A 57,671-nucleotide genomic window follows, 5' to 3' on the forward strand; every position below is an offset into this window, starting at 1 on the left:
GTATTGATGGAGTTAAAGCTTTCATGACTTTGTCCTTTAGTTTTGATTGAAGTCATAGCTAATAACGGGGCAGGATTTAAATTGGATGCAAAAAAGTTAAATTATTTTTATTTTTTGTTAATAAAGTTTTGAAGAAGGTTGGCTGCTTTATGTAAGCAGCCAACTTTGGTCATAATAGTAGGGTTATAAAAGTACTAGCTCTGTGGTGTAAAGCACTTCAGTAGGAGAACCATTTGGTGAGCCGCCAATAGGTTCTAAGCTTACGGCTAGCAATGCAATATCACTTGCGTTAAAACGGTTATCTTTTAATAATATTTTACTGCCTTGCTTGGGAAGTAAACCCAGTGAAATAGGTGCATCTTGCCCTTTTAAAATCATCCACAACTCATAATCTTTATTAGTTTGGGCAACCAATTGGCTACTGGCTTTAATTGAGAGCCCTTGCTCGCTTACATCAATAAACCATAATGATTGTTTATCTTGATTTTGAACCAAAGCAATTTGTTGAGTGTGCATAACATTGGTACTAGGTTGAATAACCAAAAAGGCTAAAACAATACACGCAGCAGTTGCCACAAAAGACCATGTACGCCAAATTGAAGGCTTGGTATGTATGACTGTTTTACTTGTTTGTGGCCTGTTTTCAATACGCTGTAGTATATTTACCCATACATCGTCACGTGGCGTTTGCGGTGTAATAGCACTCGCTAAGTTGTTTAGGTTTTGCTCCCATAGACTTGTTGCTTCACGTGCTTGATTTGAGTTAAGTAACAGACGCTGAAAACGCTTACGGGCAAGCCCTCTAAGTGTGCCAAGCACGTACTGCCCAGCAAGCGCGTCTAATAGTTCGGGTTTATTATAATTCATAATGTTAAACACCTTTGTAGCTGCATAAGCCCACGCCTGATCCAGCTTTTAACTGTACCTAATGGCGTCTCTATATGATCCACTAGCTCGCTATGACTCAGCCCCTTATAATAAGCTAAGTGAATAGCTTGTTTTTGTTGCGGCTCAAGTTGTTCGATACAATTAACCAGTTTCGTTTCTTCATCGTAATTAACGTCAACACTTTCATTTTCATATTCGTCATCGCCTAGCGACTGCTCTTTTCGTACCTTGTGATAGCGCAGCGAATCAAGACTTCTATATCTAACTATACTTATCATCCAACTAATAACAGTGCCTTTAGAGGCGTTATATTCAGATGCGTTATGCCAAATTTTTATAAAAGCGTCTTGTAGTGCCTCTTCCGCATAAGCTCTGTTAGTGAGCATATTTAAACTAATAGCAAAAAGTTTGCCGCTAGTTTGTTGATATAAACTTGAGAAAGCATTTTTGTCTCCTTGTGCTGTTGCGCACAAAAGAGGGAGTAAATCATCGTTATCCATAGGGGTCCTGTTTTTCTTATTATCATTGAGTAAACGGTTGAGAGTGTGATTTGGATGCAAAAAATTTAATTGATTTTTAGATTAGCTGCTTTATACGTTAGTACAAGCAATAACCGATCAGTGTTTGAAATTTAGACGTGTAAGTATAATTTATTCACATGTTTGTAAAAAATGCACAAAGAGCAGATTGCACTTAAATTTATTTTATTATTAACATTATATATCAATAGCTTATAATTTTAATTTAAAATGCCATTTATATGGCGTGATATTTGCAAAAGAGTACATAAAGCCGTTTAAATTAAAATTAGAAAATCGGAATTATTTACACAAAGGAGAAACTATGTGGGCTGCAATTGGTTATTCACTTTTAGCATTACTACTTATTTTTATTGGTTGGGAAGTAAACTCTGTTTACTTTGCTATTGTTTTTTATTGGACTGCACTGTCACTTTTATTAGTGAGTACCGCATATATTTTTAATACAGCAAAAATATTTAGAAAACGTGAAAATGGGGTGATCCCATTTTATATACGTTGGGCGTTTGTGCCATTTTTATTTGGTGTGCAAATTTATAATGCCTGGTCACGTAAGCGCGATAAAGTGCCGCCAATTCAAAAAATAAACGAAAACCTATTTTTAGCTTGCCGATTATTTCCCTCAGACATAGACACATTAAAAGATAACGGAATTACTGCAATTTTAGACGTTACGTGTGAATTTGACGGACTCGAGTGGAGTTCAACACAAGAGAATATAAATTACTTAAACATTCCGGTGCTCGATCATAGTATTCCTACCCATTCTCAGTTAAATCAGGCTATTAATTGGATACATCATCATATTAAAGAAAACCGTCGCGTAGTTGTACATTGTGCTTTAGGCCGTGGGCGGTCAGTTTTTGTAATGGCGGCTTATTTATTGAGTCAAAACAAAAATGCAGATGTACATGAAGTACTTGCACAAATAAAGGAAACCCGCGAAACCGCAAACTTAAATAAGCATCAGCTGCGTCATTTAGCTAAGCGCCATAAAAAAGGCGAGCTGCTGATTAAAAACAAAGCAGTTTTAATTGCAAATCCAGTATCTGGTACACGATTATGGCAAGAAAAAGAGCACTTAATTGTTGCGCGGTTATCGGCCTATTACGATTTAAAAGTACTTACTACTTCACAAGACGTAAACGGTATTGAGCTTGCTAAACAGGCAATTGCGCAAAATCCAGACATGATAATAGCGTGTGGAGGCGATGGTACAGTGGCCGAAGTTGCAAGCGTACTTGTAAATACACAATGTAAGCTAGGTATTATACCAATGGGGACTGCAAACGCACTTGCGCATGTATTGATGGGGATTAGCTCTAAATTTATTCCTGTTGAACAAGCCTGTGATTTAATAATTGATGGTCAAACAAGCACAATAGATGCCGCTTATTGTAATAACGAATTAGTACTTTTATTAGCGGGTATTGGTTTTGAGCAATCTATGATAGAAAAAGCAGATAGAGAGTCGAAAAATAAGTCGGGGCAACTTGCCTATTTAAATGGTTTTTTTGAAGCCTTTGGTGAGCAAAAATCACAGCTACTTAGTGTAAAACTCGATGATAATGAGCCGAAAGAAATATGTACAAATAGCTTTATTGTGGCTAATGCTGCGCCTTTTACAACGTTATTGGCTCAAGGTGGTGGGCAGCCAGATCATAGTGACGGGCTTCTTGATGTAAATTGGCTAACACCAAATAATGAAAATTCTACGACAATATTGAGTATTGCAGAACTGATGTTTAGCAGTTTAACGCAAACACATTTAGCTATAAATTCGCATCATACAAATGCTAAAAGAGTCGAGGTGACAGGCGAAGGAGAGCTTAAGTACGTACTTGACGGTGAAGTTAAAACTGCTCACAGACTCGTTATTACTATTGAGCCGGCCTCATTAAATGTGATTTGCAAAGAGCAATAAATCGCGCTAGTTACAATTAAAAAAGGAGCTAAATTAGCTCCTTTTTTACATCATTTTTTAATTGATGGCCAAACAAACCCTGTTGTATCCGGCGCTTGAGAAGATGTTTCTCTCGGTGCACTTTTTGGTCTACGAATAGGTTTGTTATTTATAGTGTGAATATAAAGTGCTTCCACTTTATCGCGAGCCCAAGGCGTTTTACGCAAAAACTTTAAACTCGATTTAATGCTCGGTTGATCAGTAAAACACTTAATTTTCACTTGCTCGCCAAGTGTTCTCCAGCCAAGTCGCTGTTCTAACTCAACAAGTATTTGTTCTAACGTTACCCCATGTAAAGGGTTTTTAGGTTGATTATCCATAGCCATACTACTTATTTAAACTGCGTGCATTGTAGCTCAAATCAGCTTTTAGCGCTAATTCACAGTGATTGTTTTAGGAGCGGTTGGGTAAATAGCATTACCTTGTTTATCTATTTTAAGCCAAATGAGTTGACTGTTACTGTGTTGAGGGTTTTTAGCACCGCATAAAAGTGTAAAAGAGTGAATTTGTATTAACGCGCCTTCGCTATAGCGTTTGTTGTCGTACCAACAGTTTGATTCTTCATTTACAAACTGGTTTGCATCAATAATTGAATGGGTTTTAAGGGTTGTTGCTTCACTAAATATTGAATACGATAAGCTGCTAAAACAAAAGCATAGAATTAAAAAGTTACGCATTAGAGGCCTTTAAATAGGGAGGGTTAAAAATAATACATTAAGCTAAAAAACGTGCTAGTGTAAAGTACACAAAGTGATTTTAATTATAAACTTAGTTACTCACAGAACAACTTGGATTCAAATAAAAAGGTGCACACAATGCAATTTAATCAAACAATGATCGAAGAATTCACATTATTAGCGAAGTTTCCTCGCGACAGTAAAATGCAGGGTATTAAATTACACTCAGACGCAGAGCCAAGCTTACTTAGTGCAGCGCAACGTTTATTTGAAAAAGGGATTATAGATAGCCCAGATGGCGGATATTTAACTGATCTGGGCTTAGATTTAATTGAGCACATTACGGTTATTCATAGTGCGCTACAAAGCTAGCTAACCTGAACTCTAGTTAGTTACTGAACTAGCTTAATTTGCATCGGGTTGATTTTGCGGTGCAGCATCATTAAATGCAGCTAATTTATTACAGTGTTCGTAAATAGCTGCAATTTTTGGATAAGCGCTCATATTTACGTTAAAACGAATTGCATTAAATACTTGCGGCACTAAACAAATGTCAGCAAGTGTTGGTTGATTACCAAAACAGTAGTCATCATTTTCGTTTAGCATCAGTTCTATTTTTTCAAAACCAACTTCTATCCAATGTCGATACCACTTATTTTTAGCCTCGTCATCAACACCTAATTCGTTCGATAAATACTTCAGCACGCGTAAATTATCAACAGGATGAATATCGCAGGCAATGGCAAAGCTTAAATTTCTTATTTGTGCTTTTTGCCACGCAGTTCCTGTAATTAATGGCGATTGCGGATAAGTTTCATCAAGCCATTCCAGTATTGCAAGCGATTGTGCTAAAACACCATTATCGGTTTCAAGTGCAGGTAGTAACCCTTGCGGATTAGTCGCTAAGTATTCTTCCCCAAGCTGCTCCGATTTTAAAAGGTTAACAATAGCAAGTTCATGATCAATTGCTTTTAAGTTAAGCGCTATACGTACCCTATAGGCCGCTGATGAGCGAAAGTAGCTGTATAATTTCATAATTAATCCTGTGAACCTGTAAATTGTTTTTTAATAGTACGCCAGCAATCGGTATAGTTTGGTTGGCGCTCTTTGCCTTCTAGTGCATATTTTGTTGGTGAAATTATATAGCGCGACTCAAACATAAAGGCCAATGTGTTTTCGTATTTTTGTGGTGTAAGCTCAGCATTTGAGGCTTTTTCAAATACGTCGGCTTCAGGTCCATGTGGCGACATACAATTGTGTAAACTTGCACCACCAGGTACAAAACCATGCTCTTTTGCATCATACACACCCTCAATCAAGCCCATAAATTCACTCATAATATTGCGGTGATAATACGGCGGGCGGAATGTATTTTCGGCTACCATCCAACGTGGTGGAAATATCACAAAATCGACATTTGCCATACCCTCAGTAGCAGAAGGAGAGGTTAGCACGGTAAATATAGACGGGTCGGGGTGATCAAAGCTCACTGTATTTATTACATTAAAACGCGATAAGTCGTATTTATAGGGTGAGCTATTACCGGTCCATGCAACCACATCAAAAGGAGAGTGCTTAATTTCACAGCTAAATAAATTACCGTTGAATTTAGATACAAGCTCAAAGTCACCTTTTTTATCTTCAAAGGCAGCAACGGGGTATTGAAAGTCTCTGTCGTTGGCGTAACCGTTTGCACCAACAGGTCCTCGCTCTGCAAGCTCTAACGCATGGCCATAATTTTCACAAATATAACCCCGCGCTGTATCATCAATTAAATCAACAGAGAACTTAATTCCTCTGGGAATTACAGCAATTTCACCTGGTTTAATGCTTAACTTGCCGCACTCGGTGTGAATTAATAACTCACCTTGCTGAGGAACAAACAACATTTCGCCATCGGCATTGCAAAAGTAACGTCCTTGCATTGACTGATTAGCGACATATACATGAATGCCAATACCCGATTGCCCATTAGCACTGCCATTAGCTGCCATCGTTACCAAGCCATCAATAAAGTCAGTAGGCTGTGAAGGCATATCAATAGGATTCCAACGTAGCATTGTTGGTGGTGTTACGGCCTCAGTAATTGGGGCTGTTCTTATTAGGCCGTTATCAATTGCTTGGTAATCACCTTGCACTACCGAAGGACGAAGGCGGTAAAACCAAGTGCGGCGATTTGAAGCGCGAGGAGCCGTAAATGCAGTCGAACTAAATTGCTCAGTGTATAAATCGTATTTAACCTTTTGTGGGCTAAATTGTCCTATTGGCAGTGCACCGGGTAGCGCTTGTGTTTCAAATTCATTACCAAAACCTGTCATATAATTTAATTGTGTCGCCATTACTGACTCCTGTGAGAGGGGGGGTTGGTTTAATATTATTTTTATTTCAGTTAAGATACTCTCAAGTGAGACTAATATCAAATGTGCAACTATGCATCTACGTAAATATTAATGAACACCAAAGTAAACCTTACAAAGCTGGGATAACTAAAAATGAAAATCGATTTAGCAACGTTTTTACCTTATCAATTAACGAATGTAGCAACACGTGTAAGTAACGACTTTGCCGAGGTTTATCAAACTAAGTACGGTTTAAATATTCCCCAGTGGCGAATACTTGCTAATTTAGCGCAGTATGGCCAAAGCAACGCAAAAGATTTATGCACGCAAGCAAATATGGACAAGTCGACAGTGTCGCGCGCGGTAAAAGTTTTAATAGATAAAGGTTTAGTGAGAAGTGAGCTAAATGAGCAAGACAAACGCGCAGCATTACTTGTGCTGAGCCAAGCAGGGCAAAACTTATATGAAAATATAGCGCCCGATGCACTGAATTGGGAAAAACAATTACTGAGCACTTTAACTAACGAAGAATACGAAGTGCTAGTGAGTATTTTTGAAAAGTTAAATAACAAATTAAAGGCATAAAAAAGCCCACCAAAGTGGGCTTTTAAAAGATGTTTTAGGTTACAGCTCTAAATTAGAAAGTGTAACGAACACCTACACGCATTTGCCATACAGATGCACTATTTTCCGTAGTTGTACCTACGTTATTAGAGTTAAAACCAGAGTAAACGTAGCGGCCATCATCATCAATAGATGTTGAAATCACACGGTTGCCTACAAAAGAACCTTTCTTAAGTACGCCCCAGTCATCGTTTAACAGGTTTGTAAGGTTATCAATTACGAAGAATGCTTCACCCTTGTGACCTTCCATAAACCCAGGAAGCTCTTGCGTTAACTTAAAGTTAAATTTAACAAACCAATCTGCATTTTGTGAGTTACGTCCAGCAATTTCACCGCGCTCTAGACCTTCTGAAGCGATGAAATCATTGAATTCATTGATTTCAGCAGCACTCATGTCGTAAACAACGTTAGGATCGTTTTCAAGTGGTACGTATAACAGTTGACGAGAGCCAAAACCGTAGTTATTAGTATCACCAAACGTATTATCGCTATTGTTAAACACATAGCTGTAAGGTAAACCTTTATATGCTTCACCGAACAAGTTAAAGCGAGTAGCAAAACCATCTACAAACTCATGACTATAACCAAGAGTCATAGTAAAACGATGTGGAATTTCGTAATCAGATGATGCAACACCAGGGTTACCTGGATCTGTTAATGCTAAATTACTGTAATTAGAATCAGCAACTGAACTCGTCATTGGGTTCACATCATCAGAATCTGTATATGCGTAACCAAAGCTAAAGTTAACACCATTATCGTACTGTTTACTAATGCCTAATGAGATAACTGATGAATCACCGCTATCACCGCTCACATTTGTAAGTAAGTAGTCACGTGAGCGAGTATCACCCGGATTTAGAGTATCATCTTTACCTTCGTATAGAGGGCGCCCATCAAATGTCGTTTCACCAGAATTAACTAAACCAAGATCTACTAAGGTAGCCGCATCATTCTTTTTAGAATATAAGTAATCAAGTGAAATTACATACTCATTTTCAGTAGTGTAAGTAGCACCTAAAGAGTATTTCCACTCTGATGGTAATTCAAAATCAGAAGCTACAGCATTTACATTAGAATCACCTGATCCAATTTCTGTTCCAGCTATAGTATCAAATTGAGACTGTGGTACTTCGTAACCTGGAGCTCCACCGTTTACATTTGGTGTATTGAATAGATCTACACCACGAATTTGAGAGGTAATTTGCGTAATACCGTCATTCGAGTAAGAGTTAGACAACCAAACATTTGGGTTACCACCTGAGAATAAACCAGCACCTGCACGTACTTCAAGCTCATCTGTTGCATACCACTGAAAACCTACACGAGGTTGAATTAAATCAATACCATCAAATGTACTCTGGTTACTGAAGCCATAGCGAGCAGTATAGTTTTCATTAAGGTTTGGTTTATCATCACTAGTATATTTATCGTAGCGAAGGCCAAATGTTAAGCTGGCATCAATATCGGTAAAGCTATATTCATCTTGGACGTATAAAGTGTGTTGAGCATATTCGAAACTTGCTGCAACATCATTTGGATCATTTGTAGTCGCAGCATTGTTGTAGTAAACACGTGCAGCTTGTCCGTTTTCAAAATCTTCTACAGAATCAAAACGCCATTCACCTTCAGTATGCTGTACAAATAAATTAAATACTTCAAGATTTTCATACTCATAACCTGCTGTTATTGTATGTTGATCTAGGTAATAAGTACCCGCAAATTTAGCAGTCGTTGTATCGTAGTTTAAATCGTTAGATTGACGTGAGTCATCTGGACCAATATAAATTGTGCCACCGTTTTCAGTGCTGATTTGCATTTCACCAAAGCTACTTGCTGCATCCAAAGATTCAACGCGAGCATCTAGTTCAGATTTACCAATACGCACTTCAGTAGAGAAGTCATCTGACCAATCAGAATAAAGAGAAGCTACTATCGATGTAAACTCAGCACCTTGCTCATAAAAGTGGTTAGAAAGCGAAAGTTCATCATTATCGGCATCTGATTGAGAGATCGTGAATGCATCGTTGTAGTTATAAATGATGTTAGCACGATGACTTTCGTTGATGTTCCAATCTAATTTAACTAGAATTTTTTCATCTTCAATCGGTGAACTTGATGGCATGCCACCAGCGTCATAGTTGTAAAGAGACTGTGAGGCAGTTTGAACTCGAGAAAGATCATCAGCAGTAACACTACCACTTGTTAGGCCGCCGTAGTTAAACTGTTGTACACCTTCAAGTTTTTCATATGAGGTGAATAAAAATAGTTTATCTTCAATTAGTGGAAGACCTACATTAAAGCCGTAGCGCTTTTCTGTATAATTACCTGCATCGTAATCTTCACCTTCAATTGAATCACCCTGCATAGAGTCATTTGTATAATCGAAGAATACACCGCCATGTAATTCATTACCGCCAGATTTCGTTACAGCATTGATGTTACATGATGTAAAACCACCGTATTGAACGTCAAATGGTGCAAGTTCTGCTGAAACTTGTTCAATTGAATCGAAAGAAAAAGGTGCATTTATTGTCGGGTAACCATTTGAGCTTAAGCCGAAGTTATCGTTCATACGAACGCCGTCTAGCGTTAAGCTGTTGTAGCGAGGGTTACCACCACCACAGTTAATTGAACCACGGCTATCATCAATTGTGATACGCGGGTCGATACGGATAATGTCTTTTAAATCACGGTTAATAGCAGGTTGGTTCTCAAGATCAGTTAGCGTAAATGTAGACGCCGGACCAGTACCACCAGACATAGAGCTAATTGGTGCCCCAGTAACTACAATTTGTTCCATGCTTGATTGTGACTCAAGAGAAACATTTACTGGGTAATCGTTACCAATATTAAGAATTATGTTATTGAATTCTTGGTCTGCATATACATCTGAATCAACAACTACTTTATAAGGACCGCCAACTCGCAGGCCTTTAGCTGTGAAATAACCAGCGTCATTTACTTCAGTTGTTTTTACTGATCCAGAAGGTACGTGTAAAATTGTTACTTTAGTGCCGGCTGCTGGGTTGCCGTTAGGTCCCATTACTTGACCTTTAATTGCAGAGGTCGTTTCGTTAGCCATTGCAGCGCCACTTACACCAACACATGCTGCAATAGCAAGTGAAAGAGCTGTTTTGCGTAATTGAGTTTTCATTTAATTTTCCCGTGTAGTTATTAATTAAATTTTTATATTTTTATTTTAAATTTTGCAAAATAAACAGTTGAAGTTCATTTATTAAAAATCCGTTACTAGTGTACCTTATTTATTCGTTACAAATAAAATACAACTGCAATATATTTTTAATAAATAGTACTAATTTTGTCTATTTGAGTGTTTTTTTGAGCAATAACTCTATATCGGGGTATATATTACGTGGGCTTTATGACAAACATGTGAAATTGTAGGGGTAAAATAAAAAAACCCATTACAAATTTGCAATGGGTTTATTGTAACTTACAAATAACTTAACAAGTTATTGATGCAGTTTTAAGACTTAAAACTTGTAGCTAATGCCAACTTTAGCCTGCCAAGCTGATGACGATGAACTGATTTGTGAGTAATTACGCACATCTGCACCGCCAAAGCTGTTGTCTATTTTATATCTACCTTGATCATCAAGACCACCAAAGTCATAAATAGTTTGGTTAGAGTAACCTAAGCGTTTTTCTACACCCCAATCGCTGTTTAGAAGGTTTGCGAAATTATCAATCATTAGATAAACCTCACCAGTGTGACCTTCAGCAAAGCCAGGTATTTCTTGCTTAATGCTAACGTCCATTGTAGTAACCCAAGGTTGCGTTGCTGTATTTTTACCTAAGATCCCACCACGTTGAGATATACCAGCACGCTCTAATAACGGTTCTAACTCAGCCCAAGTCATTTTAGAATCAGCCCAATTTACATTCGGATCATCAGCACCTGTAGGGATATAAGGTAAGTAAGCACCATTAGTGAATAAAGAGCTAGTATCACCTAAGTCTTCATCTTTATACATATTCATTGTGTAACTAAATGGGCGACCTGAACGACGTTCAAAATAAACATTGAACTTGGTTGCATATCCTTCAAAAAATTCAGTGTTATACGCTAAGTTAATTTTAAAGCTGTGCTCAACTTCGTAAAAGCCACGTGCTGCAATATCTTCATTACGATTTACTGTAATATTGTGCTTATAGTTACCTTCTGCCTGAGAAGCTGAACCTGCTGATGATTCTGTAACATCTTGGTGAGCATAGCTTGCCGATACAAACAGGCCATTGTCCCATTGTTTAGCAATACCCGTTGAAATAATAATTGAACGACCATCATCCGATGAATTAGTCATTTCTATGTCAACATTATCGCCACTGTAAATACTTTGATTGATAACACGTTCGCCGTCCGCTGCTAAGCCTACTGGGTTAATAGACGAATTATGCCATACCGCTTCATTCTCTTTTTTATGGTAAGCAATTTCTGCTTGCCATTTAAAGCCATCACCTAATAGTTCAGAATCAAACTCATATTCAAAACCAATTTGAGTACGAATGCTTGAAGGCAATTTAAAATCAGGGTCGATATACGCAACGCTACCAGCACCTTGCTCTAATGTATTTTTTATTTCATCAGGAACCTGAGTAATATCAGCTGTGTTATTTGCATAGTAATCATTAATTACATCGTTTTGTGCTGATACTAAAGTAATGCCATCACTTTGGAATGAATTGTTATACCAAACATTTGGAATGCCGCCTTGGAAACGACCAATACCACCATTAATAGTAAGCGCTTCTGTTACGTAGTACTTAAAGCCAACACGAGGAAGTATAATGTCTAGGCCATCAAGATTTTCTTGGTTAGTAAAGCCATACGTATTAGCAAAGTTTTCATTTAGAGTTGGTTTATCATCAGATGATAAGCGCTCATAACGAACACCTGCTGTAACTTCTAAATCATCACCTACATAAAAAGTATCTTCTATGTAAAGCGCTAGCTGGTTACGCCTTACATCATATGCTGTATCAGCTGAATCATTAGTGTAAGCATTTTGATAAGAGAAATCATAAGAACCAATTTCACGGTTTTCAAAATTTTCTAAGCTATCAAATTTCCACGTTCCAAGAGAGTTTTGAGCAAACAAGTTATATAAACGAAGTGACTCGTACTGAGCTCCAAAGTTTATTTCATGCTCATCCATTAAATACGTAGCGTCTAACGTAAAAGTTAGGTTTTGTGTTTCTGAACGGTTTGCATGGCGGTATTGATCTGTACCAAAGTTGTAAGAAGGACCATTTCGACCGTCTTCCTCAACAGTAATGCTTCCTAAGTTAGAGCGAGTTGCGCTATCAGAGGTAACATCTTTATACGACACACCAATTTCTGTTGAAAAGTTTTCAGTCCAATCAGAGTAAAGTTTAGATGAAAAGTTATTAAACTTAGTTACGTATGCATAAGTGCTTGAAACTAAGGCTATATTATCACCGCCAGTGCTAGAGTTACGCTCATCTTGGTCGTCTTGCCATTGATAAGTGAAATCTAAACGGTGGTCATCACTTGCGTTCCAACTTAATTTAACAAGCAAGTTTTTGTTTGTATCTTCTGGCGCACCGGCTAATGAATCAGTTAAGCCGTATTCATTATTTAAGATAGAAATGAAACGATTATAGTTAGCTTCAGAAGTATTAAATTCATTTGAAGCACCAGAACCGTCAAAGCCGTAATCTAGATCTAATTCACTTGACCATTCTGCATAGTTAACAAAGTAAAACAGTTCATCTTCAATAATCGCTCCACCGACATTAAAACCAAATCTTTCTTCAGTTTTAATCGGCTCTACTTTATTTGTAGAGTAAGTTTTATGACCTAGCTCATCAAGATCGTCTTCTTGTACAATATTATCAACATCGCCAGCTATCTCAGGAGTAGATATTTCATAAAAGCCAGAGAATTTAAACTCATTCGTACCAGACTTTGTTACTGCGTTAATAGTACCGCCACCAAAGTTACCTTTAGAAGCTGAGAAAGGAGATACATCAACAGAAACTTGTTCAATAGCATCAAGTGCTACAGGAGGCTGAGAAGTAGGGTAGCCACCAAAGTTCAAGCCAAAGTCATCATTTTGACCAATACCGTCAACTGTTAAACCGTTGGTACGAGGGTTACTACCTGCAAACGTTAGCTCACCATTACCATTAATACTGGCAAGTGGGTTTAAGCGCGCAATATCTTTAATGTCGCGATTAAAGCTTGGCATATTTTCAATAGTGTCAGAGCCAAATGTACTGCTAGAGCCACCTGATTGTTGAACAATCTTATAACCAGACACTTCAATCTTTTCGATGTTTAGCGGAGCAAGCTGCGAGCTTAAACGGTAAGTTTCACCAAGGTTCAAGTAGATATTTTCAACAGTGGTATCGTTAAACGTATCAGAATCAATGATAACCATGTAAGGACCACCTACACGTAAACCATTAGCGATAAACGTACCACTTTCGTTTGTAGTTAGTTCGCTAATAGTTCCCGTTGGTTGGTGAATTACTTTGATTTTAACGTTTGCAGCACTGCCACCTGAAGGCGTTGTAATTTTACCACGCATTGCAGATGAAGTATCAGCAGCCATTGCGCTTGTAGAAACACCTAGAGCTAAAATTACCGCTCCAGTTAATTTCGAAAGGCGAAGCTTAGTCATAATGTTGATTTCCCGTGTGTAGGTTATATAAATTTAATACAGTTTATTTGTCAGTCGTCATTTTCAGTGCCGTTTCTAACTCTTTTGCAGAAGGGTCAAATAAGGCATTTAGTAATCCAGCTAATCGAATACCCGCTTGTTGTAAGCGTGTCTTTATAATTGGAGTATTGTTATATATGTAGCTATAACCAATTTCGTTGTTGGTATATTTATAAATTTTTGTGGCTAAATTATGAGATTCTTCAACCCATGTCATAGGTGAGCTTTGTAAATACTCAGCAATTAACTCGCTGTTATTTGTATCAATAAATTGTGCGTACTCAGTAAACGATAAATTCTCGTTCTCAACTAACTTTGTATCCCAAAGGCTGTGAAGATTTGTTTCTTCGTTAAAAAATGAAACCTTAATACGGTTACCACCTCTATCTTCACTTCGACCAGCATGAAATGGTTGGTGACTGTCGCCCACCAAATGTACTAAAAAACGTAAACTGAACTGTTTAGCATCTAAGGTGCTATTTTTATCAGTGAGCGTTTGCATTGAATAGTGAATGCCTTCTAGGATATTACTTACAGATTCTTTGTTTTTAGTGTGATCGTGATTGAAGCTGAAAGATTTTCCTGGTGCTGCATTAATATAATGCCAACGAGATGATTGCTTTTGCCAAAACTCGCCAGGGGCAGAGCGCATTTCATCAGGCCACGTTGATATTTGTGCAAGTGATTCACCATCAAGGTAGGGTTGTATTGCCGCTTTAGTTGTTTCGCTTATATGAGATTCTGCAATCTTACCTACAATGCGGTGGCCATTTTGACCCCAAGCATGTGAGTCAGTGCTTGTAAATATTGCACTAATCAAAAGCGCAGAAGATATCGAGTACTTTATATTGCTATGCATTAGAACTTCCTTAATGAATATTTCATGGCGTTGCTACAGGCTAATGCGGTCAATTGTCCTTACTTTTGTTGTTGATAGGAAGGACTCATTAAAATTCATAGTTTCTTATTCACATTACTTTTAAATCAATAGTTTATGTTTAACAGGTAAAATTACTTGTTGTAATAAGTAAGCGAAATTGTTCAAATGCACTATATAGTCTATTTTTGAGTGGCATTGCTTTGAATTTTAAAAATATCGTGTTGCACAAAATGTTAATTGTTACATTTTTGTTTCTATTATTGGTCGTTACGTGGGTTTGCGGTCAAGTTAGTGTATACAATGATGAATTACACTTTCCAGTTATGATCGAAACCTCAACAGAGTGTCAAACAACTGCAACAAGTAACAAAGGCCAATTAATTGTTTTTACGCAATCAAAAAAAATAGCTAAGTTATTAACACAAAAGTTATGCTCTGATAACGTGGTGGCTAAGCAATATGGCTCTGTAAAAGGGTATTGGGGGTATAGAACGGCAGACAGCTTTGAGTTTGTGGGTAAAGGAATTGCTGACTTAATTTTGGCTAAAAACAATATTATGGCAGCCTTTAAAGCAGAGTCGACCTATAACTACCAGCCCGTTGTTGGCTTTTCTGACTACACGGCTTTTTTTATATCTTCTAAAGAAAAACCTAGAGTTACTAAACAATACTTTTTAGATAAGCGCATAGGTTTGCTTGATTATCCGACCAGCCGATCAGGGCATATTTTACCAAAGCAAACGTTTAAAGAGTTGGATATTAATTTAGCCAATTTGAAAATCACTTATGCTAGCTCTCATAACGAATTACGTGATTTACTCGCTAATGGAAAAGTAGATATTATTGCTTCGTTTTGGAAAGAGAGCGACGAAAAACGTTTTTCAAAAAACTATATTACGCCATTGAGTAATAATATTTCTGGAACAAGATGGTATTTAAAAATGCAGCAAAACAACACTGATTTATTATGCGCAGTGCAGGAAAATTTGCTTGATATGTCTAAAGATCAAAGTTTGCATTACTATCAAAACGTCCAGCCATTTTGGCGCTGTGGCGCCAGCTCAGTAGGCTTAAAAGAGGAGGTTGGTGATGAGTAAGTATAAGCAATTACTTGTTATTATAAGTTTGTTTTTTATTTTGTCGTCTGTCTTTTATATTTCTGTAACTCAAAAAAGCCAGCAAGTAGCTAAACAAAAAATTACGCAGATAGAAAGGCAAATAGCACTCGACTTACCCTTACTCGATTTATCAAATGAGCTGCTAAAGCATTCAGGTAATAAAGATGCAGTTAACAGCTACATTAAAACTTTAAACAGCTACATTAATTCGAACGAGCTCAAAGTTGTTGCTATTGCACCAAAAAACGAGATGGTAACACCTGTAAACTCACACCAAATAATACGTAGTTTGAGCACTAATAATGGGTTCGTATTAGTTGTATTTAACGTCCAACAAGCCCACTTTACATTGAGCCATTTTATTTACTATTTTATATTTTTAGTATTAAGTGTATTGATTAGTTTTTGGGTGAAATTTGCGTTTATTAAACAGAGCAATAAGCAGTTTAATAATGCACAGCATCAATCAATTGAAGAGCCTACGCCGCTGATACTTATTGTTGACCTTAACGATAAAACATTATCAAGTAGTTGTAATACAGAACAAAAAATGTGTTTAGCCAATAAGCCATTGTGCTTTTATTTAGCACTTGTAGAGTATTGTACAAATAACGATGATGTAGCGCTTAGTCATAATAAAGATGTGCCAGAGGAGCTGCTAGAGCTTGCTAACAAGTATTTTTATAGGTTGGTCGAACTCGGCCATACGGTTAGAAAAAGGCCTAACTTTAATAATAGCCTAGAAAAAACCCTGAGCGAAGTACGTGCTGCATTAGATGAAGTACTCAGTGAGTATCCTGAAGAAAAAGAGTTATATTATCCACCTAAAGCATACGGGGAGGGTTCTCGCTCTCGTCTGCATAGTTATGGGCTGGCAAATATTAAAAAGGGCAGTATTGAAATAATAGGAAAGTAACAAGGTTACTTTCCTATTATTAGAGGCTATTTAGGAGTAAATTCAGCCGTTTTAAGAGGGCTGTTTTTTGATATAAAATCTTGAAGTGCTTGGGCATCTGTTTCGTCTGTACTAACAAAGCCTTTTTTATTTGTAAGCGCAGGATAGCCATCACCGCCTGATGCGTTATAGCTATTTAAGCTCATACGGTAAGTTTTATTTTTGTTCAAAGGTTGGCCGTTAATAACAACATTAACTAACTGATTATTTTTACGCTCAAACGATAGTTTATGGTATTGCAAGTAAGCGCCAGCATCCGGTGGGAAGCTCGTTACTGTATTTAAATAGTCCCATAAATCACTGCCTTGCCAATCCATGTAAGTAATACGATTTTTAAAAGGATGTACTTTTAAAATATCTTTATAGCTCACTTCACCAGCCTCTATTGAGCTGCGAATACCACCACCACTTATTAGTCCAAAGTCTGCACCCACTACATCCATTTGAGCTTGAATAATTACGCGTGCAAGATTTGTTTGTTGGTAGCGAACTTTGTTTCTGTCACCTTCTAAGCGAGCATCTACTTCACCAATGGTACCTTCAATTTGTTTAGCGCCTTTAGCTTGGTATACCGCTAAATAAGATTCAAGTTTTGAGTCTGGTTTAATGTACTCGTTTGCTAATACTTCTTTAGTTGAGCCATCAGCTTGTACTTTATCTACATACAAATTAACTGGCATCAGTTTGTAGTCTAGTAACGTTAATTTTCCGTTTTCAAGCTTAAACTCAGCTTTACCAACATATTTACCCCATTCATGGGCTTGCATAATGTAAGTACCGTTTTGTTGGTCTGGTTTACAGGCAAGACCTGGTTTAAAGCTATCGTCATTTACATTTGTATCGCTCATGCATACAGGTTCTTGAGAGTGGCCACCAATGATCATATCTAGCGTGTTTGCAGGAAGTGAGCGAGCAAGTGTTATATCACCGGGTGCGTTAATACCAAAGCTAGCATCAACATAATGACCCATATGAGTCAGGGCGATTGTAATGTCAGGGTTGTACTTAGCTTTTATTTCTTTCGCTAGTTTTGCTGTAACGTCAACAGGGTCTTTAAACTCTAAGTGCCCAATATACTGAGGATTACCAATTTTAGCTGTGTCGGTTGTTGTTAAACCAATAACAGCAATAGTTAATCCATTCTTTTTGAATATTTTATAGCTATCAAACGCGTGTTCGCCTGACTCTTTTTCAAATATATTGGCTGATAGAAAAGGAAAGTTCACCCATTTTTGCTGTTGCTTCAATACATCAATAGGGTTGTCGAATTCGTGATTACCCAATGCCATTGCATCGTAACCAATCAGCGACATACCTTTAAAGTCAGGCTCTGCTTTTTGTAAGTCTGACTCAGGAATACCTGTATTTATATCACCACCAGAGAGTAGTAATACTGCATGACCTTGCTTTTGAGCTTTATTGCGTAAAGAGTCAATTAACGTTTTGCGAGCGGCCATACCGTATTCGCCTTTTTCGTTTTGCCAAAAACGCCCGTGGTTATCATTAGTATGAAGAACAGTTAAATATTTAGTCGGGGTAGCGCTAAACACGGATTCAGGAGCAGGAGATGTGCATCCGAGTACACTAAAAATAACCGAAAATAAAATAATTATACGCATAAAATACCTATGGATTAAGGTCTACTTAATTTATCAGGCAGCTAGTTTAAACTAGTTCCATGCTAAAAAAACGTACTTATTTACATTTTATTTGGAAGGGGCTGTTAATTGGTTTGTGGCAGCACGTTCACGACGCTTCAACTCCGTATTCGCATACTCTCGCTTGTGGTGATTAGTACCTATCATCCAGGTTAAAAAGCTTGCTGGCAGTTTTGTATAGGGTTCGCCTTTGTGTAAACCAAAGTCGCAAATTGCATGTTTAGTGTGTGACATTATAAGATCCTGTTGTTTTGTGTTTTTTAAAGGTAACAAAAAGTAGCCATACTCTTAAGATGATTTAATTTTAAATAATTAGATTTATATAGCTAAAAAGAATATAAGTAATGGTATATGTAATTAATTTGTTATCAACACGGTCTAATTTGTATCAACTCGCACTTTAGAATCGATTTTAATCGCCTATGGCATTAATGTGTTAACGCATTAACAATTATCTAAAAATATAACAACAGGAATACAACATGAAAAAACTTTTACTTGGCTCAGTACTCGCCGCAGCAAGCTTTACAAGTGCTGCCACTATTGTCGAAATGAACACGAGCCAAGGTGTCATAGAAATTAACTTGTTTGATCAACAAACACCTAAAACAGTTGCAAATTTTTTAAGCTACGTTCAAGACGATTCATATAACGAAACAGTAATTCACCGCTCTGTTAGTAACTTTGTTATTCAAGGGGGGGGATTTACATTTTCTGACTCGCTAGATGCGATTACCACAAAACCTGCTGTAGAAAATGAACCCGTTTTTTCTAATGTTAAGGGCACCATTGCGATGGCTAAACTATCGGGTGATGCTAATAGCGCAACAAGCCAGTGGTTTTTTAATATTACAGACAATAGTGCAGCACTTGATACGCAAAACAGTGGCTTTACTGTGTTTGGACAAATTACTGCAGCAAGCCAATCAACGTTAGATAAAATTGCAGCATTAGTACACTGTGGTGAAACACCCGTTGTTGGTATTACTGCTGAACAATGTGCAAGCACTGATGTAACAATTAGCAGTGCTAATTTAGTGACTATTCAAAACGTGGCGGTAATGGATGATGATCCTAATTCAGCCGAAGGTCTTACTGTTACTGAAAATACGCTAATTGATTCTGACACATCAACAGATTCAGGTAGCAGTTCTGGCGGCGGATTAATTTGGCTTTTAGGTGCTTTTTTACTTGCGGTTCCTCGTTTAAAACGTGCTAAATAATTAAAATTAACGGTAATGTGGATGGCGTAAACCAGCCGCCCACATTATTATTAAACTTTGCTGTTTAAAGTAATACTCGCCAAACCATCGCAAGCCAAATTGAAAACACACAAGCACAACCTAGTAAAAACACTTTAAAACGTGCTCGTACGTTATTTTCACCTAAATGAATAACACTATGCACAATACGTGTTGCTACAAATAAACAGGCCAGTATAGCCACAAGTGTACTGGCGCTATTTAGCTGTAGTGCAAGTAAACACCCCGCGTAAAAAAGCACAGGTATTTCAAACTGATTTGAAAAGTTTCTATCTGCAACCCTAATAGTGTCGCCAGCCTTATCTAATTGCATTGTTTTAAAATCGCTTAAATCTAATTGTTTGTTTTTAGCTGCTGCAAAGCGCCTTTTACCCATAATGAGCATGACAACCAGTGAAAGCGTAACTTGTGCAAACATGGCAAGTATGATGATTTTTTCCATTGTTTTTCCTTATTATTATTTAGAGTTTGTGTATCTTTTGATATTGAATGATTTTTAATCTCGAAAGTTGGCAGACTCGCAACTAATAGCCGATTATGAAGACATTTTTCACAATGTGTTACACAAAATAGCGTTATTTTGTAGAAAGTTATTAATTGAAAATGTTAGTTTAGCTTAACTATATTGCTTTGAATTGGCGCATGCTATTTTGCGCAATACTTTTTAATGGAAAACAAAAATGAAAAAGATTATTGGTTTTAGTGCTATCGCACTTGCAGTTTTAAGTGGTTGTTCAAATACAGCTTCGGTTTCTGTGGCGCCTCCGGCCTCTTTATTATCAGACACGTTAGTTGTAAGTCCTAACGATAACCGCGAATATAAAACACTTAAATTAGCAAACGATATTGAAGTTATTTTAGTGTCTGATCCTGGTGCTGAAAAGTCAGCAGCGGCACTAAGTGTAGGTGTAGGTTTACTACACGACCCGATGTCGCAACAGGGTATGGCGCATTATTTAGAACACATGCTGTTTTTAGGCACTGATCGTTACCCAGATACAAAAGGGTATTCTGATTTTATGACCAAAAATGGTGGCGCGCACAATGCGTATACTTGGCTCGATATTACTAATTACATGTTTAAAATTAATAACGACGCGTTTGATGAAGGGCTAGACCGTTTTGCCGACTTTTTTAAGGCACCTAAGTTATACCCTGAATACACAGACAAAGAAAAAAATGCAGTAAACGCAGAGTGGTCAATGCGTCGCGAAATGGACTTTTTTGGTCAATTTAAACTAGCGCGTAAAATGATGGGCGATCACCCAGCTAATCGCTTTTTAATTGGTAACCTAGAAACACTTGGTGACAAAGAAAATAGTTCTCTTCACAAAGAAACGGTTGATTTTTATAATAAATATTATTCTTCAAATGTCATGAAAGTAGCGCTTATTTCTAATTTACCTATTGCTGAAATGGAGCAAAAAGCACAAAAATACTTTGCTGATATAAAAAATAAAAACATAGAAAAACCAACAGTAACTGCAAAGCTTGATTTTGATAACGCTGGCGGTAAACGCGTGTTTTATGCACCAAATGAAGATGTAAAACAGCTACAACTTGATTTCACCATTGCTAATAATAATAGCGAGTTCGCGCTTAAACCAAACCGATTTGTAGCGTATTTACTAAGTAATGAAATGCCGGGCAGCCCAGCGCAACTGCTTCGTGACAAAGGGTGGGTATCTCAGTTGTCAGCTTCAGCTGCACCAAATCAATATGGTAATTACGGGTCATTAAACGTAAACGCAGAGCTTACAGATGAAGGCATGAAAAATCGTGACGAAATAGTTGCGACTATTATGCAGTACATCGATTTAATTAAAAAAGAGGGCGTTGATAGCAAGTACTTCAACGAAATTCGTACATCACTAAATAACCAGTTTAAGTTTTTAGAAAAAGGTGATGAGTTTAATTATGTAAGTTCACTTACGCAAAGCATGCAAGACTATCCGTTAAATCACGCTATTAATGCACCTTACTATTATGCAAAATTTGACGCTGATGCTGTAAATAAAGTACTTGAGCAGTTAAATGCCGATACTCTTCGTATTTGGTATGTATCGCAACAAGAAGAGACTGACTCGCAACTACACTTTTACGACGGCAAATACCGCATTAGTGATATTAGCGATGATGAAATTGCCAGCTGGAAAAAACCAAGCGAATTTAAGTTAGCACTACCAACTGTAAACAATTTATTGCCTGAAAATTTTGCAATAAAAACTCAAGCATTTAAAGAGCAAAAACACCCTGAGCTTGCTTACGATAAAAATGGTGTAAAAGTATGGCGCCAAGCAAGTCAAAAATTTGCAGAGCAGCCAAAAGGGCTTGTTGAAGTTTATATAAATACTCAACCCGGTTTGAACGATATTAAGGCAGAAGTACTTTATTCTGTTTGGGCTGATTTATACAATATTCAACAAAGTCAGTTAAGTACCGAAGCAGCAATCGCTGGTATGAGTGTAAGCCTTGCGCCGAGTAATGGTCTTGTTTTATCTATGAGTGGTTTTACAGATAAACAAGATGTATTGCTTAAACAAGCTTTAACCGGATTAAAAGCCGATGAAACAGCACAAGCATTTAGCCAAGCAGTTGATCGCTTTAAACGTAATTTACTAAACCAACAAAAACAGTTTCCGTATGCACAAGCATTTGGCGAGTATTCAAAACTAACGCGTACAGGTGGTTTTGATACAGACGCGCTTATTAAAGCCGCTGACTCAGTGAGTGTTGCCGACTTAGCACAATTAAAAACAGCTACGTTTGCACAAAACGATTTACGCGTATTTAGTTACGGTAACTACAATCAGCAAGATATAGACGCGATTGCAGACGAATTAAGTGCAACATTACCAAGCAACCATAAACGCAGTGAATTTGCGCGAAGCAAAGCATGGTTGCCACAACCGGGCGAAACGCTGGTACTGCAAAAAGATATAGATGTAGCTGATGTAGCGGTGGTTGATATGACCGTTCACCCTGTTGCGGGTTACAAACAAAAAGCAGAAGCGGCTGTATTACAAAGCCACTTTAGAACAGTTGCGTTTGATAAAATGCGTACTGAGGAGCAGCTTGCATACGCAGTAGGTGCATTAGCTCGCCCAATCGAGGATTACTCAGCAATTGGTTTGTATATTCAAACACCGGTTAAAGGTCCTAAAGAAATACAAGCTCGTTTTGATAAGTTTAAAAAAGAATACGCAGTTGAACTTGATAACATGAGCGAAGAGACTTTTGAGCAGCTTAAAAATTCAACCCTAGTATCGCTTAAAGAGCAGCCTAAAAACTTAAGTGACGAAATGAGCCCACTTATAAACGATTGGTACCGTGAAAATTTTACCTTTGATTCTAAGCAAAAGCTGATTGATGAAGTTGAAAAAGTAACGCTTGCAGATATAAAAGACTACTACAAGCAAACAATGCTTAATCCTAATGCGGCACGTTTAAATGTGCAATTACGTGGTACTAAGTTTATAGAAAGTGACTTTGCCGATTTACCAAATCAAACTAAAATCACAACGCTTGATGCCTATTACAATGGTATTAAACTACAAAAATAAGCTTTATTTATACAGCTAAAAATAAACCCCAATGTATTGCTACATTGGGGTTTTTATTTAAGTAAATTTAAGCCATTATTAAAAAGCCTATAACAGCTAATGCCGCAGCAATTAGCGTGTAAGGCAATTGTGTAACGGCATGGCTCATTAAATTACAACCAGAGCCTTGCGCTGCGAGTACGGTTGAATCTGAGTAAAAACACGCTTGGCTACCAAAAGAAGAAGCCGATAATAGCGCACCAATGACCAGTGGTATGTTTGCATCAACCGCATTTGCCAGTGGCATAACAATCGGAATTGATACAGCAAAAATACCCCAGCTCGACCCTGTTGCAAACGCTAAAATAGCCATTGAAATAAATACCACGGCTGGTAAATATGCAGCAGTCATATAAGGGCTTAAGCTGCCAATAACAAACTGAGGTAAACCAATTAAGTCGCATACATCTTTAAATATAAACGCCGCTATAACAGTACCAATCGCGGGGATCATACTTTTAAAGCCATCAAGCATGCGCTCAATCATTTCACTTACGCTCATTAATTTTTGTAGTGCATAAAATGGGAGAGTGACCGCCATTGTTGCTAATAAGCCTTTATATACGTCAATTTCAAAGTAAACAGTAAATGCAACCAGTAAAATAATCGGCACCAAAAAGTTACGTAATTTACCTTTAGGATCAGCGTCTTCAAAGTTTTCTTCAGCTGCTTTTACTGCGTATTCATCTGCCGTTTGAACGTTATTGTATTGAGCTGGATCGACTTGAGCTTGCTCAATTTGCGCCATTTGTTCTGCTTTTTTCATTGGACCAATCGCAGGAATAACACCCAACACAACAAGTAAAACAACAAGCACTGCAAACCACGCGTAAAACATGTACGGAATAGCTTGAATATAAACAGCAATACCTTTGCCTTCTTCAGCAATACCGTTATCTACCAATAAGCCACTAAAAAATACCGCCCAGGTAGATAAAGGGACAAGCACACAAATTGGTGCCGCAGTTGAGTCAACAACGTAAGCAAGCATTTCGCGGCTAACTTTAAATTTATCGGTAATGCGTTTCATGGTTTCACCCACGGTAAGCGCATTTAAGTAGTCATCAATAAAAATAACCACACCTAAACAAAAGGTCATGAACAACGATGAACGCTTACCTTTGGTGTACTTAAGAGCTAACTTGCCAAAAGCCGATGCGCCACCTGTACGCACTAATAGTGCGATAAGTGCGCCAAAACCACCACATACAAGTATTAGCCAGCCGATGGTTTCGTCTGTCATCACTTTTAGCGATGTACTCGCAAAGTTAGTAAGTACCTGTGCAGGGTCGGCTATAACTAAACCAACTAAAGCACCAATAAGTAAAGATAAAATAGGGCGGCGTAATACAACAGCCAATACAACCACCACTAACGGTGGTAGTAAACTCAACGCAGAAGGTTCAAGCATTTAAGTATTCACAAAATTAAAAGCATGCATCAAAATTAAATTAATTTTCAAGCTGCTTATACAAAAACAAAGAAGATGATAAGTTTGTTGTTAAATCATTTTCCAAGTCACTGCTTTTGTACGCGTGGGAGGAACACATAAACAGTTATGTTAAATTGCAGTTTAAGTGAAACGCGTTGGCTTTGGCGCCAGACGGTGCAAGGAGTGCAAACCGCTATTGTTGTGCCTGTAAAAACATCGGCGCAAAAATAATCTGCTTTTTAATTTCAGTCAACAAAAAAATACATAAATTGATTAAGTTTATTAGAGGCGGCTTTAATAGTGTGATTCATATGGCTCACTTTTTTGTGGCGCGGAGTGTTGAGCAGGATAAAAATTATTAAAGAAGGAGTTTTAAGCGAAAGGTACGGCGGTAATTAATGATAAAACCGCCGTAATTATACTTTCACTTAATGATTAAAGTCTTGCTTGTTCTATTTGTTCTGCAACATTTAGGTTTATATTTAGCCATGTTGCTTCAAGCGTTGAAACTAAACCGTCGTATCCATCATCATCGATAGGCACTAGGTTTGAAAAATTATGAATACTTATAAGACGTCGGCCTGTTTCAGGGTGTGTGTAATATAAACGCCAAAGCCCTGAAATATCAGCGTTACCTTCCATATCGCCATTAAAGTGGTGAATTTCGTATTCAAGCTCATAAAACGTTTGCTGATCGAGTTCAGTAATGACCGGTAAGCCCTTTATTACCATCCAATTTGGCATAGCATTAAAAAGAGTTTGCTGGGCTGTTGCAGTGAGCATTACATCCGGCGATTCGCCCCACAGGTTGTAATTTGCGGCATGAATTTGGTTGCTATCTATTTTCATAGCAATACCTAAATTATTTAAAGCACCTCTAAGTACAACTGTTTGTATTCTTAATTGTGCGTCTGTGTCTGTCACATTTCGAGACGAGGCACCAATAGGCTGCTCAAACTGATAATATTGTGTTGCAGTTTGTATTGATGAACTACAACCTGCCAATAGTAATAATAAACTTGCAGTTAAAAATAACGATTTCATTATTGCTTCCTTGGTTTTGGATCTGCTGGTAATGATTTATCAAAAATTAGCATATTAGGTTGCTCGTTTAATCCGCGAGTTAGAGGTTGTAGGCCCTCGCTTAAACGTTTAAACTCTTTTAATGTTTGCTGTATTTGATGATGAAGTTCAGAACCTGCTTGGTAACTGGCCATGGTTTTATCAAATTGGCGCATAGTTACTTCAAACTGCTCCATACTTTTTGTCATCTTTTCGAAATTACGATTAAAGTCGCCTGGTAAGTTTTGTGTATCTTTTTGGCTTAGCAGCTCTCGCATTTCATTAGCAAGCGCTCGGTAATCGGTAAATGTGGCTTGCATTTGTTCTAAGCTATCTTCAACTTTTAAGTTATTTACTTTATTAAGTACGTCAGATACTTGGTCTGCTAATACGGTTATGCCGCTAGAAATACTCGGAAAAACATCATACTGCACAAGTTTACCTAGGTGCGCTTGCGGTGCATCTGGGTATATATCAAAATCAACGTATACTGCACCCGTTAATAAATTACCAGGCTTTAACGAGGCGCGCATACCACTTTCAATCCAGCCTTTTAAACTACCTTGCCAATACTCTTTAGCTGAGGCACTGTCGTGATACAAGCGTCCGTATTCTACTTTTATAAGTACTGGAACCGCCGTATTATGGTTTCTAAAGTGGGCAGGTTTACCGTCAATAATTACATTGGCAGGGGTTTCAACAACAGTACCTACACGCATACCTCTATATTCGACAGGAGCACCTGTGCGTAGTCCTCGAACTGATTGTTCAAATTCAATGAGGTAGTAATCAAAATCGTAAAAGCGCTCTTCTAGCGCTTCTTTATAGCTTTGGCTTAATGAAAAGCTATGCCCATCTTGTGCTATTTCACCCGGGGCCTGTTGCTCAGGTAAGCCAACCGAAATGCCGCCTTTTAAAAGTTTACTTAAAGAGCCCGTATTAATATTGATGCCATCGGCAGATAGGTCAATTTCAATCCCTGCGTTCACCCAAAAAATAGAGTTCATGGTTATGAGATTTTGATAAGGTTCTTTAATAAATACGCCGTACTTCATTGCCTGGTTTTCCCAATCAAAAGTGGCGGTTTCTATTTGACCTATTTTGTAATTTTTGAAAAATATACCGGTACTCACATCAAGCACTTCAGCGTTGTAACTCATTAATTTAAAACGGCCACCTTTCACATCTTTACCAATGAGGGCGGGTTCGTCTTGTAATTTAAAACGCTCTTTTAGCTCTTTACTTTCACCGGGTGAAAACTCTAAATATACACCAGACAATAGCGTACTCATTCCGCTAATACCCGTTTCATCAATGCGTGGTTTTACAACCCAAATTTTGGCATCATCAGTTAATAAGTTATTGTAGTTTTTGTCTATTTGCGCACGGGCAATAACGCTGTCTTGGGTGTCTGATAGTCGAACATGATCAATTTGACCTATTTTTACACTGCGCACTTTTATTTCAGTTTTACCTGCAATAATGCCCTCAGCTTGTGGCATTTCGATAAAAATTGTAGGGCCTTTATTAGCTTGGTATTGGTATAACATCCACATGCCCACTAACAGCGCAATTGCCGGAATGATCCAGATAGCGGAAATTTTCGGTTCTTTTGTTATTTCGGCAGTTTCGGTCATGCTTTGTTCTCTGATTTTTTGTTTTTAGGGGAATCCCACAACAAGCGTGGGTCAAAGGCATGGGCAGCCATCATTTGGCATATTACCATAACTGTAAAAAATACAATGCCTAATCCTGGTGTTACTGACATTAAATTACCCAGTTGAACTAAGGCAACTAAAATAGCAACCACGAATACATCTATCATCGACCATTTTCCAATAAACTCAGTCAGTTGATAAATTCGGGTGTAACTTTTTGTATGTCTATTGGCAGGCCTCGTTACCATAAAGCATAAAAAGCTCAATACAAAAGCTTTAGCAAGTGGCACCACAACGCTGGCTAAAAATATAATAGCGGCAATAGGGTAGGAGCCACTTTTCCAAAGTGTAATTACGCCACCAATTAAAGTTGAAGGGGATTCATCCCCAAGACTAGTGGTATGCATAATAGGCAAAACATTAGCTGGAATATAACAAACAACAGAGGTAATTAGCCAAGCTGCTGCTTTTTGTACGCTGTAAGGGTTTCTGACATGTGTTTTAGTATGGCAACGCTGGCATACATTACCTGTACAAAGTTGATGGCACACATGGCAAGCTTTAATATTTTCATCTATTGCACGTTTAGCATGCTCTGCGCCTTCGAGTACTTTTACAGGCTTTATTTGAGCCCATAAGCGTGGGCGATTTAAGTGAACAAGCGCGGCTATGTATAAAATAACAAACCCCACATAAGCCCAAAAACTCGTGCCAAAGCTAATATCAGCCAGCGACATGATTTTAACCATACTAACAAGTACGCCAATTAAAAATATTTCCGACATAATCCAGGGCTCTAACGCAAGGGTGAACTTTAGTAGTCGCCTTGCTATGCCCTCTGGTAATGTTTTTAAAAGCCCAAGATGCAAAGGAATTAAAATAAGAAGCAAACCCATAGGCAGAGCAATAATGCTCAAATCGATAAATAAGCCAAGCAGTTCACTATCGTAATTAAATAAAATCCGAGCCGCGTCGGGCAGAGTAATAGTTTGAGTAATACCACTACTGCTAAAAGAAATAAAAGGGTAAAACATACTGCTCAGCAGCATTAATAGTGCGCTAAAGCTTAGTGCAACTATACGACTATCGTGATTAACATCGGCTTCGCAAAGTTTATGGTGGCAATGTGGGCATATCGCCATTTGTTTTGCGATTATGCGAGGTATATCTATGATCAGATCGCAGCAGGGGCATACAGTTTGCAATTTAATACCAAGCAAGAAGAATATTTCTTCAATTTTGCTATATTTAATACATTAATACAACGCGTTCTGCTATCAAGCTGTTCGTTATATAAAGGAAGCATGTGAAATATTATTTTTACTACATATTAATGTGGCTCTTTATTTGCTCGCAAAATGCTGTGGCTATTAATAAAGAGCGAGAGGTAATCATCGCTGCGAGCGCATCAATTCACCCCTATGTTTTTGTAAAAACGGACTCGGGTATACACCTAAATTTAATAAAAGCCGCGTTAAATGCCAATGGATTTGCTAATATTAATGTGCAATATATGTCGAATAAACGCGCTGAGCATCAATTACATAATAAAGGAGTAGATATACTTTTAAATTATGCTGGAGGAATTAGTGCGGGTATTTATCCAAGTAAAACGGTACTTAGTTATGAAAATGTGGCCATTACACTCAAGCGAAATAAATATAACATCGATAAAATAGAAGGCATGTTTAATAAAAACGTTCTTGCTTTTCAAAATGCAACGGCATATCTGCCTCCTATATTTAAAAGGAATGTTAAACACTTTAGCTCATATCAAGAGGTTATTAATCAAAAAGCGCAGGTAGATAAGCTGTTAAAAGGTTGGGTTGATGTAATTGTGTTAGATAAGCGTATTTTTTACTATTACTACAATCAACATAAATCCCCCGAAGCTGTGCAAATTTACACTTTATTTCCAAAAGCAGATCGACCTGCTTATTTTAACAACTTCTCTTTAGCTACTGAGTTTGATATTGGTTTGGCGCTCATCAAGCAAAATGGTACTTATAAAAGGATTGTTGATGAAGGCCAAACCCAAACCCATTCATCAATCAAATAAAGCCACTGTTTGACGTGTAAGCGCTATTAGCTCACCCGACTGCGACCATATACAGCCATCCTCTAAACCGTAACCATCTTTTGAATGATGAGTAATTGCTTCAAAGCCAAGCCATTCTCCAGGTGTTAAGTTTGGCTCTTGCACAAATTCTAAATACCACGACATGCTACTTGCAGGAGCGGGTTGTTTAAACATTTGTAAAAGTGTTGGCGGCCATGCATCGGTAAGTGCAATCACATGGGCTTCAGTTATTTGTTCGGGCGTATGTTTAAAGCGCATCCAGCCACCTAAATGAGAAGTTTCTGCACTACTAAATGGCATAGCACCTTGTTGGGGGCATAAATCAACATGTTGGAAAAATTCAGGCATCTGACCTTTTATAAAAGGTAACGTGTGGCGCTCATCTACTGGCTTTAAACCCAAAGACTTCGAAACAGGCACATTAATACCCGACTCTCTACTTTTAGCAAAACACGCTTGTACAATTACGCACACTTGTTCATTTTGAATCGCTTTGGCGAGTACCTGTGTACTGCTTTTACCTTGGCGCAGTATTTCAACAGACAATGAAAAAGAGGTATCGGCAAGTAATGGCCCTACAAAATTAGTACTGAGTGAAAGTAAGCGACGATCATCCGTTACCTTGCCTCTGATTGCTTGATATAACAGCGCAGCCGAAAGCCCACCAAAAGCAGTTCTGCCCTGACACCAGTTTTCTGGGAATTGCATTGTGCTAGTTGATTGTTCGGTATTGTCTGAATTTCCAATTTTTGAAGCTTGCTGAAGTAATTGTTCAAAATGCATAGAAGATATCCTTTTATAGTGCGATTTAATAAATTTATAACACAATCAAACTAGTCAGACCAGTAATTAAAAGCGACTCCAGCGGTGTAAAAATCATCATTCCTTACAATTATTAGGGTTATTTTGTAAATAAATCATAAAAAATGAATTTTTTTTCATTTTTACAGTTGAAATAAGTTTGGCGCATCCCTATTTACTATGTCATCGAACGTATTAACGAATATTGAAGTTGGAGAAGTTTCATGGGTAAAATTATTGGAATCGATTTAGGTACTACAAACTCTTGTGTTGCAGTACTTGATGGTGGCAAAGCACGTGTTATTGAAAACGCGGAAGGCGATCGCACAACCCCGTCTATTATTGCTTACACGCAAGACGGCGAAACATTAGTAGGTCAATCTGCTAAGCGTCAAGCGGTTACTAACCCGACAAACACATTATTTGCAATTAAGCGTTTAATTGGTCGTCGTTTTGAAGACGAAGAAGTACAACGCGATATCGGCATCATGCCGTTTAAAATTGTTAAAGCTGATAACGGCGATGCATGGGTAGAAGCGGGCGGCGAAAAACGCGCTGCACCACAAATTTCTGCTGAAGTACTGAAAAAAATGAAGAAAACAGCTGAAGACTTCTTAGGTGAAGAAGTAACTGAAGCCGTAATCACAGTACCTGCATACTTTAATGATTCACAACGTCAAGCTACGAAAGATGCTGGTCGTATTGCGGGTCTTGAAGTTAAACGTATTATCAATGAGCCAACTGCTGCGGCACTTGCTTACGGTATGGATAAAAACCGTGGCGAAAACGTAGTTGCAGTATATGACTTAGGTGGCGGTACTTTCGATTTATCAATCATTGAAATTGATGAAGTTGAAGGCGAGCACACTTTTGAAGTACTTGCTACAAACGGCGACACTCACTTAGGTGGTGAAGATTTCGATAACCGCGTAATCAACTACTTAGTAGCTGAATTCAAGAAAGATCAAGGCTTAGACCTTAAAAATGATCCGCTTGCAATGCAACGTGTTAAAGAAGCTGCTGAAAAAGCAAAAATTGAACTTTCATCTGCACAGTCTACAGAAGTAAACCTTCCGTATGTAACCGCTGATGCATCTGGTCCTAAGCACATGAACGTGAAACTAACACGTGCTAAGCTTGAGTCACTAGTTGAAGATTTAGTAACTAAAACAATTGAGCCACTTAAACGTGCACTTGCTGATGCTGATTTATCAGTAAGCGACATCAACGACATTATTCTTGTTGGTGGTCAAACACGTATGCCTTTAGTACAAAAAATCGTTGCAGAGTTCTTCGGTAAAGAACCTCGTAAAGATGTTAACCCTGATGAAGCAGTAGCCGTAGGCGCAGCGATTCAAGGTGGTGTACTTGCTGGTGACGTTAAAGATGTACTATTACTAGACGTTTCTCCATTATCTCTAGGTATTGAGACAATGGGTTCAGTAATGACTGCATTGATTGAGAAAAACACGACGATTCCTACTAAGAAATCGCAAACGTTCTCAACAGCTGAAGATAATCAATCTGCTGTAACAATTCATGTACTTCAAGGCGAGCGTAAACGTTCAAGCGACAATAAATCTCTAGGTCAATTTAACCTAGAAGGTATTCGTCCAGCACAACGTGGTACACCACAAATCGAAGTAACATTTGATGTTGATGCCGATGGTATCTTACATGTATCTGCGAAAGATAAAGATACAGGTAAAGAGCAAAAGATTACGATTCAAGCATCTTCAGGCTTAAGCGATGACGAAATTGAAGCGATGGTTCGTGATGCAGAAGCACATGCTGAAGACGATAAAAAGTTTGAAGAACTTGTAGCTGCTCGTAACCAAGCTGACGCTTTAGTTCACGGTACACGTAAGCAAATTGAAGAAGCTGGCGATGCATTACCAAACGAAGACAAAGAAGCAATTGAAGCTGCTGTTGTAGATTTAGAAGCTGCAATTAAGAGCGACAATAAAGAAGAGATTGAAGCTAAAACTCAAGCTCTTGCTGAAAAGTCTCAAAAACTAATGGAAATTGCTCAAGCGAAAGCACAGCAAGGTTCAGCAGACGCTGGCGAACAACAGTCAACTAAGCAAGACGACGACGTTGTTGATGCAGAGTTCGAAGAAGTGAAAGACGACAAGTAATTGTTGCTACCGCTTCTCGCTAGCCAAAAACACTTAACTCAGTTAGGTGTTTAGGTTAGGATGAACAATTGAGGCGCGCGAGCAATAGCTTGTCGCGCCTTTTGCATGTATTCAAGGTTTAAAAATTCAATGATAAATCGATGCGATTTATCGATTTATCCTGCAGCTTACGCTGTAAACAGAAAAGAGTAGTGTGATAGATATGTCAAAACGCGATTATTACGAAGTCCTCGGCGTAAGCAAAGATGCGAGTGAGCGAGACATAAAAAAAGCGTATAAACGCTTAGCGATGAAATATCATCCAGATCGTACCGCAGGCGATAAAGATCTCGAAATAAAATTTAAAGAAGTTAAAGAAGCGTACGAAATTTTAACCGACGATCAAAAACGTCAAATGTATGACCAACATGGTCACGCAGCCTTTGAACAAGGTGGTGGCGGTGGTCACGGTGGTTTTGGTGGCGGACATGGCGACTTTGGTGATGTATTTGGCGATGTATTTGGCGATATTTTTGGTGGCGGCGGTGGTCGACGTCAATCTCGTCAACAACGTGGATCTGATTTACGTTACAACATGGACTTAAGCTTAGAAGAAGCTGTTCGTGGTAAAGAAGTTGAAATTAAAGTACCTACATGGGTTGGTTGTGAGCCATGTGATGGCAGTGGTGCTAAAGCGGGTTCTAAGCCTAAAACATGTACTACATGTCATGGTGCTGGCCAGGTGCAAATGCGCCAAGGTTTCTTTGCTGTTCAGCAAACGTGTCCAACGTGTCAGGGACAAGGTCAAATTATTTCAGACCCTTGTAACAGTTGTCATGGACAAGGCCGCGTAGAAAAAACTAAAACGCTTTCAGTTAAAATTCCAGCTGGCGTTGATACAGGCGACCGTATTCGCTTAACGGGTGAAGGCGAAGCCGGAATGCATGGCGCGCCGTCGGGCGACTTGTACGTGCAAGTATCGGTTCGTGAACATGAAATATTTGTACGTGAAGCGAATAATTTATATTGTGAAGTACCAATTAGCTTTACTACAGCAGGCCTTGGTGGCGAAATTCAGGTGCCAACACTTGATGGTCGTGCAAAACTTAAAATACCGTCTGAAACTCAAACGGGCAAAATGTTCCGTATGCGTGGCAAAGGTGTTAAGTCTGTACGCAGTGGTGCCCAAGGCGATCTAATTTGTAAAGTGGTAATCGAAACGCCAGTTAATCTTAACGAGCGTCAACGTGAACTACTTCAAGAGTTAGATGAAAGCATGGGCACAGACAGCTCTAAAAACCGTCCTAAAGAGCAAGGCTTTTTTGACGGTGTTAAAAAGTTTTTTGATGATTTAACTAAATAAATTTAAATTATTATGAACAAAAAACGACGCTTTTAGCGTCGTTTTTTTTGCTTTAAACTTAATTTTTGTTACTGTGAATAAAAAAGATGAAACAGCATGACACCAGCAATAGATCTACTTAAAAAGCAAAAAAAAACCTTTGAAGTACTCAGTTATGAGCACGATAAGAATAATAGTCACTACGGGCTTGAAGCCGTTGAAAAGTTAAATTTAGACAGTGCACAAGTATTTAAAACCTTAGTACTTGAAACACATGAAGGGCAACTGATTGTTGCTGTTACGCCTGTATCTCAACAAGTTAATTTAAAACAGTTAGCTAAACTATGTGGTGCTAAAAAAGTAATTATGGCTGCCCCACAAAAAGTACAAGTTAGTACCGGTTATATTTTAGGAGGGGTGAGTCCGCTTGGACAAAAAAAACGTCTAGCTACGTTTATTCATAGCAGTGCTTCTCTCTTTGACACTATTTATGTGAGCGCCGGAAAAAGAGGCTTAGAAATAGCACTCTCGCCAACTGATTTAGCCTTATTGACCAATGCAAAATTTGGCGATTTATAAATTTTATTTTTATAATTATCTTCTATACCAAAAATTAATTTAAGTTAGGCTATTTGCTCAATCCCCTATTTATAACTACATTGGGAGTATCTTTATACCGTTAATATTTAATACCAAACGGTATTACACTTTTTGTATACGGCTGTTTGTATGAACCTTTTAGATGTAGATTATTTTGCGATACTAGTGGCTGCACTGTCTTCTTTTATGCTTGGCGGTATATGGTATTCAAAAGCTCTCTTTAAAAATGCATGGCTAGAAAGTATTGGCTTAACTGATCTGGATTTACAATCGGCTAATCCTAAGTTGATATTTGGCGGCAGCTTTTTCTTAGTGTTTATAGCGGCTTTAATGCTGTCTCTTTTTTTAGGTAAAGACGCAAGCTTAGGTGAAAGTATAGGGACTGGCTTTATTATTGGCTTTTTTTGGATTGGCAGTTCATTAGGATTGAGTTATATATTTGAGCAACGCCCTCTAAAGCTTTTTTTAATTAACGGGGGGTACCATATTTTACAATTTTCGTTAATGGGGCTCATTTTAGGGATATGGCCGTAAGATTTAAATAATCAGCAAATCCAAATTTGATCCTTATCTACGAGTAGAGTAGTTTTATATAATCCCATTTATACAATTTGGTAAAGAAACTAATGAGAATATTAGTTGTTGATGATATGCCACTCATGCGACACGTATTAATTAATATGCTTAGAAAACTAGAGTATAGCAATATCGTTGAAGCAACTGATGGATTGCAAGCTTTGGTATTTCTGCGTAATCAACATTTCGATTTGGTTATTACTGACCTTCATATGCCAAAAATGGATGGCGTTAGTTTACTTACTAACATTCGAAAAGATAAAGAACTCGCTGATATTCCCGTTTTAATGGTTACTTGTGAAGACAGTACAGATAAAGTTAAGCAAGTTATTGCAGCTAAGGTATCAGGGTTTATAGTCAAACCTTTTAATATGAATGTATTGTCATCTCAATTAAACCGCTTCTTTTTTAAAGATTAGGATGTGTTTATTTTATAAAGGTTATATGTAATGGGGCTTTATAGATTAAGTCTGCCGTATCTAAATTCTAAGTCAGAGGTGGTAACCTTTACCCATCTAAACTGATATAATTGCTAATTACTCTTTATATAATACCGCAGGACGTAATGGCAAAACCCAACAAAAAAGGCCCTACTAAAACGGTTGATATTTTTTGCTCTGCTTGTAAAGCCTCTTTATTTAAATATCGAAAAGGGGGAAAAGGAACATTAATTAAGTGCTTTAAAGAGCGTATTAGCCAAGACTTTACAACAGAGGCTTGTATTTGCCCTAACTGTAGCCGGCCATTTGCCCGAGAAGCGATTATTCGCGGTGCGCCGGCCTATAAAATAATTGGCGGCAAAGTAACCTTTAAATAAGGTATATGAAGTAATACTAAACCGCAATAATACTTAATTAAGCGAATAAGTATAAAGCCTTGTGCATGCGGACATATGGCCTTGTTAGAATTTACCATATTGATAGAATCGCCCGGTTTGCTGTTTCAATGAATGAAAAAATACCCTCCCCATGGATCGGGCCAGTTTATTGGGTTATTTAAAAATGGATAAAGGATAGTTTCGTGATAGCACTCTTATTTGACATCATAGGCATGACAGGTACTTTTTTAGTAGTTGGTTCATTTTTTTTACTGCAGCTAGGTAAAACATCTCCAGCTAGCTTAACGTATAATATGATGAATTTAACAGGGGCAATTTTACTGTTAATTAGCCTTTGTTATAACTTTAATTTAGCGAGCTTTGTAATCGAGATATTTTGGATTGCAGCGTCGTTAATTGGCTTATATAAATATGTTAAAAATAGATCAACATTAGCTACAAATTAATTTTTTTTAATTTAATGCTAAACAGATCGCTGTAAACATAGTTGTTTACGGCGATTTTTGTTTTTAAACACTTTAAAACTGTTGTTAACAAAAAGTTTATATCTCTGCTAGAGATTAGCCGTTACACTAGCGCCCTAAAATTTTCTTGGCTATTTTTTGCGAGTTCTTCATGTTTTCTTTTTCTAAAAAAATCATTACTGTTTGTGTGTTACTCGTACTTATATTAGTTGTTACGTTTTGGCTTGGTCGTTCTCATGATGTTGAGCAAGCAACCTACCAGGCTGAGCGCCAAGTTACGCAATTAAATAACTATATTGATACTGAGCTTGCTCGTTTTTCTGCTATTCCCCAGTTACTTACCTATAACTCGTTAATGATAGACTTTGTAGATGCGCAGCCACAGCACTATAACGCTATTAATAACTACCTTGCTGATATTCAACAAGCCAGTGGTGCCTCAGATATTTTTGTTCTAAATACTCAAGGCGAAGTTATTGCCAGTAGTAATTGGCAAGCAGATTATACTTTTTTAGGTAGCAACTTTGCGTTTAGACCTTATTTCAAACGTGCATTTGCAGGCGAAAAAGTAGCGTACTTTGCATTAGGCATGCGCTCTAAAGAGCGTGGTATTTACTTTTCACAAGCAGTATATCGCGACAATAAAGCCATTGGTGTTGTTGTGTTAAAAGTGAATGTAAGTAAATTTGAGGATGACAGAGAGCTTCTAAATACTTCAAAGGGTAGTCACTTTTTTTTGCAGCTTGCAGATGAGGTAATTGCAATGTCAGATATGCAAACGTGGCGATTAAACAGCTTCACTGAACTTGATATAACTATGCGCAGAGATATTAAATCTCGTCGGGCTTATTTAGATCATCAGCCTTTGTATATTAAGCAGTTTCAATTTTCTAATGAAGGTATTAAACATTTAAAAATAGATAAAAAACTTTACGTAATGTCGCAAAGACCTTTACGATATTTTAATGCCACAATGAACGTACTCGTTGATATAACAAAAGTTAATTCAGCTCAACTGCCTCGCTTATTTTGGGTATTTATTATCTGTAGTTTAGTTATTATTGTTAGTTATATTTTATTAACTCGTTTTGCGGGCTATAAAAAACTGGTGTACTCCAGACATAGCCTTGAACTTGAAGTCCTTGAGCGCACTCAAGCTTTGGAAAAAGTACAAACGGCTTTAGTTCAATCTGCAAAGCTTGCGACAATAGGACAGCTAAGTGCAGGAATCAACCACGAAATAAACCAGCCGCTCAGTGCTATTAATACTTATTTAGCTTCGGCAAAGCGTTTATTAGCTAAAGGAAATACTTCAGCACTTGGTGAAAGCTTAGTAGTGATTGAGGGATTAGTTAATCGAGTGCACCAAATTGTAGGTCAGTTAAAGCATTTTAGTAAACCTTCAAAAATGCAGCTCAGACCTTACCCTCTTGCAGGGCTTGTTAATAACGCATTAATGATTTCTAGCGCGCAGTTAAAGCAAGATAACGTACAAGTAGAGCCACCTCATTTTGATGAAACAGTCGTTGTGTGGGTCGATTCGCTTAAATTTGAACAAGTACTTGTTAATTTAATTACTAATGCTAGCCAAGCTATGAATGGTGCAATTATTCGTAACTTAAGTTTTCAGCTGGAGTGTTTTGAAGAGCGAGTAAAACTGTCGATTTTAGATACTGGCTCTGGTATTGAGCAACATGCATTTGGTAATTTGTTTGAACCTTTTTATAGTACTAAATCAAGTAAAGGTTTAGGCCTTGGTTTATCTATATCAAAACAAATAATAGATTCGTTTAATGGTTGTTTGAGCGCGCACAATCGAGTTGAAGGCGGGGCTGAATTTATAATTAGCCTCTCTAACAGGCAGGAAAATAAAGATGATTGATAGCTCCCCATGTAATCACATAATAGTCATTGATGATGAAGCAATGATCAGAGACTCTTTAAAGCAATTGCTCACTCTCGAAGGATACACCGTTGAGTGTTTTAATGACGCAAGCACCGCTCTTAGCAAACTCAATAGGCGCTTTGCTGGAGTTGTGCTGAGCGATATAAATATGCCGAACATGGATGGCCTAACGCTTTTAGAGCAAATAACGGCTTTTGATAGTGAGCTCCCTGTAATATTTTTAACTGGTTACGCTGATGTATCGATAGCAGTTAAAGCGATGCAATTAGGTGCGTATGATTTATTTGAAAAACCAGTTAACGAACATCTTCTTGATTGCATAGCACGAGCGTGCGACAAACGAAGCCTTGTTATGGAGAACCGCGCATTAAAAGTGGCTGTACAGAAAACCTCAGCCCCAGGTGTACGCATACTAGGTGACACACCTAAAATGCAACACATGATGCACTTATTAAACACAATTATAGATACCCCAACCGATGTAATGATTGAAGGTGAAACTGGCACAGGTAAAGAACTTGTAGCGCGGTATCTACACGATCAGAGTAATCGCTCTAGCTGTAATTTTGTTGCTATTAATTGTGGCGCAGTACCAGAGCAGTTAATAGAAAGCGAATTGTTTGGTGCAGCAAGTGGTGCATATACAGGGGCTACTCAAAGTCGAAAAGGTAAGTTTGAATATGCACAAGGTGGTACGGTCTTTTTAGATGAAATAGAAAGCACTCCAATGGCACTGCAAGTTAAGTTATTACGCGTATTAGAAGAGCGAAAAGTAACACCTGTAGGCGATAACAAAGCAATTGATTTAAACATCAGAATTGTTGCAGCTACAAAAGTAGACTTACTTGCGTTAGTTGAAAAGGGTGATTTTAGAGCTGATTTATACTACAGACTTAGTTTGGTTAACGTTAATATTCCGCCATTACGAGAGCGAAAAGCTGACATATTACTTTTGTTTAAACACTTTAGCTCTATTGCTGCAACTCGCTATCATAAGCCGCCGGCGGCAGTAAATTACGAAATACAACAGCGGTTAGTTGCCTATGACTGGCCGGGCAATGTGAGAGAGCTAAGAAATCAAGCAGAGCGAGCTGTATTACTTGGTGCCGAACTTGCCTTTGCTGAAGTTAAAACACAACAATTAGGTGGCTTATCTCCCGATTTAAGCTTATCTGAAAAAGTCTCTTTTTATGAGCAGTCACTTATTGAGTACGCGCTTGAGCAAAACCACGGCAGTATTAAAAACACTATGGAAACACTGCAAATTGCTCGTAAAACACTTTACGATAAAATGAGTAAATACAATCTTAATAGAGATATGTTTACTGACTAAATGTGTGGGTTTGGTGACAAGACCCACTTTCTTATGTGTGGTAATTCACACGTTTTTATTTAAATCAAACAATTTGTTTTAGTAAGTTATTGAAATATATTGCTTTTATACACTTGGCAGTAAAGTTGCCTTATTAGCGCTACAACAAGTAGATTCTAATAATTAGGGCACACGATGACAAAAACTACACACACCTGTATTTTATTTCTATCCTATGGTTGCTTAGCTACATTTTCACACACATCTTTTGCTGCAGAGTACGCTGTATACGGTAAAGCTGAAGTACAAATTGCCAGTACTGATACGGGCATAATGCGTTATGCCGAAGAGGGTACTCAAATTGAAGCGCCATACTCGCGTATTGGTATTAAGGGCGATCATAAACTTAACGAATATTTAAGTGCTGTTTTTAAATATGAGGTACAAGTTAAAGGTTTTGAAGAAGATGATACGCAAGAACCTTTCACAGCACGTAATACTTACTTAGGTTTAAAAGGCGCGTTTGGTGAAGTTGTTGTAGGTCGTAACGACACTCGTTTTAAATATTCTGAAGGTAAACTCGATAACTTTAACGAAACTCAAGCCGATATGGCACAGGTTATAGCAGGCCAAGATCGCCTCGGTGATACTATAACTTACACCTCAAACTATTGGCATAATACGCAGTTTTCATTTACTTATGCGCCAAAAGATGACAATAAAGACGATAAAGCAGGCTTTGCTGCTACGCTTATTTATGGCGACCGTAATTTAAAAAGTACTTCATATTATGTGTCGTTCAGTCATGTAGATTCACTTAACAATGTAAAAGCAAGCCGCCTTGTTGGTGTTTATAAGTTCGAACAATTACAGTTAGGTGCGCTGTACCAGCATTCAGAATCAGTAGATGGCAGTAAGTCGGGCAATGGTTACGTATTAAGTGCCAGTTATACACTTGATAAGTGGGTGCCAAAAATTCAATTTGCTAAAGATGACTCAACTCTTCGTCAAGCATCTGAGGCAACGCAATGGAGCACAGGCCTTGATTATGTATTTGATAAGCAAACTACAGCTTATCTTTTATATACCGATCTTAATTTAGAAGAACAAGACGACAGCAGTGTTGCTCTTGGCCTTAAATATAAATTTTAGGAAAAGTAATGACTCAACAAATTTTAAAAAACAATTCTCCTAAAAAACAGAGTATGCAATGGTTTTGGCTATTACTGGGCCCAAGCGTTATGTTGCTTACCTGTCTAGTAAACCCACCTGAGGGTATGTCGGTTGCTGCATTTAAAACAGCAGGCTTAGCATTTTGGATGGCATCGTGGTGGGTAAGTGAAGTAGTGCCAATTCCAGCAACAGCTTTGCTCCCTTTGGTAATATCACCACTTGCTGGTATAGAAGCCATAAAAAGTGTGGCTGCACCGTATGCGCACCCGCTAATATTTTTATTTTTAGGCGGATTTTTAATCTCTATCGCTATGGAGCGATGGGGGTTACATAAACGTATAGCGCTTAGCACCATGTTATATGCGGGTAAAAAGCCAAGTTTGCAAATTTTAGCAATGATGCTTGTAACTGCATTTTTGTCGATGTGGATGTCTAATACCGCAACAGCCGTAATGATGCTACCTATTGCACTTTCAATTACCAATTTGGTTAAGCAATCAGACCCAAGTAATGAAGGGTTTGGCAAAGCATTGCTACTATCAATTGCTTATGGTGCAAGCATTGGTGGTATTGCTACTTTAATTGGTACACCGCCTAATGCATTAATGGCTGCATACCTATCTGACAGTTACCAAATTGAAATAGGCTTTGCTCAGTGGATGATTGTAGGCGTACCACTGTCTTTAAGTATGCTTATTATTAGTTGGGTTTGGCTTACCAAATTTGCGTATAAAGTAGATGCTAATGTTAAAAACGATCAAAAAATTGATACAAAAGCGGTGTTTTCAACGCAGCTAAAAAACCTAGGTATAATGCAACGCGCCGAAAAAGGCGTGTTATTTGTGTTTGTTTTAGCAGCACTGTGTTGGATATTTAGACCTATACTTGGCGACATAACAGGGCTTAAAATTTCTGATACGGGTATTGCGATTGCCGCCGCATTATTACTATTTGTTTTGCCTGCAAACAAAGGCAGTGACGAACGTATTCTTGATTGGGAAAGCGCAGCTAAAGTGCCGTGGGGCGTTTTATTATTATTTGGTGGCGGGCTTACACTTGCATCTCAAATTAAGTCATCAGGGCTTGCTGAATTTATTGCTCACCTAATTGAAGGCGCTAGTGCCATTCCACTTGTTATGAGTGTACTTGTTGTAGTGGCATTAATTACATTTTTAACTGAGATCACGAGTAATACAGCGACTGCAGCTGGCTTTCTTCCTTTGTTAGGACCCGTTGCAGAGTCTATAACAGGTTCGCCTTTAGTTTGGGTTATTCCTGCAGCTATAGCGTGTAGTTGTGCGTTTATGATGCCGGTAGCTACACCACCAAACGCTATTGTGTTTGGCTCAGGGCAAATACAAATGCGCGACATGATAAGAGCAGGGTTTGTGCTAAATATTGTCGCCATTGTATTAATTACGCTAGTGACAATGACTATCGCAGCGCAAGTATTTGGCTTTTAAAGCTGTACTAAATTAGTTCCAACCAGTAGCTTTGTTTATATTTACAGTTTTAAACAAAGCTACTCTTTATACTTATTTATATTGCTCAAGAAGCTCTTTTTTAGATAATTAGTGTTATTGCTCGAAAAACAGAACAAGGTTATAGTCTGCGGTAACTTTAAAAATTGAGTAATCTATTTTGAGCACCGACACATCACAGGCAATGCCTTTAATTCCCCAATTTGATGAATTGCAAAAAAGCTTTCTCGAAACGCCTTACTTGCCAATTGATAAACGTCTCGTTTTATTAAAAAAACTCCGTGTACGTATTGTTGAACTTGAGCAAGAGCTAGTGGATGCTGCTTCAAAAGACTTTGGTTACAGAACCGCTTTCGATACTCTACTTGGCGATATATTGCCTACGGTTCAAACACTCGCGCACATTATCAAAAAGCTACCAAAATGGGCAAAGCCAAGTAATCGCTCTGTAGGTTTAAGTTTGTGGCCTTCAAAAGTAAGTGTTAATTACCAACCTAAAGGTGTGGTTGGTATTATTGCACCGTGGAATTACCCCATTCAGTTAGCGTTAGTACCTGTGCTTACCGCCATAGCTGCCGGTAATAGAGTTATGCTCAAATTAAGCGAGTTTACACCTCACACAAACGTCGTTATCGAAAAAATATTTAAAGACGACATACAAACGCATTGCAAAATAATACAAGGCGGTAGCGACGTAGCCGCGCAGTTTTCATCACTGCCATTTGCTCATTTATTATTTACGGGGTCATCGGCCGTTGGTAAATTAGTAATGGCTTCAGCGAGTCGTAATTTAACACCAGTAACGCTCGAACTCGGTGGTAAATCGCCAGTTATTATTACGCAAAATGCCGATATTAAAAAAGCGGCGCAAGCTTTACTGTTTGGAAAAATGGCCAACGCAGGGCAAATATGCGTTGCTCCCGACTACGTATTTGTACCCAAAGCGCTTGAGCATCAGCTGATTCAGCAATTATGCGAGCTTTATAAAAAGCACTTTAAAGACGGTGTTGAAGGTAAAAACTTAACCTCTATTATTAGCGATGCACACTATAAACGTTTAGCAACCTATTTAGAGCAAGCCCAAGAGCTTGGCGCAAACATTATTAAGCCACTTGAGCAAAACCAGCAAGATGAGCAAAAACATCGTATGGGGCTGCACTTAGTGACTCAAGTTACTGACGAAATGCAGCTTATGCAAGATGAGCTATTTGGCCCAATACTACCAATAATGAGTTATGACAAGCTCGACAGCGCAATTGACTATATTAAAGCCCATCACCACCCGTTAGCGCTTTATATTCTAGGGCAAGATAAGCACGCTCAAGAATACATTATGAAGCAAACAATCAGTGGCACTGTAGCGATAAACGATACGTTAGTGCAAGTAACTGCTGACGATGCCCCTTTTGGTGGTGTAGGGCATTCAGGAATGGGGCATTATCATGGCATAGAAGGGTTTTTAACGTTTAGCCATGCTAAAAATACGTTAGTATCGGGCTCGTTTAATCCTCGTATTGTTATGCTGCTAAAACAAAGCAAACTTCTTATTAAGCTACTAAAGTGGCTTTACATAAAATAAGAGTATGTTGATTTTGTAAAGTTGAATAGATTTTGAATCTGCTAAATCAAGATATATTAAAAAGGCTGAATTACGTTATGTAATTCAGCCTTTTTTAGATTAGTTTCAAACTAAGGTTAAGGTCTTAAACTCTTAAGAGCCTTAAACTTTAAAATAAGCGACCTTCGCCAGCATAAGTACCCACTTGTATTTTTGCATAAATGGCATCGGCTTTTTCTTTAGCTTCTTCAATTTCTTTAGGCAGCATTTTACGCTCATCAAGTTTGCGGCTATGACTCGCTTGCATATTGCCGTTGTACTCAGCGATAGTATTCCAAATGTATGACTTTTCTAAATCTTTTGGCATACCTAGCCCTTCAAAATACATGAGGGCTAAATTGAATTGTGCTAAAGAGTAATTGTTTGCAGCTGCTTTTTCGTACCAGTTGCGTGCCGCTTCATAATCTCGCGTAACGCCCACGCCATTGGAATACATTACACCTAAATTAAACTGAGCTGCAGGCAGGTTTTTATTGGCTGCTTTTTCAAATAAGGTAACAGCCATTTGGTGATCAAGCTTTACGCCTTTACCTTCGTCGTATAAAACAGCTAACGCAAACATTGAATCCGGATGGTTCTTTTTAACGCCTTGTTGATAAAGCGCAGCTGCTTTGCGGTAATCGCGTGTTACACCGTATCCACCTTCGTATAATTTAGCTAGTTCGTAAATTCCTGGTGCAAAACCTTTATCGGCAAGGTATTGAAACTCTTTTAGGGCGACTGCAAATTCACCTTCGTTAGCTGCTCTTATGCCATCTTCTAATGTTGCATGAGCGAAAGGGCTGGCAAGTAAAACGCCAGCAAGAACGAGTGCTTTCAAATTAAACTGTGACATATTAATGTCTCCAATTAGTAATAGTTACGATAGGTTTTAGGGCCAGTATATCTTGCCGCGATTAAATAGCGCCTAAATAGAACAAGTTTTAATCCCGAAAGGTAAACAGACTTTAGTTAAATGCTAAATTATTAAATTTTTGCACTATTTGCGCATTTTAAACGTTTAATACTCAATGCATTTAAGTAGAGACTAAATCGGTTATTATAAATAGATGCAAAAAAGGGTGTCTACTGTTATGTTTTACGCAAGCTTTAGCGCAAACGCAAGGCGATACCTTATCAGATCGTGCGTATAAAATGTAAATAATAGCGCGGTGGACTTTTAAGGTAAGTAAACGAGTTTAAGATACAGATTTTATAGAAAATTTAAAGAAATAAAAAAAGCCCGTTAGGGCTTTTTTGAGTCATATTAACCGTCACTAATATGAGCAATGTAGCAAGTAAATGTGATATTTGATGTTATTACTTGGGTCGAGTAAGTAATAACACGAAGCGGCACGCTCTTCTTTTAATGTGTCAGCATCCTTGCTGAATATTCTTCCGTAGGCACTGAGGTCGTTACACTGTGTTTGTGCGAACGATTATCAGTTAGATCTAAATGCAAGTCAATACTTAAATGATAATTATTATCAAATGAGTTTTGAGCTTTGCCACAATCTAAATAATAGAGAAGGTTATGCTTAATAATTTCAAAGCAAAAAAACTAAAACAGATATGCCTTGCTGTAAGTATGTTGTTTTTATGTAGTTGTTCGGCATCTTTTACTTACAATAATTTGAGTTGGCTTTCATCGTTTTGGGTTGACGATTATGTTGATTTAAATAAAAAGCAAAATACACAGCTAAAAAACATAATTACAACAACACAAAATTGGCACCGAACTACCCAGTTACCCGCCTACAGACAAGACATACAAAATATAAAAGTATTGTTTAACCAAACATTGGAGGCTAAACAATTAAAAACACAGGTTGTGCTTGCAAAACAACATTGGCAGAATCTACTTGGATACGCAAAGCTGCCTTTAGCTGAACTTGGGGCAACCTTATCAAGTGAGCAAAGAGGTGAGCTTTTATACAATATCCAAATAAAAATTAACGACGAACGCGAAGAGTTTAACGAACAAACCCCGCTTGAGCGAAAAAGTGAGCGTTTGGAAGAGCAATTTGAATACTACGAGCAGTGGATAGGCAAGCTTAATAAACAACAAAAAGCGCTGATTAAATCAACTAATGAGCAGCACCAAGACTCAGGATCGCTGTGGTTAGAGTACAAGCAAAACCGTTTAAATGCAGCCAAACAGGTATTTACAAATGCTGAAATTACAAAAAAAGAATTTATAAATCAGTTAAGTACGGTTATTGAAGAGCGCGAACTTTATATGAGCGACGCGCTATTGAAAAGCAATGAAGCAAACTTAAATTTATATATAAATTTACTCTACGAATTAAACCTAACTCTAAATGATAAACAACGCCAAAGCGTTAATGATCAATTTGATGAGTTAATTGAAACCTTAAACGATATAATAGAAAACTAAATTGTGCGTGAATTATTAAGTTTTAAATTAGCTTTTTAGGCTGGTTTGTTTTTAAACGCAAAAAATGCTTTTTAAAGGGCAATATATGGTTACAGATTTGAAAAGTATCTTAAACACTTGGTATCTCAATAGGGACAACCAAGAATGGGTTTTAGCTACTTTGTACAAAATTGAAGGCTCTAGCTACAGAAAACTAGGGGCTATGATGCTTATTTCGAGCCTAGGCGAGCGCTTGGGGATGCTTTCAGGAGGCTGTTTAGAAGCTGACATACAGCGCCACGCTAAACAAGTAATGAGTACTTTAACCAGTAAAACCATTAGTTATGATGCCACCGATGAAGACGATTTAACATTTCAACTTGGCATTGGTTGTGGGGGCATAGTACACATTTTACTGCAGCCCATTCACAAAGCTAATGACTATTTACAGCTAGAGCTTGTATCTAAAGCACTTAATGAGAATAAACCAGGGCGATACCTTCAACAAGTAAGCCCCATTTTGCCAGCCGGTAGTGGTGTATTTACGCAAAATGATGAGTTACATGGTTTATCAATGAACCGCAAAGCGCAGTTGGTAGAATTACAAGGCGCTACGTGCTTGCAAACCTCTATTTATCCGCCGCCTCATTTATTAATTGTGGGTGGTGGGGCCGATGCAGTTCCGGTTTATACATTTGCCAAACAACTTGGTTGGAGTGTAACTGTATGGGATACACGTGCTGCCAATGCAAAAAGGCAATATTTTAAAAATGCTGATGCTATTTTGCGCTTCACACCGAGTGAGTTAAAAGAATATTGCATAACTAATAAAGTAGATGCTGCTATTTTAATGGCTCACAGCGTTGAACTTGACGCCAGTACGTTGGCTCAATTTAAAGATGTTCCATTTAAATACATAGGGTTATTGGGTCCTAAGCACAGACGTGAACAAGTTTTAGAGCACGCAAATACGCGTGTTTCACAAATAAAGTCTCCTGTTTTTGGCCCTGTCGGTTTAAATTTAGGCGGCGACTCGCCAGAGAGTATTGCACTATCGCTGATCAGTGAAATACATGCAGTGCTGTGTGACAAAAACGCCCAATCGCTAAGCCATTGGGGGCAAGAGGCGTGCTAATTGCAAAAGTTGTTTTAGCCGCAGGTCAATCATCTCGCTTTAACGGCTGTAAATTAACGGCTGATATCGGGTTTGGCAAAACAATGATTGAGCATGCAGTAAATACACTTCAAGCACTTGATGACACGCCGGTGTATGTAGTTACCGGGGTATGGCATAAAGAAGTATCACAAGCACTGGCAGGTTATAAAAACATAGAGCTCATTGAGAACAAGCAATGGAGCCAAGGTTTAGGTAATTCAATCGCGATAGCTTCTCAAACAGTGTTTAAAAATAAGTCCTTTGATGGGATTTTATTTGTGCTCGCGGATCAGGTTGAGCTAAAAGTAGCGCACTTAAGTGAGCTAGTTACTGGTTTTACACGTAATCCATCGCGCTGGTGCGCAAACTATGGCGAGCGTTTAGGTGTACCCGCTATATTCCCAGTGGTTGATTTATCTCAGCTTGCAAGCTTAACTTCAGATAGAGGTGCACAGCAATTACTGCGCTCCAGCAGTGAGGTCGTCAATACAATTAGTTTACGTAGTGCGAGTTTAGACATAGATACTCAAAAGCAGCTAAGTAATTTTATAGCTAAAAATGAGTGAAAAAGTATTAGTAGGGCAAAATAAGTTTTAGCTGCGCTAACGCTTTAGTGCAGTGGTTATGGTATTTAGCTGTTAATGTAGCTGATGCGGTAACTATATGTGTTATGGATTAGTAGTTACAACAATCTTAACTGTTATAACCCGAGTTTAAATTAAATAAATTTAAACTCGGGTTATAAAGCTTAATCAAGGGGCAAGCTATGGTGACGTTTACAATTAATGGCAAGGTGGTTGAATCACACGCAAGTGAGGATACACCATTGTTATGGGTTATTCGTGATGAAATTGGACTAAAAGGTACAAAGTTTGGTTGCGGTATTGCAATGTGTGGTGCGTGTACGGTGCATTTAGATGGGCAAGCAACTCGCTCATGTGTGCTACCAATTGGCGCTATTGCGGGTAAAAGCATTACCACAATTGAAGGACTCAATAACGAACACCCACTTCAAAAAGCGTGGGTTGAAGAGCAAGTACCGCAGTGCGGTTACTGTCAATCAGGGCAAATAATGCAAGCTGCTACATTACTTGCAGCTAATCCTAGCCCGTCAGATGAAGAAATAGTGAGCCACATGAATGGCAACTATTGCCGCTGTATGGCTTACAAACGCATTAAAACGGCTATTCAACGCGCTGCAGATGAGTCACAAAGTGTAGTAAATATATTTGATCCAAATGCACAAGACGCTTAACTGGAGCCGATAATGAAAAAATTATTTCAAAAAAATAGCGAAACCGTTAATTTAAATCGTCGCTCGTTTATGATTGGCACTGCTAGCGCGGGCTTGGTTATGGCGTTCGCCCCTGCGTTGTTTTCGGGTTCGCTCAGTGCAAAAGAATCTATTGCACAACAGGCTTTTTCACCGACTATTTGGTGGACTATGAGCACCGATGGCGCCGTAGAAGTGAGTATTGCTAAAGCTGAAATGGGTCAACATATCGGTACTGCACTTGCGCGCATTGTAGCTGATGAACTTGAATGTGATTGGGATAAAGTATCAATTACCTACGTAGATACTCACGAAAAATGGGGCTACATGGTTACCGGCGGTTCGTGGTCTGTATTTCAAAGCTTTAAGCCATTATCTCAAGCCGGTGCTGCGGGTCGAATTGCATTAATAGAAGCTGGAGCTAAAATGCTCGGCGTGCCTGCAGATAAATGTCGTGCTGAAAAGGGCTATATTATTGCAGGCGAAAAATCGGTTAGTTACGCTGACATAGTTAAAAAAGGCGAGTTTAATCGTACATTTACCAGCGATGAAGTTGCAAACCTGCCACTCAAATCTGCTAATAAACGTCATTTAACTGGGCTTAAACAAGACTTTAAAGCGCTTGATATACCAGCCAAAACAAATGGCACCGCAGTATACGGAATAGATGTAGAAGTTGAAGGCATGCTGTACGCGCGCCCAGTAATACCGCCAACCCGTTATGGCAGTACGGTGACAAATGTTGACGATACAGCAGCAAAAGCGATTAAAGGCTACAAAGGTTATGAAGTTTTAAATGATCCAAGCGAAACTGTACAAGGCTGGGTTGTTGTACTTGCGGACAACTACCCAAGTGCCATTAAAGCAGTAGATGCTTTAAAGGTGAGTTATAAAAAGGGTGAGTCGGCAAATATATCTGAAGCTGATATTCAAAACGAAGGTAAACGATTGTGCGAGCAACGCGACTCAGGTACGTTGTTTGTTGATGAAGGCGATATAAAGAAAACCCAAGCAGACGCCAGTGAGTCGTTAGAATCAATGTATACCACAGCGACAGCGAGTCATTATCAGCTAGAGCCACTTAATGCATTAGCCGAATTTAAAGACGGTAATTGGATTATTCATACGGGGAACCAATGGCAATCGCTTACGTTACCTGCTATTGCAAAAGCACTTGAAGTCGCCCAAGAGAAAGTGATTATTCGTCCTTATTATTTAGGCGGTGGTTTTGGTCGCCGACTATTTGGTGATTGGACTGTACCGGCAGCCCTAACTGCAAAAGCAGTGGGTAAACCAGTAAAGCTAGTATTTACACGCGCAGACGATAGTTTATTTGATCAGTCTCGCTCTGCATCTGCTGCAAAAATGACAGCTTCGTTTGATAAAAACGGCACTTTCATAGGAATGGAACATGCATTTGCGGCAGGTTGGCCTACCAAAGCAATGGCACCAGGATTTCTAGCTCCAGGTGTTGATGGTAAAGGTAAATTTGATGCGTTTTCAGCATCGGGCGCAGATCATTGGTATAGCATGAGTAGTCATCGAGCACGTGCTATTAATAACGAAGTTGCACAAAGCACCTTTACTCCAGGCTGGTTACGCTCAGTAGGACCAGGTTGGATTGCATGGAGCCTTGAGTCGTTTATTGACGAAATTGCCCATAAGCAAGGCAAAGATCCCGTTCAATTTAGAATCGAAATGTTAGATGGTAAAGGCAAGCAAGCAGGTAAAGCACCTGAGAGTGTTGGCGGAGCGCTACGTTTACGTAACGTACTTAAAACCGTGTCTGATAAAGTCGCTTCTGTTAAATTAGCGAAAGATGAGGGCATTGGTTTTTCTGTAAGTTCAGGGCAAGAACGTACTATGCCAGCATGGCTTGCAACCGCAGCGCATGTTCATGTTAACCGTGATAGTGGTAAAATAACGCTCAAAAAGCTCTATGTTGTTGTAGATGCTGGCTTAATAGTTCACCCAGATGGCGCACTGGCGCAAATTGAAGGGTCGTTACTATGGGGCAGCAGCCTTGCATTGCATGAATCAAATACGTATAAAGATGGACAGGTATCAGCGACTAACTTTAATACTTATTTACCGCTAAGAATGCAAGATGTGCCAGATATTGACATTGAATTTTTACAAAGCGATGAGTTTCCAGTTGGTTTAGGCGAACCTGGCGTTATAGGGGTTGCTCCTGCGATTGGTAATGCTGTATTTAATGCAGTAGGCGTACGTTTACGTGACCTACCAATGAAGCCAAGCGAACTTAAAAAAGGCTTAGAAGCGTAAAACAAAAATAACTAAAGGGGTATGCTTTATGCTGCTCCTTTAAGTTATTAAATATATTTATGTAATTATTATTTATGTATCAATAAGTAGCGTTGTTTATACTAATTCGCTTAATTAAATGATTAAGTATTATTGCAAATTGGTATTAGGTTGTTATTACTTGTTGATATTAGTTAAGGTTTATTTATGCTAATCGACCCAACAGGGCGAGAGTTTAGTTACTTACGTTTGTCTATTACTGATGTATGTAATTTTAAGTGTGTTTATTGTTTACCAGATGGTTATCAGGGCGGGCCAGACCGTGGTTTTCTCACAATTGATGAAATTAGCAACACGCTTAAAGCGTTTGCACACCATGGTATCGAAAAAGTAAGGATCACTGGCGGAGAGCCAACTCTTAGAAAAGATTTTATAGATGTTGTTCGCGCGGCAAAAGATGTCGCGGGCATAAAAAAAATTGCAATGACTACCAATGGTTTTTCTCTTCATAAGAATATTCATGACTGGGTAGATGCAGGCTTAAACGCCATTAATGTAAGCATTGATAGTTTAGATTCACGTATGTTTAACACCATTACTGGGCATGACAAATTTACCTCAGTAATGAAAGGCATTGATACTGCGCTTGAAACGGGTATTGATTCGGTAAAAATAAACAGCGTGCTGATGAAGCAATACAACGCAAAAGAGTTTGATACATTTTTAAATTGGGTTAAACACCGTCCCGTTACCATCCGCTTTATAGAATTGATGCAAACAAACGACAACAAAGCCTTTTTTGATGCTAACCATGTTTCTGGGCAAGTTTTAAAAACTCAGTTATTACAAACGGGTTGGCAGCAAGTTGCGCGTAGTGCATCAGCAGGTCCTGCTCAAGAGTTTGCTCATCCTGATTATCAAGGCAGAATTGGTTTGATCATGCCTTACAGCAACGACTTTTGTAGTACCTGTAACCGATTGAGGGTTACAGCAAAAGGGAATCTGCACTTGTGTTTGTTTTCTGAAGAGGGTATTTCGCTAAGAGAATATATGAACGACAGTTCAAACAGTGAATTAATGGCATTGTTATCTCGTTATATTAAAACCAAAAAACCAACTCACCTTTTACACCAAGGTAATACAGGTATTACTACTAATTTATCCATGTTAGGTGGCTAGTTGTTAAAGCCACTTAGTGATATTAAAGTATCAAACGTGTTTCTAAAACATACGACATTATCCCCAAAAGGTAAATAACTGGTTGTATCTACATGGTTTTATATCAACAAGGCTTGTTAAATTATATTTTCCCGTTAAACTTAATTTTTATTTTTTGTTAAGTGATTAGAATGGATATCGCAGCTCTTAATAGCACTAAATCATTAAGAAAAGACGTCCTTAGAGGGATGTGTCTTTGTTTTGGTTCTTTATCGGTAGGATTTGCGGGGCTTAATTTAACCGTAAATAACTTTCCACTGCTTGGCTATATCGAAATCTGTTTTTCTATTTATTGTATATTTACTTATATTTCACTTACACGCCGCCCACTACAGTTTTGGCAATCGGTTGTGATGTGCGGACTTATCACGTTTATTGTTATTTTAGCTACAGCGTTAGCATCGCCTCGTAACGGTGTATTTGTATGGTCGTTTGCATTACCTATTTTGTACTACCTGTTGTTAGGTAAACAATATGGTGTGATTTTCTCTGCAACTTTATTAGCTATCCAAATGTTTATTTTAGGGAGTAAGTCTACTCTTTCACCCTTTGAAACCTTTAACTTATCCCTTAATCTACTCTGTGCTTATTTTAGTATTTGGGCGATTTCTCATGTTTTTGAAGGGAGTCGTTCGAATTTTTCAAAGCGACTTAAAAACTTAGCGTTACTTGATCCATTAACGGGTGCAGGTAATCGGCTTTCAATGAACCACTACTTTGAAGTAGAACTACAAGATAAGTCACAGTTATATTTGTTTTTACTCGATTTAGACTTTTTTAAGCAGATAAATGATGAGCATGGCCATGGTGTCGGTGACCAAGTACTTGTTGAAGTGGCCACTTTACTAAGGGTTGCACTTGGCAGAGGGTACGTATTTAGAGTTGGCGGTGAAGAGTTCGCTTTATTTAGCTCTTTTGCAAATGAAGAGGCTGCACTAGATACCGCAGAACAAATAAGAGCACGTTTTGAAAATACAACATTTGATATTGATGGCCTTGCTATCAATATTACAACGAGTATTGGAATCGCAAAATTTAAAAGTACTAATTCATTGGAAAGCTTTGTAAACCAAGCAGATAAACAGTTATACAAAGCAAAACAATTTGGTCGCAATAAAGTGTATTGTAAGTTTAAAAAAGAACATGACTACGAAACGGTAGTTGCTTAAGCAGGGTTACTTAATACATTTGCTCAAAATTGGGGATCCCGTTTTCCCAAATTGGTTTATCTTTTCCTATATGTTCGCGTACAGCATCAAAAAATAACCGAGTTCTTACCGGTAAATCTCGATGCGGATACACGGCATACATCGCACTAAACTCCATTAGTTTCACATCAGTTAATAAAGGCACTAGTTTACCCTGTGATATTTCATCACCAATAATAAATGCAGGGGCGACAAAATAAGTGGTGCCCGATAATGTTTTCATCAGTAATGACTCTGCATCGTTTGCTCTAAACACACTTTTTATTTTTTGCTCGCAGGGCTCACCTTTACTGTTGTAGTAATCTATTGCATCTATCCGAATAGAGTTACTGGCGTAGCTTGCTGCTGGCAATTGTGCTAAATCTTCCATTGTTTTGGGCATACCATAAGTGTCTATATACTCTGGTGCTGCAACAATGAGTAAGCGATTACGCGCTATTTTACGTGCAATAAGGGATGAATCTTTTGGCTCACCAACACGAAATGCTAAATCAAACCCTTCAGAAACTATATCTACTAATCTATCGTCTAAGCGCAGTTCAACTTCTACTTGCGGAAAGCGTTTTTGAAAATCATTAAGTACCGGCTGTAAATAACGCCTGCCAATCAATGTTGATGACGTGATTTTTAACACCCCGCGTGGCTCTAAATGGTAGTTTTCAGCCATGCGTACTGTTTCGCCGAGCAACTCTCTAAGCTCAGCGGCTTTTTTGATCATTTCGGCGCCCGCCGCTGTGAGCGAAAACGAACGCGTTGTGCGGTTAAGTAACCTAACGCCTAACTCATCCTCTAAACGGCTAATTTGTTTAGATATAACAGAGCGATCTATGTTGCGTAATTCTGCAGCTTTTGCAAAAGAGCCTTGCTCAACCACTTCAAGTAACATTAAAAGTCGACTTGTTGTATCCATTATTACACCTTAACTAATTCATTGATGCCATTTTGGCATTAATGAATTTAAAAATCTATGGTTTTTAAACACGGGTTAAATCCGTATTATGCGAGGCTAATCAACAATGGAGCGTCTTCATGAACAAACATCTAATTGCTGCTGCACTTACTGCGGCATCTTTAACACTAGCAGGTTGTGCCGATGAGAGCACAGCTCAATCAGCACCTGCACAGCAACTTCAACCAATTGATGTAGCACAGGTGCTTGTTAAACCAGTACAAAGCTGGCACACATATACAACTCGTTTAGAGTCTCCACAAGAAGTTGCTTTAATGCCGCGTGTATCGGGAATCATCGATAGCATTGAATTTAAAGAAGGCGATGTGGTTAAAGAAGGCGATGTTTTATTTCAATTAGATGCTCGTCCATTTGCTGCTGTGGTTGCTAGTTTAAAAGCGCAAATCAACAGCGCACAAGCTGCCTTAGAGCAAGCTAAAAGTGAAGACAAACGAGCGGTACGATTATTAGACCGTAAAGCAATTTCTACTGAGCAAGCACAAGCGCGTACTTCAACACTACGCCAACGCGAAGCACAGCTTTCTGCACTTCAAGCACAACTTACTTCAGCAGAGCTTGATTTAGAGTTTACGTCAGTAGTATCACCAATTGATGGCATTATTTCTCGCGCAAATATTACCAAAGGTAATAACATACTTGCGGGTCAAAGCGTATTAACGTCAATTGTTTCAAACCAAGCTATGTACGCTTATTTTGATGTTGATGAACGCACATGGAATCAATCTTTTAATGATGTTACTGCTGCGAGTCAGCAAACTGTTGTAATGCAAAAAGTGGGTCAAAGCGATTTTGCATACAAAGGCTACATTAACTTTATTGATAACCAAATTAATTCATCAACAGGTACATTACGTGTACGTGCAGTATTTAATGAAGACAGCAACCAGTTACGCGCAGGCTCGTTTGCACGTATAAAGCTTGCTGCAAATTCTATTAGCGACGCGATTATTATCCCAGAACGTGCAATTGGTACCGACTTAAAAAATCGTTTTGTATTAACGGTTGGCGAAAACAACGTACTTGAATACAAACTTATCACTACAGGTGAGCGTTACGGTGCCTTACGTGCGGTTACATCGGGCCTTAACGAAGGTGATGTTATTGCTGTAAATGGCCCAGCTCGCGTAGGCCCTGGTATGCCAATCTCTCCGCAAACAGTAACAATTGATACAAGTGGTGTGGCATTTACATTGTTAAATGACAACGCACAACTTGTGGCTAAGCAATAAGGTTTATTGATGAAATTCTCGCATTTCTTTATACAGCGTCCAATATTTGCGGCCATGCTGTCATTGGTTATTTTAATTGCTGGTGGTATATCACTATTCCAACTACCAGTAAGTGAATACCCAGAAGTAGTTCCTCCAACCGTGGTTGTAACCGCTAACTACCCGGGTGCTAACCCGACCGTTATTGCGCAAACAGTGGCAACACCGTTGGAGCAAGAAATTAACGGCACTGAAAACATGTTATATATGTTTTCGCAAGGTACCAGTGATGGCCGCATGACACTAACGGTAACCTTTGCATTAGGTACCGATTTAGACCGTGCTCAAGTACAAGTACAAAACCGTGTAAACAGTGCGCTTCCGCGTTTGCCAGAAGAAGTACAACGTTTAGGTGTTGTGGCTGAAAAGTCATCACCAGATTTAACCATGGTAGTGCATTTATATTCACCTGAAAAAACGCACGACACAGCGTACTTATCTAACTATGCCGATTTAAACATTAAAGATGAAATTGCACGTTTACCGGGTGTAGGTGATATTCGCATGTTTGGTGCCGGCAAATACTCAATGCGAGTATGGCTAAACCCAGATGCACTTGCTGCACGCGAATTAACAGCAACAGATGTAGTAACAGCACTTCGCTCGCAAAACCAGCAAGTTGCTGCAGGTAGCTTAGGCGCGCAACCAATTTCAAACGACAGTCAATTTCAAATATTGTTAAACGTTAAAGGTCGTTTAAACAGTATTGAAGAATTTGAACAAGTTATTATTAAAGTAGGCGACGAGGGTCAGTTAACGCGTTTATCTGATATAGCCCGTGTTGATTTAGGTCAAGACACTTACTCACTTCGAGCAGAGCTTGATAATCAACCAGCACTTGCAATGCCAATATTTCAACGCCCTGGTTCTAACGCTATTGAGCTATCTGATCAAGTACGCGAAACAATGGCGCGCTTATCTAAAGATTTTCCTACCGGTGTTGAATACGACATTGTGTACGATCCAACGGTATTTGTTCGCGGCTCAATTGACGCGGTAATTGCCACTTTGCTTGAAGCAATTGTATTGGTAGTTATTGTTGTTATTGTATTTTTACAAACATGGCGTGCATCAATTATTCCGCTAATTGCTGTGCCTATTTCACTTATTGGTACGTTTGCCGTAATGCAGTGGTTAGGTGTCTCAATTAATACCTTATCGTTGTTTGGCTTAGTATTGGCCATAGGTATTGTTGTAGATGATGCGATTGTAGTTGTTGAAAACGTAGAGCGTAATATCGAAAAAGGCTTATCGCCACTTGAAGCAACCCGCGTTGCAATGAGTGAAGTAACAGGCCCTATTATTGCCATTGCGCTAGTACTAAGTGCTGTATTTATTCCTACTGCGTTTATTACCGGTTTATCAGGTCAATTTTATAAGCAATTTGCACTTACAATTACTATTTCGACTATTATCTCAGCGTTTAACTCATTAACGTTATCGCCTGCGCTTGCTGCATTGTTATTAAAATCGCACGATGCAAAACCAGATGCGTTCACGCGTTTACTTAATAAATTGTTTGGTCGTTGGTTATTTAAACCATTTAACCGCGTATTTAATCGTGGTGCTAAAGGTTACGAAAAACTGGTACAAAAACTAATTCGTATGACCGTTGTTGTTATGGTGGCTTACATAGCACTTGTTGGTGGCACAATTAAGTTATTTGATACCGTACCGGGTGGCTTTATTCCACAGCAAGATAAACAGTATTTAGTGGCTATTGCGCAGTTACCTGATGCATCAAGCCTTGATCGTACTGAAGATGTGCTTTCTCAAATGCAGCAAATTGCATTAGAAGTACCAGGCGTTGCACATACAGTTGCTTTTCCTGGCTTATCAGTGAACGGTTTTACTAATAGCCCTAACAGCGGCATTGTATTTACACCACTTGAAAGCTTTGACAAACGTACCGACCCAAGCCAATCAGCGATGGCGATTGCTGCCGAGTTGAATAAACGTTTTGCTGCCATTGATGAAGCATTTGTAGCGGTATTTCCACCGCCGCCAATTCAAGGTTTAGGCACTACCGGCGGTTTTAAACTGCAAATAGAAGACAGAGCAAATAAAGGATTTGAAGCCTTATTTAATAGTCTGCAAGCTGTTATCGGTAAAGCGCAACAAGACCCAGCATTAATGGGCTTGTACTCGAGTTTCCGTATTCAAGTTCCACAAATGGATATTGATATTGACCGTGAGCAAGCGCTAATTCAAGGTATTCCACTTGATGAAGTATTTAACGCACTGCAAATTTACTTAGGCTCTGTGTACGTAAATGACTTTAA

General features: G+C 38.4%; 49 protein-coding genes (2 of these 49 running past the window's edge). 29 read left to right on the forward strand and 20 right to left on the reverse strand.

Translation table 11 applies throughout. The features are described 5' to 3' along the window. From I6F45_RS11015 to I6F45_RS11025, 3 genes are all read right to left on the reverse strand, one after another. Positions 1-25, reverse strand: the 5' end (the start) of a protein-coding gene (locus I6F45_RS11015; protein WP_197160482.1) for a DUF4331 domain-containing protein. Its footprint begins 1,568 nt before the window's first position; only the first 25 of its 1,593 coding nucleotides appear in the window; its start codon is at positions 23-25; the stop codon falls past the left edge of the window. 158 nt (positions 26-183) lie between these two features. Continuing rightward, positions 184-867: an anti-sigma factor gene (locus I6F45_RS11020; protein WP_166377155.1), complete on the reverse strand. Its 684-nt coding sequence runs from the start codon at positions 865-867 to the stop codon at positions 184-186. Then, positions 864-1,388 carry a sigma-70 family RNA polymerase sigma factor gene (locus I6F45_RS11025; protein ID WP_007582398.1) on the reverse strand — a complete coding sequence of 175 codons (525 nt, stop codon included), beginning with the start codon at positions 1,386-1,388 and terminating at the stop codon, positions 864-866. Before I6F45_RS11025 ends, I6F45_RS11020 begins: the two co-directional genes overlap by 4 nt. A 343-nt stretch (positions 1,389-1,731) precedes the next feature. Here I6F45_RS11025 and I6F45_RS11030 point away from each other — a divergent pair, with 343 nt between their 5' ends. After that, entirely contained in the window at positions 1,732-3,351 is a 1,620-nt protein-coding gene (locus tag I6F45_RS11030) for a diacylglycerol kinase family protein (RefSeq protein WP_197160484.1), read from the forward strand. 50 nt (positions 3,352-3,401) lie between these two features. On the opposite strand, the gene I6F45_RS11035 is transcribed toward I6F45_RS11030, so the two are convergent. Together I6F45_RS11035 and I6F45_RS11040 are read right to left on the reverse strand one after the other, a co-directional pair. After that, positions 3,402-3,710, reverse strand: coding sequence for a VF530 family DNA-binding protein (locus tag I6F45_RS11035; protein WP_010553962.1), 309 nt, complete (start codon positions 3,708-3,710; stop codon positions 3,402-3,404). Between the two features lie 54 nt (positions 3,711-3,764). Further along, positions 3,765-4,067 (reverse strand): DUF1496 domain-containing protein, encoded by a 303-nt coding sequence (locus I6F45_RS11040; RefSeq protein ID WP_165728355.1) that lies wholly within the window; start codon positions 4,065-4,067, stop codon positions 3,765-3,767. A gap of 138 nt (positions 4,068-4,205) precedes the next feature. Here I6F45_RS11040 and I6F45_RS11045 point away from each other — a divergent pair, with 138 nt between their 5' ends. After that, positions 4,206-4,439: a TIGR02647 family protein gene (locus tag I6F45_RS11045; protein ID WP_007582405.1), complete on the forward strand. Its 234-nt coding sequence runs from the start codon at positions 4,206-4,208 to the stop codon at positions 4,437-4,439. A 33-nt stretch (positions 4,440-4,472) separates the two neighbouring features. On the opposite strand, the gene maiA is transcribed toward I6F45_RS11045, so the two are convergent. Both maiA and hmgA read right to left on the reverse strand, forming a co-directional pair. Next, complete coding sequence (gene maiA, locus I6F45_RS11050) at positions 4,473-5,102, reverse strand: maleylacetoacetate isomerase (protein WP_197139340.1); 630 nt, start codon at positions 5,100-5,102, stop codon at positions 4,473-4,475. A gap of 2 nt (positions 5,103-5,104) precedes the next feature. Further along, on the reverse strand, positions 5,105-6,406 hold the full coding sequence (gene hmgA / locus I6F45_RS11055; RefSeq protein ID WP_165728354.1) for a homogentisate 1,2-dioxygenase: 1,302 nt from the start codon (positions 6,404-6,406) through the stop codon (positions 5,105-5,107). A 153-nt stretch (positions 6,407-6,559) separates the two neighbouring features. Between hmgA and I6F45_RS11060 the strand changes: the two genes are divergently transcribed. After that, positions 6,560-6,991: a MarR family winged helix-turn-helix transcriptional regulator gene (locus I6F45_RS11060; RefSeq protein ID WP_197119938.1), complete on the forward strand. Its 432-nt coding sequence runs from the start codon at positions 6,560-6,562 to the stop codon at positions 6,989-6,991. A 52-nt stretch (positions 6,992-7,043) separates the two neighbouring features. Here the strand turns inward: I6F45_RS11060 and I6F45_RS11065 are convergent, their stop codons facing one another. The 3 genes from I6F45_RS11065 to I6F45_RS11075 all read right to left on the reverse strand — a co-directional run bounded on the left by I6F45_RS11065 (position 7,044) and on the right by I6F45_RS11075 (position 14,599). Continuing rightward, entirely contained in the window at positions 7,044-10,187 is a 3,144-nt protein-coding gene (locus tag I6F45_RS11065) for a TonB-dependent receptor (protein WP_024593140.1), read from the reverse strand. 340 nt (positions 10,188-10,527) lie between these two features. Continuing rightward, entirely contained in the window at positions 10,528-13,701 is a 3,174-nt protein-coding gene (locus I6F45_RS11070) for a TonB-dependent receptor (RefSeq protein WP_024607515.1), read from the reverse strand. A 43-nt stretch (positions 13,702-13,744) separates the two neighbouring features. Continuing rightward, the gene (locus I6F45_RS11075; protein ID WP_007582418.1) at positions 13,745-14,599 is read right to left on the reverse strand and encodes a S1/P1 nuclease; all 855 of its coding nucleotides are present in this window, start codon (positions 14,597-14,599) and stop codon (positions 13,745-13,747) included. A 251-nt stretch (positions 14,600-14,850) separates the two neighbouring features. Here I6F45_RS11075 and I6F45_RS11080 point away from each other — a divergent pair, with 251 nt between their 5' ends. Together I6F45_RS11080 and I6F45_RS11085 are read left to right on the forward strand one after the other, a co-directional pair. Continuing rightward, on the forward strand, positions 14,851-15,717 hold the full coding sequence (locus tag I6F45_RS11080) for a hypothetical protein (protein ID WP_197119942.1): 867 nt from the start codon (positions 14,851-14,853) through the stop codon (positions 15,715-15,717). Next, positions 15,710-16,654 carry a hypothetical protein gene (locus I6F45_RS11085; RefSeq protein ID WP_165741119.1) on the forward strand — a complete coding sequence of 315 codons (945 nt, stop codon included), beginning with the start codon at positions 15,710-15,712 and terminating at the stop codon, positions 16,652-16,654. Before I6F45_RS11080 ends, I6F45_RS11085 begins: the two co-directional genes overlap by 8 nt. Before the next feature lie 26 nt (positions 16,655-16,680). On the opposite strand, the gene ushA is transcribed toward I6F45_RS11085, so the two are convergent. Together ushA and I6F45_RS11095 are read right to left on the reverse strand one after the other, a co-directional pair. After that, positions 16,681-18,312 carry a bifunctional UDP-sugar hydrolase/5'-nucleotidase UshA gene (ushA, locus tag I6F45_RS11090; protein WP_197119943.1) on the reverse strand — a complete coding sequence of 544 codons (1,632 nt, stop codon included), beginning with the start codon at positions 18,310-18,312 and terminating at the stop codon, positions 16,681-16,683. An 87-nt stretch (positions 18,313-18,399) separates the two neighbouring features. Further along, on the reverse strand, positions 18,400-18,585 hold the full coding sequence (locus I6F45_RS11095) for a hypothetical protein (RefSeq protein WP_101163566.1): 186 nt from the start codon (positions 18,583-18,585) through the stop codon (positions 18,400-18,402). Positions 18,586-18,833: 248 nt separating this feature from the next. Here I6F45_RS11095 and I6F45_RS11100 point away from each other — a divergent pair, with 248 nt between their 5' ends. After that, positions 18,834-19,574, forward strand: a complete 741-nt coding sequence (locus I6F45_RS11100; protein ID WP_197160486.1) for a peptidylprolyl isomerase — start codon at positions 18,834-18,836, stop codon at positions 19,572-19,574. A gap of 64 nt (positions 19,575-19,638) precedes the next feature. Here I6F45_RS11100 and I6F45_RS11105 read toward each other — a convergent pair whose 3' ends face one another. Further along, positions 19,639-20,055, reverse strand: a complete 417-nt coding sequence (locus I6F45_RS11105) for an MAPEG family protein (RefSeq protein ID WP_024593147.1) — start codon at positions 20,053-20,055, stop codon at positions 19,639-19,641. Between the two features lie 238 nt (positions 20,056-20,293). On the opposite strand from I6F45_RS11105, the gene I6F45_RS11110 reads away from it, so the two are divergent. Next, entirely contained in the window at positions 20,294-23,176 is a 2,883-nt protein-coding gene (locus I6F45_RS11110) for an insulinase family protein (RefSeq protein WP_165728349.1), read from the forward strand. 67 nt (positions 23,177-23,243) lie between these two features. On the opposite strand, the gene I6F45_RS11115 is transcribed toward I6F45_RS11110, so the two are convergent. The 4 genes from I6F45_RS11115 to I6F45_RS11130 all read right to left on the reverse strand — a co-directional run bounded on the left by I6F45_RS11115 (position 23,244) and on the right by I6F45_RS11130 (position 28,509). Continuing rightward, entirely contained in the window at positions 23,244-24,626 is a 1,383-nt protein-coding gene (locus tag I6F45_RS11115; RefSeq protein WP_007582429.1) for a Na+/H+ antiporter NhaC family protein, read from the reverse strand. A 456-nt stretch (positions 24,627-25,082) separates the two neighbouring features. Continuing rightward, entirely contained in the window at positions 25,083-25,691 is a 609-nt protein-coding gene (locus tag I6F45_RS11120; protein ID WP_197119944.1) for a PqiC family protein, read from the reverse strand. Further along, entirely contained in the window at positions 25,691-27,346 is a 1,656-nt protein-coding gene (pqiB, locus tag I6F45_RS11125; protein WP_007582433.1) for an intermembrane transport protein PqiB, read from the reverse strand. Before pqiB ends, I6F45_RS11120 begins: the two co-directional genes overlap by 1 nt. Then, positions 27,343-28,509 (reverse strand): paraquat-inducible protein A, encoded by a 1,167-nt coding sequence (locus I6F45_RS11130; protein WP_024593151.1) that lies wholly within the window; start codon positions 28,507-28,509, stop codon positions 27,343-27,345. The genes pqiB and I6F45_RS11130 overlap by 4 nt, the downstream gene beginning before the upstream one ends. Positions 28,510-28,673: 164 nt before the next feature. Here I6F45_RS11130 and I6F45_RS11135 point away from each other — a divergent pair, with 164 nt between their 5' ends. Continuing rightward, on the forward strand, positions 28,674-29,426 hold the full coding sequence (locus I6F45_RS11135) for a substrate-binding periplasmic protein (RefSeq protein ID WP_197119945.1): 753 nt from the start codon (positions 28,674-28,676) through the stop codon (positions 29,424-29,426). Here I6F45_RS11135 and I6F45_RS11140 read toward each other — a convergent pair. Next, positions 29,415-30,230, reverse strand: coding sequence for a thioesterase family protein (locus I6F45_RS11140; RefSeq protein ID WP_024593153.1), 816 nt, complete (start codon positions 30,228-30,230; stop codon positions 29,415-29,417). The genes I6F45_RS11135 and I6F45_RS11140 overlap by 12 nt on opposite strands. Positions 30,231-30,472: 242 nt before the next feature. Between I6F45_RS11140 and dnaK the strand changes: the two genes are divergently transcribed. From dnaK to I6F45_RS11200, 12 genes are all read left to right on the forward strand, one after another. After that, positions 30,473-32,386 carry a molecular chaperone DnaK gene (gene dnaK, locus I6F45_RS11145; protein ID WP_008171317.1) on the forward strand — a complete coding sequence of 638 codons (1,914 nt, stop codon included), beginning with the start codon at positions 30,473-30,475 and terminating at the stop codon, positions 32,384-32,386. 202 nt (positions 32,387-32,588) lie between these two features. After that, complete coding sequence (gene dnaJ / locus I6F45_RS11150; RefSeq protein WP_010553942.1) at positions 32,589-33,728, forward strand: molecular chaperone DnaJ; 1,140 nt, start codon at positions 32,589-32,591, stop codon at positions 33,726-33,728. A gap of 96 nt (positions 33,729-33,824) precedes the next feature. After that, positions 33,825-34,286 (forward strand): Cys-tRNA(Pro) deacylase, encoded by a 462-nt coding sequence (gene ybaK / locus I6F45_RS11155; RefSeq protein WP_010553941.1) that lies wholly within the window; start codon positions 33,825-33,827, stop codon positions 34,284-34,286. 150 nt (positions 34,287-34,436) lie between these two features. After that, on the forward strand, positions 34,437-34,841 hold the full coding sequence (locus I6F45_RS11160) for a DUF1761 domain-containing protein (protein ID WP_024593154.1): 405 nt from the start codon (positions 34,437-34,439) through the stop codon (positions 34,839-34,841). Positions 34,842-34,933: 92 nt separating this feature from the next. After that, entirely contained in the window at positions 34,934-35,302 is a 369-nt protein-coding gene (locus I6F45_RS11165; RefSeq protein ID WP_024593155.1) for a response regulator, read from the forward strand. Between the two features lie 146 nt (positions 35,303-35,448). Further along, a complete protein-coding gene (locus tag I6F45_RS11170; RefSeq protein WP_165729466.1) occupies positions 35,449-35,700 on the forward strand; it encodes a hypothetical protein in 252 nt (83 codons plus the stop codon). Between the two features lie 203 nt (positions 35,701-35,903). After that, positions 35,904-36,167, forward strand: a complete 264-nt coding sequence (locus tag I6F45_RS11175) for a CBU_0592 family membrane protein (protein ID WP_010553937.1) — start codon at positions 35,904-35,906, stop codon at positions 36,165-36,167. A gap of 169 nt (positions 36,168-36,336) precedes the next feature. Next, positions 36,337-38,067, forward strand: a complete 1,731-nt coding sequence (locus tag I6F45_RS11180) for a sensor histidine kinase (protein ID WP_024593156.1) — start codon at positions 36,337-36,339, stop codon at positions 38,065-38,067. After that, positions 38,060-39,424, forward strand: a complete 1,365-nt coding sequence (locus I6F45_RS11185; protein ID WP_024609208.1) for a sigma-54-dependent transcriptional regulator — start codon at positions 38,060-38,062, stop codon at positions 39,422-39,424. The genes I6F45_RS11180 and I6F45_RS11185 overlap by 8 nt, the downstream gene beginning before the upstream one ends. A gap of 174 nt (positions 39,425-39,598) precedes the next feature. After that, on the forward strand, positions 39,599-40,555 hold the full coding sequence (locus tag I6F45_RS11190) for a porin (RefSeq protein WP_024593158.1): 957 nt from the start codon (positions 39,599-39,601) through the stop codon (positions 40,553-40,555). 8 nt (positions 40,556-40,563) lie between these two features. Then, positions 40,564-42,039 carry an SLC13 family permease gene (locus tag I6F45_RS11195; protein WP_165729468.1) on the forward strand — a complete coding sequence of 492 codons (1,476 nt, stop codon included), beginning with the start codon at positions 40,564-40,566 and terminating at the stop codon, positions 42,037-42,039. A 178-nt stretch (positions 42,040-42,217) separates the two neighbouring features. Then, positions 42,218-43,636, forward strand: coding sequence for a coniferyl aldehyde dehydrogenase (locus tag I6F45_RS11200; protein WP_197160487.1), 1,419 nt, complete (start codon positions 42,218-42,220; stop codon positions 43,634-43,636). Positions 43,637-43,784: 148 nt separating this feature from the next. Here I6F45_RS11200 and I6F45_RS11205 read toward each other — a convergent pair whose 3' ends face one another. Next, a complete protein-coding gene (locus I6F45_RS11205) occupies positions 43,785-44,510 on the reverse strand; it encodes a tetratricopeptide repeat protein (protein ID WP_007582012.1) in 726 nt (241 codons plus the stop codon). 678 nt (positions 44,511-45,188) lie between these two features. On the opposite strand from I6F45_RS11205, the gene I6F45_RS11210 reads away from it, so the two are divergent. The 7 genes from I6F45_RS11210 to I6F45_RS11240 all read left to right on the forward strand — a co-directional run bounded on the left by I6F45_RS11210 (position 45,189) and on the right by I6F45_RS11240 (position 53,112). Continuing rightward, positions 45,189-46,052: a DUF6279 family lipoprotein gene (locus tag I6F45_RS11210; protein WP_197160488.1), complete on the forward strand. Its 864-nt coding sequence runs from the start codon at positions 45,189-45,191 to the stop codon at positions 46,050-46,052. Between the two features lie 85 nt (positions 46,053-46,137). Further along, positions 46,138-47,166, forward strand: a complete 1,029-nt coding sequence (locus tag I6F45_RS11215; protein ID WP_197160489.1) for an XdhC family protein — start codon at positions 46,138-46,140, stop codon at positions 47,164-47,166. Then, a complete protein-coding gene (locus tag I6F45_RS11220) occupies positions 47,160-47,753 on the forward strand; it encodes a nucleotidyltransferase family protein (RefSeq protein ID WP_197160490.1) in 594 nt (197 codons plus the stop codon). Before I6F45_RS11215 ends, I6F45_RS11220 begins: the two co-directional genes overlap by 7 nt. A 200-nt stretch (positions 47,754-47,953) precedes the next feature. Beyond that, on the forward strand, positions 47,954-48,442 hold the full coding sequence (locus tag I6F45_RS11225) for a (2Fe-2S)-binding protein (RefSeq protein WP_197160491.1): 489 nt from the start codon (positions 47,954-47,956) through the stop codon (positions 48,440-48,442). A 12-nt stretch (positions 48,443-48,454) separates the two neighbouring features. Then, positions 48,455-50,746, forward strand: coding sequence for a xanthine dehydrogenase family protein molybdopterin-binding subunit (locus tag I6F45_RS11230; protein ID WP_197160492.1), 2,292 nt, complete (start codon positions 48,455-48,457; stop codon positions 50,744-50,746). Between the two features lie 186 nt (positions 50,747-50,932). Continuing rightward, positions 50,933-51,904 (forward strand): GTP 3',8-cyclase MoaA, encoded by a 972-nt coding sequence (moaA, locus tag I6F45_RS11235; protein ID WP_024593165.1) that lies wholly within the window; start codon positions 50,933-50,935, stop codon positions 51,902-51,904. Between the two features lie 170 nt (positions 51,905-52,074). Beyond that, positions 52,075-53,112, forward strand: coding sequence for a GGDEF domain-containing protein (locus tag I6F45_RS11240; protein ID WP_197160493.1), 1,038 nt, complete (start codon positions 52,075-52,077; stop codon positions 53,110-53,112). A 10-nt stretch (positions 53,113-53,122) separates the two neighbouring features. On the opposite strand, the gene I6F45_RS11245 is transcribed toward I6F45_RS11240, so the two are convergent. Continuing rightward, positions 53,123-54,061 carry a LysR family transcriptional regulator gene (locus tag I6F45_RS11245; RefSeq protein ID WP_165729475.1) on the reverse strand — a complete coding sequence of 313 codons (939 nt, stop codon included), beginning with the start codon at positions 54,059-54,061 and terminating at the stop codon, positions 53,123-53,125. Between the two features lie 119 nt (positions 54,062-54,180). Between I6F45_RS11245 and I6F45_RS11250 the strand changes: the two genes are divergently transcribed. Together I6F45_RS11250 and I6F45_RS11255 are read left to right on the forward strand one after the other, a co-directional pair. Then, a complete protein-coding gene (locus tag I6F45_RS11250) occupies positions 54,181-55,350 on the forward strand; it encodes an efflux RND transporter periplasmic adaptor subunit (protein ID WP_165740179.1) in 1,170 nt (389 codons plus the stop codon). A 9-nt stretch (positions 55,351-55,359) separates the two neighbouring features. Continuing rightward, on the forward strand, positions 55,360-57,671 hold the 5' portion of the coding sequence (locus I6F45_RS11255; RefSeq protein WP_165729477.1) for an efflux RND transporter permease subunit. It continues 841 nt past the right edge of the window; only the first 2,312 of its 3,153 coding nucleotides appear in the window; its start codon is at positions 55,360-55,362; its stop codon lies beyond the right edge, outside the window.

Source organism: Pseudoalteromonas sp. SWYJZ19, assembly GCF_015864375.1.
Lineage (GTDB): Bacteria > Pseudomonadota > Gammaproteobacteria > Enterobacterales > Alteromonadaceae > Pseudoalteromonas > Pseudoalteromonas arctica.

Bases quoted from the DNA above. Each gene is read 5' to 3' on its own strand.
- I6F45_RS11140 (WP_024593153.1), bottom strand. From the start codon at position 30,230: ATGCATTTTGAACAATTACTTCAGCAAGCTTCAAAAATTGGAAATTCA.
- I6F45_RS11195 (WP_165729468.1), top strand. From the start codon at position 40,564: ATGACTCAACAAATTTTAAAAAACAATTCTCCTAAAAAACAGAGTATG.
- I6F45_RS11165 (WP_024593155.1), top strand. From the start codon at position 34,934: ATGAGAATATTAGTTGTTGATGATATGCCACTCATGCGACACGTATTA.
- I6F45_RS11170 (WP_165729466.1), top strand. From the start codon at position 35,449: ATGGCAAAACCCAACAAAAAAGGCCCTACTAAAACGGTTGATATTTTT.
- I6F45_RS11040 (WP_165728355.1), bottom strand. From the start codon at position 4,067: ATGCGTAACTTTTTAATTCTATGCTTTTGTTTTAGCAGCTTATCGTAT.
- ybaK (WP_010553941.1), top strand. From the start codon at position 33,825: ATGACACCAGCAATAGATCTACTTAAAAAGCAAAAAAAAACCTTTGAA.
- ushA (WP_197119943.1), bottom strand. From the start codon at position 18,312: ATGCGTATAATTATTTTATTTTCGGTTATTTTTAGTGTACTCGGATGC.
- I6F45_RS11035 (WP_010553962.1), bottom strand. From the start codon at position 3,710: ATGGATAATCAACCTAAAAACCCTTTACATGGGGTAACGTTAGAACAA.
- I6F45_RS11245 (WP_165729475.1), bottom strand. From the start codon at position 54,061: ATGGATACAACAAGTCGACTTTTAATGTTACTTGAAGTGGTTGAGCAA.
- moaA (WP_024593165.1), top strand. From the start codon at position 50,933: ATGCTAATCGACCCAACAGGGCGAGAGTTTAGTTACTTACGTTTGTCT.
- dnaK (WP_008171317.1), top strand. From the start codon at position 30,473: ATGGGTAAAATTATTGGAATCGATTTAGGTACTACAAACTCTTGTGTT.
- maiA (WP_197139340.1), bottom strand. From the start codon at position 5,102: ATGAAATTATACAGCTACTTTCGCTCATCAGCGGCCTATAGGGTACGT.
- I6F45_RS11225 (WP_197160491.1), top strand. From the start codon at position 47,954: ATGGTGACGTTTACAATTAATGGCAAGGTGGTTGAATCACACGCAAGT.
- I6F45_RS11075 (WP_007582418.1), bottom strand. From the start codon at position 14,599: ATGCATAGCAATATAAAGTACTCGATATCTTCTGCGCTTTTGATTAGT.
- I6F45_RS11250 (WP_165740179.1), top strand. From the start codon at position 54,181: ATGAACAAACATCTAATTGCTGCTGCACTTACTGCGGCATCTTTAACA.
- I6F45_RS11210 (WP_197160488.1), top strand. From the start codon at position 45,189: ATGCTTAATAATTTCAAAGCAAAAAAACTAAAACAGATATGCCTTGCT.
- hmgA (WP_165728354.1), bottom strand. From the start codon at position 6,406: ATGGCGACACAATTAAATTATATGACAGGTTTTGGTAATGAATTTGAA.
- I6F45_RS11045 (WP_007582405.1), top strand. From the start codon at position 4,206: ATGCAATTTAATCAAACAATGATCGAAGAATTCACATTATTAGCGAAG.
- pqiB (WP_007582433.1), bottom strand. From the start codon at position 27,346: ATGACCGAAACTGCCGAAATAACAAAAGAACCGAAAATTTCCGCTATC.
- I6F45_RS11060 (WP_197119938.1), top strand. From the start codon at position 6,560: ATGAAAATCGATTTAGCAACGTTTTTACCTTATCAATTAACGAATGTA.
- dnaJ (WP_010553942.1), top strand. From the start codon at position 32,589: ATGTCAAAACGCGATTATTACGAAGTCCTCGGCGTAAGCAAAGATGCG.
- I6F45_RS11130 (WP_024593151.1), bottom strand. From the start codon at position 28,509: ATGGCGATATGCCCACATTGCCACCATAAACTTTGCGAAGCCGATGTT.
- I6F45_RS11160 (WP_024593154.1), top strand. From the start codon at position 34,437: ATGAACCTTTTAGATGTAGATTATTTTGCGATACTAGTGGCTGCACTG.
- I6F45_RS11185 (WP_024609208.1), top strand. From the start codon at position 38,060: ATGATTGATAGCTCCCCATGTAATCACATAATAGTCATTGATGATGAA.
- I6F45_RS11230 (WP_197160492.1), top strand. From the start codon at position 48,455: ATGAAAAAATTATTTCAAAAAAATAGCGAAACCGTTAATTTAAATCGT.
- I6F45_RS11070 (WP_024607515.1), bottom strand. From the start codon at position 13,701: ATGACTAAGCTTCGCCTTTCGAAATTAACTGGAGCGGTAATTTTAGCT.
- I6F45_RS11120 (WP_197119944.1), bottom strand. From the start codon at position 25,691: ATGAAATCGTTATTTTTAACTGCAAGTTTATTATTACTATTGGCAGGT.
- I6F45_RS11180 (WP_024593156.1), top strand. From the start codon at position 36,337: ATGTTTTCTTTTTCTAAAAAAATCATTACTGTTTGTGTGTTACTCGTA.
- I6F45_RS11105 (WP_024593147.1), bottom strand. From the start codon at position 20,055: ATGGAAAAAATCATCATACTTGCCATGTTTGCACAAGTTACGCTTTCA.
- I6F45_RS11095 (WP_101163566.1), bottom strand. From the start codon at position 18,585: ATGTCACACACTAAACATGCAATTTGCGACTTTGGTTTACACAAAGGC.
- I6F45_RS11080 (WP_197119942.1), top strand. From the start codon at position 14,851: ATGTTAATTGTTACATTTTTGTTTCTATTATTGGTCGTTACGTGGGTT.
- I6F45_RS11065 (WP_024593140.1), bottom strand. From the start codon at position 10,187: ATGAAAACTCAATTACGCAAAACAGCTCTTTCACTTGCTATTGCAGCA.
- I6F45_RS11240 (WP_197160493.1), top strand. From the start codon at position 52,075: ATGGATATCGCAGCTCTTAATAGCACTAAATCATTAAGAAAAGACGTC.
- I6F45_RS11025 (WP_007582398.1), bottom strand. From the start codon at position 1,388: ATGGATAACGATGATTTACTCCCTCTTTTGTGCGCAACAGCACAAGGA.
- I6F45_RS11020 (WP_166377155.1), bottom strand. From the start codon at position 867: ATGAATTATAATAAACCCGAACTATTAGACGCGCTTGCTGGGCAGTAC.
- I6F45_RS11190 (WP_024593158.1), top strand. From the start codon at position 39,599: ATGACAAAAACTACACACACCTGTATTTTATTTCTATCCTATGGTTGC.
- I6F45_RS11115 (WP_007582429.1), bottom strand. From the start codon at position 24,626: ATGCTTGAACCTTCTGCGTTGAGTTTACTACCACCGTTAGTGGTGGTT.
- I6F45_RS11085 (WP_165741119.1), top strand. From the start codon at position 15,710: ATGAGTAAGTATAAGCAATTACTTGTTATTATAAGTTTGTTTTTTATT.
- I6F45_RS11205 (WP_007582012.1), bottom strand. From the start codon at position 44,510: ATGTCACAGTTTAATTTGAAAGCACTCGTTCTTGCTGGCGTTTTACTT.
- I6F45_RS11110 (WP_165728349.1), top strand. From the start codon at position 20,294: ATGAAAAAGATTATTGGTTTTAGTGCTATCGCACTTGCAGTTTTAAGT.
- I6F45_RS11215 (WP_197160489.1), top strand. From the start codon at position 46,138: ATGGTTACAGATTTGAAAAGTATCTTAAACACTTGGTATCTCAATAGG.
- I6F45_RS11100 (WP_197160486.1), top strand. From the start codon at position 18,834: ATGAAAAAACTTTTACTTGGCTCAGTACTCGCCGCAGCAAGCTTTACA.
- I6F45_RS11030 (WP_197160484.1), top strand. From the start codon at position 1,732: ATGTGGGCTGCAATTGGTTATTCACTTTTAGCATTACTACTTATTTTT.